This window comes from Cedecea sp. P7760 (assembly GCF_013386425.1).
Classification (GTDB): Bacteria; Pseudomonadota; Gammaproteobacteria; order Enterobacterales; family Enterobacteriaceae; genus Cedecea; species Cedecea selenatireducens.
On the sequence record NZ_JACARU010000068.1, the window covers coordinates 1 to 42,053 of the forward strand.

Genomic DNA, 42,053 nt, shown 5'->3' on the forward strand with positions numbered 1-42,053 from the left:
AAGAGTAAATTTTCAGCTTAGTTCAGGATTAGATTGATGGTTATGCGAGAGCATGACGGTCAATAAACAGAATTTGCCTGGCGGCCGTAGCGCGGTGGTCCCACCTGACCCCATGCCGAACTCAGAAGTGAAACGCCGTAGCGCCGATGGTAGTGTGGGGTCTCCCCATGCGAGAGTAGGGAACTGCCAGGCATCAAATAAAACAGAAAACCTCAGCCTGACGGCTGGGGTTTTTTGCTTTTTACAGATTAAAAAAACGCCGCAAGCGGCATCTTTTCAGCTCGTTATTGCTGTTTTATCCATTCATAGATGAAATCAGCAATCCCTTCTGCATTATTAATATCCAATACGGGTACGGAAATGGTCAAAGGTACGTTACTGGCTACAGCGATAACACAGGGATCGATCTCTAATTCTTCCGCTTTATGACCCGTTTCCTGTCTGAACAGCAGGATTTTTGCCACCGGCTCGTGTTTGAAACCCTCGACAAGAATAAGATCCAACCTGCTGCTGTCCATCCTTGAGGCAAGGTAATGTAGATCCAGGTCAGGTATTTCGGGCGTTTCCGTCATTAGTGCCCAACGCTTCTGGCTGGCGACGATGGTTTGCGCTGCGCCAGCTTTGCGTAGCTCATAGCTATCCTTACCCGGTTTATCCACATCCATATCATGATGCGTATGTTTGATAAGTCCTGGCCTGATGCCTTTCTCCAGCAAAAGTGGGATCAGCTGCTTCAGTAACGTGGTTTTTCCTGTACCGCTCCAGGCCGCAATAGCCAATAAAGGCGCTACTATCCTTTTTTCTGCCATCGTGAAAGCTCATCAAGAGTATTTATGTTGGTGAAACAGTCTGCCAGGCCATCAAAAGAGACTGCATGCCCGCCGGTGCTCAATAAAAACTGCATCACTCGTCTTTCGCCTGAGTGCAAATATTCTGTTAGCGGCAAACAAAGGGAACGATGAAGTAGTGCAACGCCAGGGTGATCCCGTTGGCCGTCATTTACCCAGGTTGCCGGCGCATTTTCACGCGCCTGCCAGAGTCTTGATGCCAGATCTTCGGGTATATTAGGGGTGTCGCAAGGGCAGAATAACAGCCACTCGCTTTCCGTTTGTTCTATAACGGCTAACATACCGGCCAGCGGCCCCTGATAATCACTCATTGAATCCTGGATAACCGGAGCGCCACTTAGCTGATAGATCTCGAGGTTTCTGTTGGCGCTGATGACAACATCGCCTACCTGTAGCTTTAATGCGTTGAGGACGTGCTGGAAAAGTGGCTGGCCGTTAAGCAAGGCTAATCCTTTATCGCTACCGCCCATTCTGCTTCCCCGGCCGCCGGCCAGCACAACGCCAGTTACCTCTGTTAATCGCTGCACGAATATCGCCTCTTTTAATGTGGGTTTGAGCCTGCTAACGTGTTGCCTTTCACATGTGATAAGGAACACCAACATGAAATGTAAGCGCCTGAACGAACTTCTTGAACTGCTTCAGCCGGCATGGCAGAAAGATCCAGATCTTAACCTGATACAATTCTTGCAGAAACTGGCCACGGAGTCAGGCTATCGCGGTGAGCTGACCGATCTGACTGACGATGTACTGATCTACCACCTTAAAATGCGTGATTCTGCAAAAGATGACGCTATTCCGGGTCTTAAAAAAGACTATGAGGAAGACTTTAAAACGGCTCTGTTGCGCGCACGTGGTGTGATTAAAGAGTAAAAGCTTGTAAGTCGAGACACTTAAGCGGTTTTGAAATGTTATCCTGAAGTATTCGTATTTACTCCGGTTGCCGGGATGACAGACAGCGCTTTTAATTTCCAGACTCTACATCCGGATACTATCCTCGATGCTCTTTTTGAACAGGGCATTCGGGTTGATTCGGGTTTGACGCCGTTAAACAGTTTTGAAAACCGCGTTTACCAATTCCAGGATGAAGATCGCCAACGGTTTGTGGTGAAGTTTTATCGTCCACATCGCTGGTCAGCGGCGCAAATTGAAGAGGAGCATCAATTTGCGCTGGAGCTTCAGGCTGATGAAGTGCCTATGGCTGCTCCCCTCCGTTTTGCGGGAAACACACTCCTGCAGCATCAGGGGTTTATGTTTGCCGTGTTCCCAAGCCTGGGGGGGCGGCAGTATGAAACCGATAACCTTGACCAAATGGAATGGGTGGGTCGCTATCTTGGCCGCATTCATCAAACGGGTCGCCAGCAACTCTTTCAGCACCGCCCAACCTTTGGCCTGGATGAATATCTTTTTCAGCCGCGTGAGCTATTTGAAGACAGCAAGCTTATTCCCCGCGCCCTTAAGAAAGACTTTTTGACCGCAACAGATGCGTTGATCGACGAAGTAAAACTCACCTGGCACACCGATTTTGAATCACTTCGCCTGCACGGTGACTGCCATCCGGGTAACATTCTCTGGCGCGACGGGCCGCTGTTCGTTGATCTTGATGATGCTCGTAATGGTCCGGCCGTGCAGGATATCTGGATGTTGCTTAATGGCGATAAGGCCGAACAGCGCATGCAGTTAGAAACCATTATTGAAGCTTACGAAGAGTTTTCGACGTTTGATACCGGCGAACTAACCCTGATTGAACCGCTACGCGCTATGCGCATTGTTTATTATCTCGCGTGGCTGATGCGACGCTGGGATGACCCCGCATTCCCCCGAAATTTCCCCTGGTTTAGCGAGGAGGATTTCTGGAGAAGACAGACTGCAACCTTTACAGAGCAGGTCCGGGTTCTTCGAGAACCACCATTACAATTAACGCCAATGTATTAATCAGTAAAATTCAGGAGAGAGTTGATTATGAAGAAGATTTGGCTGGCGCTGGCGGGCATGATCCTGGCATTTAGCGCTTCTGCAGCACAGTTTACCGACGGTAAACAGTACGTCACCCTGGATAAACCGGTTGCCGGTGAGCCACAGGTATTAGAGTTTTTCTCATTCTACTGCCCGCACTGCTACCAGTTCGAACAGGTTCTTCATGTTTCTGATAACGTGAAGAAAAAGCTGCCGGAAGGCACCAAAATGACCAAGTACCACGTTGAGTTCCTGGGCCCATTGGGCAAAGATCTGACTCAGGCATGGGCAGTGGCTATGGCGCTGGGCGTGGAAGATAAAATTACGTCCCCAATGTTTGAAGCCGTTCAGAAAACTCAAACCGTGCAGAACGACGCAGACATCCGCAAGGTATTTATCGATGCGGGCGTGAAGCCGGAAGAGTACGATGCGGCCTGGAACAGCTTCGTGGTCAAATCTCTGGTTGCTCAGCAAGAGAAAGCGGCAGCCGATCTTCAGCTGCAGGGCGTACCGGCCATGTTTGTTAACGGCAAATATCAGCTGAACATGCAGGGGATGGATACCAGCAGCATGGATATCTTCGTGCAGCAGTATGCTGACACGGTGAAATACCTGGTTGAGAAGAAATAAGATAAGAAGAAGCCGGTCACTGACCGGCTTTTTTTTCCTCGCCGTGCAGCGCTTCCAGCTGCTTATCTTTCTCGTTCCACAGCCTGCTTAGCCAGAGCTGGAAACGACGCTTAAAGTTTTTATCGTTTACATAATCCCCGTGCAGCTCCTCGGTAATCGGCACCAAAGAAACACGCACAACAATTTTCGTCATCTTTCCTGACAGCATATCGTAGAAAGGCAAACGGTCGTTTTCCGGGTAGCACAGCGTGACGTTCAGCATCTTGTCGAACTGCTTGCCCAGTACATTCATCGCCATTGCAATACCGGCTGCTTTTGGCGCTAACAGATAGTTAAACGGCGAACGAGTCTGAGACTTTTTCTCTGCGGTGAAGCGTGAACCCTCAACAAAATTCACAATCGTTGTTGGATGGGCACGAAACTTCATGCAGGAACGACGCGTGGTTTCAACATCTTTGCCGCGTCGCTCCGGATGGCGCAGCAAATAAGCTCGCGAGTAGCGTTTCATAAACGGCATATCCAGCGCCCAGCAGGCCAGTCCCATAAAGGGAACCCAGGCCAGCTGCTGTTTAAGGAAGTATTTGTTCATGGGGATATGTTTGCGGAACAGCACGCTAAGGATCACGATATCTGCCCAGCTTTGATGATTGCTGATTAACAAATACCAGTGCTTTTTGTTAAGTCCTTCCAGTCCCTCAACATCCCATTTTAAATAAGGATTGAGGCGCAGCAGCAGCGCGAGCCCTTCGCACCAGCAGTACATCATGAAATCAGCAAATACCGAGATTGAGCGCCAGATAACCGGCACGGGCAGCAGTAGCTTAACGATCCCGGCCATAATGATAGGCACAGAACAGGCGATCGTGACCAGAATAGCCAGTGCAACACTTAGCACTAATGTGATCGCGGCGAGTAATCTCGACATAGGTAATTTTTTTGCAGGTTAAGTGAGTGTGGATCGCTGGTATTAACGGCAATAAGAGGCGGATTTTATCAGAAAACCTAAAATGACGACTCGCCAAATGAACAGGATTTTCATGAATCGCATTTATGGGTAGGACAATGACTCGTCATTTATCACTCGTCTGAGTATATATCCACATCAAACGATCGTTAGTTAATTCACTAAGGCTAAACAATCATGCTGTTAACTTACTGAAATTAAAATGCATTTAATATGATAAGAATAAAAATAATTTCGTGAAATTAGTTAGTTAAAAATATATACACAAAGTTATCCACAGATTTGATCTTGCGCAGGATCTCCCGATCCAGGAATTCTTTTCAGCATATTGCGCCCAATAGTTCATGTTTTTGGCCTGGCTATGGCATCCTTGAACAATAAATTAATCACAGGCATGGAACGGAACATTATGGTCCAGATCGCAGACAACCCGCTTATCCTCGTTGATGGCTCTTCCTATCTTTATCGGGCATATCACGCCTTCCCACCGCTGACGAACAGCCGTGGCGAGCCAACGGGGGCGATGTACGGCGTGCTGAACATGCTGCGTAGCCTGATTTTGCAGTATCAGCCAACGCACGCGGCCGTGGTGTTTGATGCCAAAGGCAAAACGTTCCGTGATGAGCTTTTTGAGCACTATAAATCGCACCGCCCGCCGATGCCGGACGATTTAAGAGCGCAGATTGAGCCGCTGCACGCGATGGTGAAAGCGATGGGGCTGCCGCTGCTGGCGGTGTCTGGCGTTGAGGCCGATGACGTTATCGGGACGCTGGCGCTGGAGGCTGAAAAGGTCGGTCGCCCGGTGCTTATTAGTACCGGCGATAAAGACATGGCGCAGCTGGTGACGCCTGGCGTTACGCTGATTAACACCATGACCAACACTATTCTTGGGCCGGAAGAAGTGCAGACAAAGTACGGCGTGCCGCCGGAACTGATCATCGACTTCCTGGCGCTAATGGGCGACTCCTCCGATAACATCCCTGGCGTGCCGGGCGTCGGTGAGAAAACGGCGCAGGCGCTGCTACAGGGCCTTGGTGGTCTGGATACGCTTTATGCCAACCCGGAAAAAATCGCAGAGCTTTCCTTCCGCGGTGCGAAAACTATGGCTGCCAAGCTGGAGCAAAGCAAAGAGCTGGCTTACCTGTCCTACAAACTGGCTACCATTAAAACCGACGTTGAGCTGGAGTTGGGCTGCGAGCAGCTTGAGATTCAGCAGCCTGCGGCGGACGAACTGTTGGGCCTCTTTAAGCAGTATGAATTCAAACGCTGGGTAACCGACGTAGAAGCCGGCAAGTGGATGCAGGCTAAAGGCGCTAAACCGGCAGCACAGCCGCACAAAGCCGCCGAGGTTGAAGTCGAACCCGAAGCGCCAGCCAGCCAGCTCTCTTATGACAACTACGTCACTATCCTCGATGAGAAGGTGCTGGTTGAATGGATTGAACGGCTGAAAAAAGCGCCGCTCTTTGCGTTTGATACCGAAACCGACAGCCTGGATAACGTCAGCGCGAACCTGGTGGGGCTTTCCTTTGCCACGGAACCGGGCGTCGCCTGTTACATCCCGGTTGCTCATGATTACCTCGATGCGCCAGATCAGATCTCGCGCGAACGAGCGCTTGAGCTGCTTAAGCCGCTGCTGGAAGATGATAAAGCGCTGAAGGTAGGCCAGAACCTGAAATATGACCGTGGCATCATGCAGAACTATGGCATTGAGCTGCGTGGTATTGCTTTTGACACCATGCTGGAGTCCTACACGCTGGACAGCGTAGCGGGCCGTCATGATATGGACAGCCTTGCCGATCGCTGGCTGAAGCACCAAACCATCTCGTTTGAAGAGATTGCCGGCAAAGGAAAAAAACAGCTGACCTTTAACCAGATCGATCTGGAAACGGCCGGGCGTTATGCGGCAGAAGATGCAGACGTAACGCTGCAGCTGCACCTGAAAATGTGGCCGAAGCTTGAGCAGACCGAAGGTCCGCTGAACATCTTTAAAAACGTCGAAATGCCTCTGGTACCGGTGATTTCACGTATTGAACGCAACGGCGTTAAAATTGACCCGACTATTTTGCACACGCATTCCGTCGAGCTGACCAAACGCCTTGCCGAGCTTGAGCTTAAGGCCCATGACATTGCCGGCGAGGAATTTAATCTCTCTTCGACTAAGCAGCTGCAAACGATTCTGTTTGAAAAGCAGGGCATTAAGCCGCTGAAGAAAACGCCAGGCGGTGCACCGTCAACCTCCGAAGAGGTACTTGAAGAGCTGGCGCTGGATTACCCGCTGCCTAAGGTGATTCTGGAATACCGCGGCCTTGCGAAGCTGAAATCCACCTATACCGACAAACTGCCGCTGATGATTAGCCCGATAACCGGACGCGTACATACGTCTTATCATCAGGCGGTAACGGCGACCGGTCGCCTGTCTTCTACCGACCCTAACCTGCAGAACATCCCGGTTCGTAACGATGAAGGTCGCCGTATTCGCCAGGCCTTTATTGCGCCTGAAGACTACGTGATCCTTTCTGCGGACTACTCGCAAATTGAACTGCGCATCATGGCTCATCTTTCCCGCGATAAAGGCTTGCTAAGCGCCTTTGCCGAAGGAAAAGATATCCACCGCGCCACTGCGGCAGAAGTCTTTGGCCTGCCGCTTGAAAGCGTTACCGGCGAGCAGCGCCGCAGCGCGAAGGCGATTAACTTTGGTCTGATCTACGGAATGAGCGCCTTTGGCCTTTCCCGCCAGCTCAACATTCCACGTAAAGAGTCCCAAAAGTACATGGATCTCTACTTCGAGCGTTACCCGGGCGTGCTGGAGTATATGGAGCGTACGCGTGCTCAGGCGAAAGATCGGGGCTATGTAGAAACGCTGGATGGCCGCCGCCTCTATCTGCCGGATATCAATTCCAGCAATGGCGCTCGCCGTGCCGGGGCAGAACGTGCCGCGATCAACGCCCCGATGCAGGGAACCGCCGCTGACATCATCAAGCGCGCGATGATTGCCGTCGATGCCTGGCTGGAGACGGATAAACCACGGGTGAAAATGATCATGCAGGTTCACGATGAACTGGTATTCGAAGTGCACAAAGACGACGTGGAAGCGGTGTCTGAAAAGGTGCATGAGCTTATGGAAAACAGCATGAAGCTCGACGTGCCGCTGCTGGTGGAAGTGGGCAGCGGTAAGAACTGGGATGAGGCGCATTAATACTCAATGCTCAGGTCATGTTTTTGTAACTAAGCAACATAAGTCATAGCTTTTTGTGATGATGCTTCAAGAATGTGATGCAAAAAGTGAAAAAAAACTACAAAAAATGCTTTTTTGAGCGATTAAAAAGGAGTAGAGTTATTCGCGTAGGGTACAGAGGTAAGATGTTCTATCTTTCAGACCTTTTACTTCACGTAATCGGATTTGGCTGAATATTTAGCCGCCCCAGTCAGAAATGACTGGGGCGTTTTTTATTGCGCGAAACAAAAGAAAAACGCGGCCTGGGCCGCGTATTGGACTGATGACAAGCCCCGAGCAAATCGGATATGCCAGAGGACGTGTTTTAATTACTCTTCAGCCGCTTCTTCTTCCACCGCCGGTGGCAGATCGTTGTACCAGCTATCCAGCTTCAGGCGCAGTTTATCGACGCCGGTTTTCTTCAGGGAAGAGAACGCCTCAACCTCGATATTCCCGCCAAACGCCAGAACCGCCTCGCGCACCATATTCAGCTGCGCTTTACGTGCGCCTGAAGCCAGCTTGTCGGCTTTGGTCAGCAGCAGCATCACTTCGATATTGCTGGCTACGGCCCACTGAATCATCTGCTGGTCGAGATCTTTCAGCGGATGACGAATATCCATCAGCACGACCAGGCCTTTCAGGCTGTTACGCTTTTGCAGGTATTCACCCAGCGCGCGCTGCCACTTGTGCTTCACCTCTTCAGGGACTTCGGCATAGCCGTAGCCCGGTAAATCCACCAGGCGTTTGCCTTCGGCAACTTCGAACAGGTTGATAAGCTGGGTACGACCAGGGGTTTTACTGGTGCGAGCCAGGCCTTTCTGGTTGGTCAGCGTGTTCAGCGAGCTGGACTTACCCGCGTTAGAGCGGCCTGCGAAAGCAACCTCAATACCGGTATCAGAAGGCAGATGGCGAATGTCCGGTGCGCTGAGCACGAACTTAGTCAGTTGATAGTTCCAGTTTTTCAAAACGGTTGTCTCCGTCAGGTAAGCATTTGCCGGGGATTATACCTGAACGAGCGAAAAACGCCGTGTTTCTCGCCAGAAGAGAAACTTAATGAAGAAAATAAGGGTTGGTTAACCTGTCGCCTTTTTTCTTTGCTTGCTTTCTGCTAGATTCCGCCGCAATTCTATACTGAATAAAATGGCTTAAGACGACTTATCATGAAGCAACAAAACTCTGCACCACAAGGTAAAAAACCGGCAAAAGCACGCCGCAAATCGCGCGAAGAGATTGACCAGGAAGCGCGTGAGCGCAAGCGCCAGAAAAAACACAGTGGCCACGCAGCGGGTAGCCGCGCTAACGGCGAAAGCCAGGCAAAAGGCGGTAAGTCCTCGGGTCAGGCGAAAGACCCGCGCATTGGCAGTAAAAAACCAATTCAACTGGGCGTAACCGATGCAGCACCGGTCGCTAAACAGCACAAACCTAAGAGCGAGAAACCTATGCTAACACCACAGGCTGAGCTGGATATGCTGGAAAACGATGAGCGCCTGGATGGGCTGCTGGAGCGTCTGGAAGCAGGCGAAACCCTGAGCAAAGAAGAGCAGTCCTGGGTTGATGCGAAGCTCGATCGTATCGACGCGTTGATGGCCGAACTCGGCATCGCCTGGGAAGACGATGAAGAGGAAGAAGAAGAAAAAGCTGACGATTTAATGCGTCTGCTGAAGGGCGGTAACTGACGCTTACTCCTATGGGATTACCTGTTCTTATTATGGTTATTCCGCTGGTGTGTTATCTGCTGTGGTTATTCGTTAAACTACGGCGGCTGTCGCGGCTGCAGAATTTGCTGCGGCGAAGGGTTATGGCTCGCGGAACGAGCGGGCCAGCTTCGCCTCGTCGGCGCCGGCGACAACACCGCAAGGAGTGAGTATGTCTGAGCAGTTAATCGACTGGGATCTGGCTCTGATCCAGAAATATAATTATTCAGGGCCGCGTTACACCTCTTATCCGACCGCGCTGGAGTTCTCAGAAGCTTTTGGCGAGGCGGAATTTTTGCAGGCGGTTGCCCGTTACCCGGAGCGCCCGCTGTCGCTCTACGTGCATATCCCGTTCTGCCACAAGCTTTGCTATTTCTGCGGCTGCAATAAAATTGTGACCCGCCAGCAGCATAAAGCCGATCAGTATCTCGATGCCCTGGAACAGGAAATCATCCACCGTGCGCCGCTGTTTGCTGGCCGTCACGTTAGCCAGCTGCACTGGGGCGGCGGGACGCCAACTTACCTGAGCAAAGCGCAAATCAGTCGCCTGATGACGCTGCTGCGCGGTAATTTCCGCTTTAACGACGACGCCGAACTGTCCATTGAAGTTGACCCGCGTGAAATCGAGCTGGACGTGCTCGATCATCTTCGGCAGGAAGGTTTTACCCGCCTCAGCATGGGCGTTCAGGACTTCAATAAAGAAGTGCAGCGTCTGGTTAACCGTGAGCAGGACGAAGAGTTTATTTTCGCGCTTATTCAACGTGCGCGAGAGCTGGGTTTTACTTCCACCAATATCGACCTGATTTACGGCCTGCCAAAGCAAACGCCGGAAAGCTTTGCCTTTACGCTCAAGCGTGTGGCCGAGCTAAGCCCGCATCGTCTGAGCGTTTTTAACTATGCGCACCTGCCGACGCTGTTTGCCGCCCAACGTAAGATCAAAGACGCTGACTTACCGAGCGCCCAGCAGAAGCTGGATATCCTGCAGGAAACCATCGCTTCGCTGACCGGCTCAGGCTATCAATTTATCGGTATGGATCATTTTGCCCGCCCGGATGACGAACTGGCTATTGCCCAGCGTGAAGGCAAACTGCACCGTAATTTCCAGGGCTACACCACTCAGGGCGATACCGATTTACTGGGGCTTGGCGTGTCGGCCATCAGCATGATTGGCGATTGCTACGCGCAGAACCAGAAAGAGCTGAAGTCTTATTATCAGCAGGTGGACGAGCAGGGCAATGCGCTGTGGCGCGGTCTGGCGTTAACGCGAGACGATTGTATTCGCCGCGACGTGATTAAGGCGCTGATCTGTAACTTCCAGCTTAACTTCGCTGAAATTGAGCAAGCATGGTCGCTGACGTTTGCTGACTACTTTGCAGAAGATCTGGGCCTGCTGGCTCCGCTGGCGAAAGATGGGCTGGTGGTGATAGACAGCCAGGGGATTCAGGTAACCGGTAAGGGGCGCCTGCTGATCCGCAATATCTGTATGTGCTTTGATACCTACCTGAGGCAAAAAGCGCGCCTGCAGCAGTTTTCGCGCGTGATATAAAAACGGCGGGCTTTAGCCCCGCCGTTATTTCAACCTTCGCAAAGCGCTATTCCATTCCCAGCTCTTTTAGCTTACGAGTCAGCGTGTTTCGCCCCCAGCCCAGCAGGCGAGCCGCTTCTTGTTTATGTCCCTGAGTGTGTCGTAGCGCGGTGGTTAACAGCGTGCGCTCCATTTCCGGCTGAGCTTCTGAAAGCAGATCCTGATGCCCGGAACGTAGCGCCCGTTCCGCCCACTGTGCCAGCAGCATTGCCCAGCTGTCAGGGTTGGTCTGCGTAACCCCGCCGCTTTCGGTTACCGTCGTTTCAAACAGCTCGCTCGGGAGATCCTGAATAAGCACTTCCTGACCCGCCGCCATCACCGTCAGCCAGCGGCAGGTGTTTTCCAGCTGGCGTACGTTGCCGGGCCAGGCCAGACGCGTTAAGGCATTTTCCGTTTCCGGATGCAGCAGTTTTGCTTCAACACCCAGTTCGCGTGCGGCCACCTGCAGGAAGTGCCGTGACAGGCGAGGAATATCTTCCCGGCGTTCACGCAGAGGCGGCAGGTGTACACGGATCACGTTCAGGCGGTGGAACAAGTCTTCACGGAACTTCCCTTCCTGCACCCGTAGCTCGAGGTTCTGGTGGGTTGCGGCAATAATACGCACATCGACTTTAACGGCCGCGTAGCCGCCAACGCGATAAAACTGGCCGTCGGCCAGCACGCGGAGCAGCCGGGTCTGTACGTCCAGCGGCATGTCGCCTATTTCATCGAGAAACAGCGTGCCGCCGTCGGCCTGTTCAAAACGCCCCTGGCGAATCTGGTTGGCGCCGGTGAAAGCACCTTTCTCATGGCCAAACAGCTCTGACTCGATTAAATCTTTGGGAATAGCCGCCATATTAAGCGCGATAAACGGCGATTTAGCCCGCGGGCTGTGGCGATGCAGGGCATGCGCCACAAGCTCTTTACCGGTACCAGATTCGCCGTTAATCAGTACGCTGATGGACGAACGCGACAGGCGGCCAATAATACGAAACACGTCCTGCATCGCCGGGGCTTCGCCGATGATGTCGGTCGTTGGTCCGTTGTCCGGCGCATTACGCGGCTGCTGCTGCTCCTGATAGTGGCTGATGGCGCGTTCAACCAGCGCCACCGCCTCGTCGATATCAAACGGTTTTGGCAGATAGTCAAAAGCACCCTGTTGATAGGCGCTAACGGCGGCGTCTAAATCCGAATGGGCAGTCATTATGATGACCGGCAGCATAGGATGGCGCTGTTTAATCTGCTTTAGCAGGGCAAGACCGTCCATGCCGGGCATACGAATATCCGACAGCAGCACGTCCGGGGTTTTGGTCGCCAGGGCGTCCAGCACCTCATTGCCGTTTTCAAAGGTGGTGCAGATCAACCCGGCTCCGGTTAACGCGCGCTCCAGTACCCAGCGGATGGAGCTATCGTCGTCAACGACCCAAACTATCCCTCGTTGCATAAAGACCTCTACTTCCGAATAGGCAGGTAAACCGAAAATTCGGTATGACCAGGCCAGCTGTTGAATTCGATTTTCCCCGAATGCTGGTCGATAAGGCTACGCGCTATGGAAAGACCAAGCCCGGTGCCACCTTCTCGCCCGCTGACCATCGGGTAGAACAACGTGTCCTGCAAATGTGCCGGGATACCCGGGCCGTTATCTTCAACGTCTATGCGTGCTGCAAGACGATAGCGCGAGCCGTGAAGCGTCAGCTGGAAAGCCGTGCGGGTGCGTAAGATAATCTCACCGCCTTCACTGCCCAGCGCCTGCAGCGCATTGCGAACGATATTCAGTAAAACCTGCTCTATCTGGTCCGGATCGTGAGCAAACTCCGGCAAACTTGGATCGTAATCCCGCACAAGAGTCACGTTGTCCGGCAGCTCCATCGACACCAGCGTCACCACGCGCTCGGCAACTTTGTGAATGCTTTCGGTGACGTGCATCCCCGGCTGCTGTGGGCCTAACAGGCGGTCGACCAGATTTCTTAAGCGATCGGCCTGTTCAATAATCACTTTGGTGTATTCAGTCAGCGACGGGTCCGGCAATGCTTTACTCAGCAGCTGTGCCGCCCCCCGCAGCCCACCAAGCGGGTTTTTAATTTCATGCGCCAGCCCGCGGACTAAGTCTCGGGCGGCAATCTGCTGCGCATGCTGCAGCTGTTCCTGGCTCAGTCGACGCTGATTATCCATCGGCGCCATTTCCATCAGGATGTACCCTTCCGGCAGCTTTTGCGCCGTCAGGGAGAGAATGTGCGATCGGCCATCAATGACCAGCGTAACCTCGTTGTCGGTAAATCCCTGGCCCGCCATCAGGCTTTCCTGCATGACGCCAATGTTCAACGAGAAATAACTCAATAGATCCGGCAGAGGCGTGCCGTACAGCTTGCGTGAGCTCTGCGCCAGCAGTTGCTGAGCCGCAGGGTTGGCGTAATGTACCGCCAGCTCGTCATCCACGAGCAGGATGCTGTTGATGAGAGAATTCAGAATCTGCCCAGCATCGGGCAGCGCGCCAGTTGCCATACAGCAGTCTCCGTGCACCGTTTTAGTGCATTATAGTCTTTGGGTGACAAAAAACAGCGTCACAGGGGATTCCGGTGGAGAAAAAAGCCCATCCGGAGATGGGCCAAAGTTTCCACGGCAACAAAAAACTCCTAACGCCCTTCGCGCCACAGCTGCGTTGGCTGCCCTTACTCACCCTGGTCACATCGTTACCTATGCTTCCAGGGATTCACTCAGTTGCCGTCTTGCTGCAACGCGAAATTCGTTGGATTTCTAAATTATTAGACGCTGTAGTACAGCTCGAACTCTACCGGGTGCGGAGTCATGCGTACGCGGTCGTTTTCTTCGATACGCAGCGCGATGTAAGCATCGATAGCGTCGTTGGTGAATACGCCACCTGCGGTCAGGAACTCACGGTCTTCGTTCAGAGCGTTCAGTGCTTCTTCCAGAGAACCTGCAACCTGTGGGATCTCTTTCGCTTCTTCTGGCGGCAGGTCATACAGGTTTTTGTCCATGGCTTCGCCAGGGTGGATCTTGTTCTTAATACCGTCCAGGCCGGCCATCAGCAGCGCTGCGAAGCACAGGTATGGGTTCGCCGCTGGGTCCGGGAAGCGCACTTCGATACGACGTGCTTTTGGAGACGCAACAACCGGGATACGGATAGAAGCAGAACGGTTACGGGCAGAGTACGCCAGCATTACTGGGGCTTCGTAGCCTGGGACCAGACGCTTGTAGGAGTTAGTGGTTGGGTTCGCCAGGGCGTTGATCGCTTTAGCGTGTTTGATAACACCACCGATGTAGTACAGCGCTTGCTCAGACAGGCCTGCGTATTTGTCGCCGGAGAACAGGTTTACGCCGTTCTTGGACAGGGACATGTGGCAGTGCATACCAGAACCGTTGTCGCCAAACATTGGTTTAGGCATAAAGGTCGCGGTTTTACCGTAGGCGTGAGCAACGTTGTGCACAACGTATTTGTAGATCTGAATTTCGTCAGCTTTTTTGGTCATGGTGTTGAAGCGGGTAGCCACTTCGTTCTGACCAGCGGTCGCTACTTCGTGGTGGTGAGCTTCAACAACCAGGCCCATCTGCTCCATGGTCAGACACATAGCAGAACGCAGATCCTGAGCGGAGTCGACCGGTGGAACCGGGAAGTAACCGCCTTTCACAGCAGGACGGTGGCCTTTGTTACCGCCTTCGTATTTGGTGCCGGTGTTCCATGCGCCTTCGATATCATCGATAGCAACGTGGGAGCCGGAGATAGAGCTGCCGAAACGAATGTCGTCGAACAGGAAGAATTCTGGCTCTGGCCCGAACAGAACGGTGTCTGCGATGCCGGTAGAGCGCAGGTAGTCTTCAGCGCGTTTTGCAATGGAACGCGGGTCACGGTCGTAGCCCTGCATGGTGCCTGGCTCGAGAATGTCGCAGCGGATAATCAGGGTAGAATCCGCGAAGAACGGGTCGATAACCGCCGTCGTTGGATCTGGCATCAGCACCATGTCGGATTCGTTGATACCTTTCCAGCCACCAATCGAGGAGCCGTCAAACATTTTGCCTTCTTCGAAGAAGTCAGCATTCACCTGATGAGCAGGGATAGTGACGTGCTGTTCTTTACCTTTAGTATCGGTAAAGCGCAGATCAACAAACTTTACTTCATGCTCATTCAGCATCGTCAAAACGTGTTCAGCGGACATACTTAAACTCTCCCGGATTGGTGTAGTCGTCGTGGTAACGAGGTAATCAAACACTTCTTAATGTGGCTTTTCGCCATAAAATGTTTAAAGCGAAATCTGTGCCAACTTTTAAATCACCCTAAAAAGGCGCTATCATGCGCACCATAGTGCAAAAGGGCTGCACCAGGATGAATATTTTGCACCAATATAGTGCTTCAGATTAAAACCTGAGCACCATATTGGTGCAATTTACGTTATAGCTCCCTTTTTAGCTCCGTGAAAGCGATCACAATCCCTTACTTTCTATATTGTTTGTAAAGGTTCTTTGTGATCCTGTTCTGTCCTTCGATTAATACGTGTACAATAACGCGCTATTTCTAATGCCTGAGGCAAAGTTGTGATCGAAAATCTGCGTAATATCGCCATCATCGCGCACGTTGACCATGGTAAAACTACCCTGGTTGATAAGCTGCTGCAGCAATCTGGTACTTTCAGTAACGAACGTGCTGAAGCCACTGAACGCGTGATGGACTCCAATGACCTGGAGAAAGAGCGTGGGATTACCATCCTCGCTAAAAACACCGCTATCAAATGGAATGACTATCGTATCAACATCGTTGATACCCCAGGACACGCCGACTTCGGTGGTGAAGTTGAGCGCGTAATGTCAATGGTTGACTCCGTTCTGCTGGTGGTTGATGCAATGGATGGCCCAATGCCGCAGACGCGCTTCGTAACCAAAAAGGCGTTTGCCCATGGTTTGAAGCCGATCGTGGTTATCAACAAAGTTGACCGCCCTGGCGCGCGTCCTGACTGGGTTGTTGATCAGGTCTTCGACCTGTTCGTTAACCTTGATGCGACCGACGAGCAGCTCGACTTCCCAATTATTTATGCATCCGCACTGAACGGCATCGCGGGCATGGATCACAATGATATGGCAGCGGACATGACTCCACTGTATCAGGCCATTGTCGATCGCGTACCGGCACCGAACGTTGACCTCGATGGTTCACTGCAGATGCAAATTTCCCAGCTGGACTACAACAACTACGTTGGCGTTATCGGCATCGGCCGCATCAAACGCGGCAAAGTGAAGCCAAACCAGCAGATCACTATCATTGATAGCGAAGGGAAAACCCGTAACGGTAAAGTCGGTAAAGTTCTGACCCACCTGGGCCTGGAGCGTATCGAGTCTACCGAAGCCGAAGCGGGCGATATCATCGCCATCACCGGCCTGGGCGAGCTGAACATCTCCGACACCATTTGCGACCCGCAAAATGTTGAAGCGCTGCCAGCGCTGTCCGTAGATGAGCCAACCGTTTCCATGTTCTTCAACGTAAATACCTCTCCGTTCTGCGGTAAAGAAGGTAAGTTCGTGACCTCTCGTCAGATTCTGGATCGTCTGAACAAAGAGCTGGTACACAACGTTGCGCTGCGTGTTGAAGAAACCGAAGATGCGGATGCATTCCGCGTATCCGGCCGTGGTGAGCTGCACCTCTCCGTTCTTATCGAAAACATGCGTCGTGAAGGTTTCGAGCTGGCGGTATCCCGTCCGAAAGTTATCTTCCGCGAAATCGACGGCCGTAAACAAGAGCCGTTCGAAAACGTAACGCTGGATATCGAAGAGCAGCATCAGGGTTCCGTGATGCAGGCGCTCGGCGAGCGTAAAGGCGACCTGAAAAACATGAATCCGGACGGCAAAGGCCGCGTGCGTCTTGACTACGTGATTCCAAGCCGTGGTCTGATTGGCTTCCGTAACGAATTCATGACCATGACCTCCGGTACCGGTCTGCTGTACTCCACCTTCAGCCACTATGACGATATCCGTCAGGGCGAAGTGGGCCAGCGTCAGAACGGCGTGCTGATCTCCAACGGTCAGGGTAAAGCGGTTGCGTTTGCTCTGTTCGGCCTGCAGGATCGCGGCAAGCTGTTCCTGGGCCACGGGGCTGAAGTTTACGAAGGCCAGATCATCGGTATTCACAGTCGTTCTAACGACCTGACCGTTAACTGCCTGACCGGTAAGAAGCTGACCAACATGCGTGCTTCCGGTACTGACGAAGCGACCACTCTGGTTCCTGCGCAGAAAATGACCCTGGAGCAAGCTCTGGAGTTCATCGATGACGACGAACTGGTAGAAGTGACTCCGCTGTCCGTGCGTATTCGTAAGCGCCACCTGACTGAAAACGACCGCAAACGTGCGGGTCGTGGTAGCAAAGAAGCGTAAGTTTCTTTTCTGCAGTCCATTGAAGCCCTACCTGCAAAGGTGGGGCTTTTTTTATTTTACCTCTCAGAATGCTCAACGTTGCTTTCCTCTGATAGTCAAAGCCAGCCTTTCCCGCTACAGTTATTTCTCCATGTCGGAAAGGAGGTGCGCATGCTGTATATCTTTGATTTAGGTAACGTCATCGTTGATATCGACTTTAATCGCGTACTGGGCGTCTGGAGCGATTACAGCCGGGTGCCGTTAGCCAACCTGCAGAAAAGTTTCGCGATGGGAGAAACCTTCCATCAGCACGAACGTGGGCAAATAACGGATGAAGTGTTTGCCGAACGCCTGTGCCATGAAATGGACGTTGCGCTGAGCTACGAGCAGTTTGCCGCGGGCTGGCAGGCCATTTTCGTTGGCCTGCGCAAAGAGACGATTGGCGTCATGCAAAAACTCCGCGAGCAGGGACATCGCGTCGTGGTCCTTTCCAATACCAACCGCCTGCACACCGGATTCTGGCCTGATGAATACCCAGAAGTGGCGCAATCGGCCGATAAAATCTATCTCTCCCAGGAAATGGGGATGCGCAAGCCGGACGCGGAAATCTACCTCAACGTGCTGCAGGAAGAAGGATTCTCTGCGGATCAGGCCGTGTTCTTCGATGACAACGCCGACAATATTCACGGCGCGCGGGCATTAGGTATTACCAGTATTCAGGTGCTCGACAAGCAGACCATTCCAGACTGGTTTGCTAAGCAGGGATGAGCAAAAGCGTGCCACGTAAAACTGCACATCGTCTCAGGCCGCTCTGGGCCTGGGGCAAACTGCTGTGGCAGCGTATCGACCAGGACAATATGACGACGCTGGCAGGCAACCTCGCCTATGTGTCTTTGCTGTCACTGGTGCCGCTGGTGGCGGTCGTATTTGCGCTGTTCGCCGCGTTTCCGATGTTTGCCGATATCAGCGTTCAGCTGCGCCATTTTGTCTTTGCCAATTTTATGCCGGCCACCGGGGACGTGATTCAGCGCTACATCGAACAGTTTGTCGCCAACTCCAATAAAATGACGGCGGTGGGGGCTGTCGGGCTGATTGTGACCTCGCTGCTGCTGATGTATGCGGTAGACAGCGCGCTAAATACCATCTGGCGCAGCAAACGCGTGCGGCCAAAAGTGTATTCCTTTGCCATTTACTGGATGATCCTGACGCTCGGGCCACTTTTGGCCGGGGCAAGCCTGGCGATCAGCTCTTATCTCCTGTCTTTGCGCTGGGCTTACGAACTGAACAGCATGCTGGATGAAGTGCTGCGCATTTTCCCTCTGCTGCTCTCCTGGCTTTCGTTTTGGCTGCTCTACAGCCTGGTGCCGACGACCAGCGTGCGGGCCAGGGACGCCATGATAGGCTCTCTGGTGGCCGCGTTGCTGTTTGAGCTGGGCAAGAAGGGGTTTGCCCTCTACATCACCATGTTCCCCTCTTACCAGCTGATTTACGGCGTGCTGGCGGTTATCCCCATATTATTTGTCTGGGTCTATTGGACCTGGTGTATTGTGTTGCTGGGGGCGGAAATCACCGCCTCGCTGGGCGACTACCGAAAATTACGACAAGCTGCAGAGCAGGAAGAACTGGAAGAACCATGATTGCATTAATTCAGCGCGTAACCCGTGCCAGCGTCACCGTGGAGGGTGAGGTGACGGGTGAAATTGGCCCCGGACTTTTGGTGTTGTTGGGTGTCGAAAAAGAAGATAACGAACAAAAAGCCAATCGCCTGTGCGAGCGCGTTCTGGGGTATCGAATCTTCAGCGACGAGCAGGGCAAGATGAACCTCAACGTTCAGCAGGCGGGCGGCAGCCTGCTGGTGGTGTCTCAGTTCACGCTGGCTGCGGACACTGAACGCGGCATGCGGCCGAGCTTCTCCGGTGGCGCGGCGCCACAGCAGGCTGAAGCTCTCTATGAGTACTTTGTCGGGCGCTGCAAGCAGCAGGGGATAGAAGCCCCCACCGGGCGATTTGCCGCCGATATGCAGGTTTCACTAATTAATGATGGGCCGGTGACGTTCTGGCTGCAGGTATAACCCTCGCCACCGGCCCGCGCAACGAGAGAGCAACGTATGTATCACCTTCGTGTGCCACAAACAGAAGAAGAACTTTACCGTTATTACCAGTTCCGCTGGGAAATGTTGCGCCAGCCGCTACACCAGCCTAAAGGCTCCGAGCGCGATGCATGGGATGCGATGGCGCATCATCAGATGGTGGTGGATGAAGAGGGTAATACCGTTGCCGTAGGCCGCCTTTATATTAATGCCGATAACGAAGCCGCGATTCGGTTTATGGCGGTACACCCTTCGGTTCAGGATAAAGGTTTAGGTACGCTGGTAGCGATGGCTCTGGAGTCCGTAGCGCGGCAGGAAGGCGTTAAGCGCGTAACCTGCAGTGCACGTGAAGATGCCGTGGCGTTTTTCTCCAAGCTGGGCTTTGTTAACCAGGGCGAAATCACAACCCCGCAAACCACGCCTGTACGCCACTTCCTGATGATTAAGCCGGTCGCCACGCTTGACGATATCCTTCACCGGGGCGACTGGTGTGGGCAGCTGCAGCAGGCCTGGTACGAACATATTCCGCTTAGCGAGAAAATGGGCGTGCGCATACAGCAGTACACCGGGCAAAAATTCATTACTACGATGCCGGAAACGGGCAACCAGAATCCGCACCATACGCTCTTCGCGGGGAGCCTGTTCTCGCTGGCCACGTTAACCGGCTGGGGACTTATCTGGCTGATGTTGCGTGAGCGGCATCTGGGCGGCACGATTATTCTGGCCGATGCCCATATCCGCTATAGCAAACCGATCACCGGGAAACCGGGGGCAACCGCCGATTTAGGATCTTTGAGCGGCGATCTGGACAGGCTTGCCCGTGGCCGTAAAGCTCGCGTTGCGCTTGAGGTTGAGCTTTACGGCAATGAAACGCCCGGCGCCGTATTTGAAGGTGTTTATCTCGTGCTGCCCGCTAAGCCGTTTGGCCCCCTGGAAGAGGGCGGTAACGAAGAGGAGTGATCCCTGGACGCAGGTTACGCGCCGGGAACTTCTCCATTATGCATAGTCTGTTGGATCTGTTGCCCGCTGGCGCCTGTGGCCTGCAGGCTGCCGTTTACTGTCGGTTTCAGAGCCGAATTGGCTGATACCTGCCCGGTAACCGAAACCTGCAGGTTACCGTCGCCCTCGAGCGGAAGAGAAGGCCAGCCCCAGGCGTGCAGCACGTTCACCGGCACGCTCTGGCCCTTCAGGCTAACGCTGACGGCCCGTTGAGGCGTTTGGCTCACGGTTGCCGTTGCTTCCAGTAATCCTTTCCCGGCGAAGGCGCTCAGCTCCGTGATCGCCACCTGGCTCTGATTTGCCGTTAACGACAGCGACGGGCGGCGCACGTCAACCCGGTTAAAGGTGGCGGCGGCGGCATTAAACGAGGCATTGCCTGACCAAATTCCCCATTGATGATCCCGCGCCAGCTGAATATTCGTCGCTGTACCATCCAGGCCTGTCATTTGGAACGGCCATGCCGGGTCGATATCGATAATCAGATTGCGATTAGCCGAAAACTTTTTCACCGTGATGCTATTCAGCCAGTCCGGAAGCGTCTCCATCCACAGGGCCTTCCAGTTGGATGGCAGCGTATATTCGAGCCCGCCCACGACGACTTCATCCATCACCGCCTGATTACCCTCGCGCAACCATTGCCCGGAAGCGCGGACTAAACCGCCTTCCCAGCGGGAGCTGAACTGGCGGAGCGTGGCCGCAGCTGGAGCAAAATCGACGTTTACGATCGGATCCTGCAAATGCAGCGAGCCGTTGATGAACTCGCTGGCGTTCATCGACAGCTGGCCGTCATCGCTGTGCCAGCCTCCGTTAGCCAACGTCAGATTACGCAGGCTAAGGGCCAGGTCGCTCACCGCCCACTCTTTCCCTTCCAGCCGCGCATCGGTTATCTCAAGGCGATCGATGGTTAACGAGGGAATCGACGTCACCGGCGCTAGAAAATCGCTGAGCGACTTTGCCGTTTGCAGGCGAATATCGTTCAGGCGCAGGCTGCCAACCTGCCATGAGCCGTCGGCATTGCGGTGGGCGTTGCCGGTCAGCGAGCCACGAGCAACGTCTGCACCGAGAGTAGTCAGCGTGACTTGTTCATTATCCAGGTTTCCCTGCAGCAAGACGTTGCTGGCGTTGACGCCATTAAGCGTCAGTGAGCCCGCGCTGAAGGCTATAGTGGCTTTATTGCCCAGTACTTTCCCGGCCTGAGGCTGCCAGGGTGAAACGCCGCCCTCAACGCGCTGAGCGCTGAGGTTCCACTCGCTATCCGGGCTGTTAATGGCCATATCCTGCAGCTGCAGTTTATCTGCCTCAAGCGGGAGCGGAACGGCGTTCGAACTGAGATTCAGCGTTCCCTGCTGGAGCAAAATAGTGTCGACATAGAGTGGCTGAGAAAACTGTCGCGTACTCAGGCCAATATCCACGTTCTTTGCTACCAGCGTTGCGGGCTGGCCGCTGCGGCCAAAAGTAACGTTATGAAACATCAGGTGAGTGGGCGAAGACCAGTCGTGTTCCATCTCATTGAAAGAGAGATGGTAGTTGGTTTTTTCATTCACCCAGCTGCTGATTTGGCCAGCGCCCCAGCGGGTTTGCAGCAGGATGTAAAAGGCAATCAGCGCCAGTATGACAAGGCCCAACAGGATAAGAACCAGCTTTCCGAGGAATTTCATTGCCTTCCGCTCCATTGAGTTTCGCTAAGGGTGTTATGCCCCATTTACCGCTATAGCTCAAGGAAGGGATTGTCAAAGGAGGTTTCGCGCCGGCAAAAACAGCCGCCGGCGCGTGAGGGAGTTACGCTTTTTCCGGAGGGAAAACCAGGTTCAAAATAATGGCCGTGATCCCGCCCGCGGCAATGCCCGAGGAAAGCAGGGTTTTCAGCCAGTCTGGTGCAAACTGCAAAATCAGCGGCTGCTGGGAGACGCCCAGACCCACGGCGAGCGACAGGGCGATAATCATAATCGCGCGGCGGTTTAGCGGTTCGCGGGAAACAATACGTACGCCGGAGGCCGCAATGGTGCCGAACATCACAATCGTTGCGCCGCCAAGAACCGGCTCAGGGATATGCTGCACGAAGCCACTGACCGCCGGGAATAAGCCAAGCACGATCAGCATCAGCGCGACAACAAAACCGACATAGCGGCTGGCAACGCCGGTTAGCTGAATGACGCCATTGTTCTGACCAAAACAGGAGTTAGGGAAGGTATTGAACACGGCAGAAACGCAGGAGTTGAGGCCGTTTGCCAGCACGCCACCCTTCAGGCGCTTCATGTAAAGTGGGCCAGAAACCGGCTGCTCTGATACGTCAGAGGTGGCGGTGATATCGCCGATGGTTTCCAGCGAGGTCACCATAAAGACCAGCATCAGCGGGATAAGCAGGCTCCAGTCGATGCCAAGGCCGTAATACAGCGGCATTGGTACCATTATAAGGTCGGTGTTAGCTGGCTGAGTTGTGGCAGGCAGCATGTCCAGCGCCCAGGCCAGCAGATAGCCCACGGCCATTGCGATAACCAGCGAGGCTACGCGCAGGTAAGGGTTACGCTGGCGGTTTAGCAGGATAATAACCAGCAGAACCGCGCCCGCCAGCAGCAGGTTTTTCGGCGCGCCAAAGGTATGGTCAGCCATTGCGCCGTAGCCGCCGCCGATAGAAGTTAGCCCAACCTGAATCAGCGACAGGCCGATAATCATCACCACCACGCCGGAAACCAGCGGCGTAATAATGCGACGGGCCAGGTGCAGGACGCGAGAAATCAGCATTTCCGTGCAGCTGGCAAGCATCAGGGTACCGAACAGCGCGGCCATCATCGTCGGCACGTCCGCGCCGCCGTTTTTTAGCGCCATACCGCCCATAATCAGCGGTGAAACAAAGTTAAAGCTGGTGCCCTGAATCGACAGCAGGCCTGAACCTACCGGCCCCCAGGCTTTGATTTGAATAATCGAAGCCACGCCAGAGGCAAACAAAGACATGCTGATAATGTGCTGAGTGTCTGATGCCGGTAACCCCAACGCCTGGCAAATTAACAATGCCGGGGTAATCACCGCCACAAACATAGCCAGCAGGTGCTGACAGGCGGCGAAAAGCGTTTGTGGAAGCGGCGGGCGATCTTCAAGGCGATAGATTAGTTCGCTCGGTTGAGTCTGCGCAACCGGTTGCGCATTTTCTGACTCTACGGCATTGACGGACATCAGGCGTTATCTCGTGGCTGGAAAAGCGCTGATTTTAACGGACTGAACGGTAAAAGCAAACGATTGCCAGCATGTGAAGGTAAGAGTGAAATGTCATAAATCAGTCATTATTTATAACTGATACGCGTTTTTTGGTTAAAATGTGCCGGCTGATTTCACGAATGACGGAAAAACAGCAAAGGATAATTAAGCGCGCGACTAATGGATGCGCAATAAAGGAGCACTGCAATGTTTCATCTTGATACCCTTTCTACTCTGGTGGCCGCTACGTTAGTCCTGCTTCTGGGGCGTAAAATGGTCCACTCCGTCCCTTTTCTCAAGAAGTACACCATTCCTGAACCCGTCGCTGGTGGGCTGCTGGTCGCCGTTGCGCTGCTGGTCCTGAAAAAAAGTATGGGTTGGGAAATTGAGTTTGATATGAGCCTCAAAGATCCTTTGATGCTCGCTTTCTTTGCCACTATCGGCCTGAACGCCAATATCGCCAGCTTGCGCAAGGGCGGGAAGGTGGTGGGGATTTTCCTGCTTATCGTCGTTGGGCTGCTGGTGATGCAGAACGCTATTGGCATCGGTATGGCCAGCATGCTGGGGCTCGATCCGCTGATGGGGCTGCTGGCAGGCTCGATAACCTTATCCGGCGGGCACGGTACCGGTGCGGCCTGGGGCAAGCTCTTTACCGAGCGCTATGGCTTCCAGAATGCGACGGAGGTTGCCATGGCCTGTGCGACCTTTGGCCTGGTGCTGGGGGGGTTAATTGGCGGCCCGGTTGCTCGCTATCTGGTGAGGCATTCTTCTACGCCGAATGGCGCCCCGGATGATAATGAAATTCCCGGCGCGTTTGAAAAGCCTGACGTAGGGCGTGTCATTACGTCCCTGGTGCTGATTGAAACTATTGCCCTGATTGCCATTTGCCTGACGGCCGGACGCGTCGTTGCCGGATTGCTGCAGGGGACGCTGTTTGAGCTGCCGACGTTTGTCTGCGTGCTGTTTGTCGGCGTCATTCTCAGTAATTTACTGGCGGCGGTGGGGTTTTACCGCGTCTACGAGCGTGCGGTTTCGGTGTTGGGCAACGTTTGCCTGTCGCTGTTCCTGGCGATGGCGTTAATGAGCCTTAAACTTTGGGAGCTGGCTTCTCTGGCGCTGCCTATGCTGGCTATTCTGGCCGTTCAAACGCTGTTTATGGCGCTATATGCCATCTTTGTGACCTGGCGTTTTATGGGCAAAAATTACGATGCGGCGGTGCTGGCCGCCGGTCACTGTGGTTTTGGCATGGGCGCCACGCCGACGGCTATCGCTAACATGCAGGCAATTACCGAGCGGTTTGGCCCGTCGCATATGGCGTTTCTGGTGGTGCCGATGGTGGGAGCGTTCTTTATCGACATCGTGAATGCGGTGGTGATCAAGCTGTTCTTGATGCTGCCGCTGTTTGCTTAAGCGTTGGAGTAGCGTTCGGTTTCCGGCATCCAGCGTTCAATCAGCGCCTTAGCCTGTTCGGGATAGCGTTCGTGAATATGGCGCGCCAGGCGCTGAACCTGCGGGATCATCCCCTGGTCCCGCAGCAGGTCGGCCACTTTGAATTCTGCGTTACCCGTCTGGCGAGTTCCAAGCAGCTCGCCAGGCCCTCGAATCTCCAGGTCTTTTTGCGCAATCACAAAGCCATCGTTGCTGTCTCTCAGCACCTGCAGGCGAAGCTGCGCCGTTTTGGATAGCGGGGATTTGTACAGCAACACGCAATGAGAGGCCACCGCGCCACGGCCTACGCGGCCGCGCAGCTGGTGGAGTTGCGCAAGCCCTAAACGTTCGGGGTTTTCAATAATCATCAGGCTGGCGTTGGGCACATCCACGCCGACTTCAATCACCGTGGTGGCGACCAGAAGATGCAGTTCACCTAGCTTAAAGGCCTGCATCACCGCCTGTTTTTCCTGCGGCTTCATACGCCCGTGCACCAGGCCAATATTAAGCTCCGGCAGCGCGGTTTTGAGCTCTTCCCAGGTGACTTCTGCCGCCTGGGCTTCCAGCAGTTCAGACTCTTCAATCAGCGTGCAAACCCAGTAAGCCTGGCGTTTCTCGTCGCGGCAGGCGCTGCGTACGCGCTCGATTATCTCGCCCCGTCGGGTATCGGCTATCGCAACGGTGGTGACCGGCGTTCGTCCCGGCGGCAGCTCGTCAATAACGGAAGTATCAAGGTCGGCATAGGCGGTCATCGCCAGCGTGCGCGGAATAGGGGTCGCGGTCATGATCAACTGATGAGGGTGAAAGCCCTGAATCTGGCCTTTTTCCCACAGCGCCAGGCGCTGATGAACGCCAAAACGGTGCTGTTCATCAATGATAACCAGCGCCAGTCCGGCAAACTGTACCTGTTCCTGGAAAATAGCGTGAGTGCCGACCACCATTGAAACCTGACCGCTGGCGATGGCTTCCTGTTGCGCAATTCTGGCCTTCCCTTTCTGCTTTCCGGCAAGCCAGCCCACTTCGATGCCTAATGGTTCAAACCACAGACGGAAGTTATTGGCGTGCTGTTCTGCCAGCAGCTCGGTAGGTGCCATCAGGCCAACCTGCTTCCCATGAGCAATAGCTCTCAGCGCGGCAAGTGCGGCAACCAGCGTTTTACCGGAACCCACATCGCCCTGTACCAGGCGCATCATGGGGACGTCCAGCGCCATATCGCGTTCTATTTCTGCCACGACTCGCGCCTGTGCCCCGGTAGGTTTAAAGGGCAGGGCAGCAAGCAGTTGGTTTTTTAGCTTGTCGTGATTGCCCAGCGGCAGCGCATGGTAACGCTGTGCCCCGGCGCGTAGTGCCAGCATGCTCAGGTTATGGGCCAGCAGTTCTTCGAGGATCAGCCGCTGCTGCGCAGGATGCTTACCGGTTTCGAGATCGGCCAGTTTCATGTCCGGCGGCGGGCGGTGCAGGGTGCGTAACGCTTCCGGCAGGCTCATCATGCCCTGGCTCAGCTCGGCGGGCAGAAGCTCGGTAATTGCGCAGGTATCCAGCAGCTCAAGCGCCTGATCGGTCAACTTACGCAGTGTGGCCTGGCGGATGCCTTCCGTGGTCGGGTAAACCGGCGTGAGTGTTTCCTGCAGATCCGGCGTGCTGAGATCCCCCTGAATGCGGTATTCAGGATGGAACATCTCGGCACCGTATTTACCGCGTTTGGCTTCACCGTAAGCGAGCACGCGCTTTCCGGTGGAAAGGCTGTTCTTCATCGCCGCGTTGAAATTAAAGAAGCGCAGGGTAAGAATGCCGGTGCCGTCGCTAATCTGGCAGGTCATCATTCGGCGGCCGCCGAAGGAGATATTGCAGTTCAGCACTTCACCTTCCACCGTGGCGTAAAGGCCGGGTTGGAGGTCGTTAATGGGGTAGAGATGGGTGCGGTCTTCGTAGCGAAGCGGCAGGTGCAGCAGTAAATCCTGAATCGTGTGCAGGCCAATTTTGGCCAGCTTGCCGCTCTGGCTGGCACCCACTCCGGCAAGCGTGCTTAGCGGTATGGCATCCAGCAGGCGGCCTTTCATGGCTTACTTCGCTGACTGCATCGTTGCCCACCATGCGGCATCAGCTTCTATCTCACCCTGCTGATTCACATGTGGGTACGGTAAGCCTTTACGGCGGGAGACGTTCGCCAGCACAGGGTAACCGCCTTCAAACAGCAATCTCTGCTGCTCTGATTCCGGTAACGTACTGTTTTCGCGGCGATACATGCCTGCATTTTGACGCTGGCGCTGAGCTTCATACAGAATCAGCGCGGAGGCAACGGAGACGTTCAGCGACTGCACCATGCCAATCATCGGGATGATGATGTCCTGGTCAGCAAGCGCTAGCGCCTCTTCGGTAATGCCGGTTTTTTCCTGCCCCATCAGAATGCAGGTTGGGCGGGTATAGTCTATCTCACGGAAATCGACGGCTTTATCGGAAAGATGAGTGGCCAGAATCTGCATTCCGCTGCTTTTTAGCTGAGTAACGGCCTCGCCGATAGTCTTGTGCGTTTTGACTTCAACCCAGGAGTTGCTTCCTGCAGCGGCAGACGCCATGGTGCGCATACGGTTTCCGGGCCAAACGGCGTGCACTTCATGCACGCCTACGGCATCGGCGGTACGGATGATGGCGGAGACGTTATGGGGCTTATGCACCTGCTCCATACACACGGTCAGGTCCGGCTGGCGTCTGGCGAGCATCTCGCAAATACGCGCATAACGTTGAGGATTCATAACACTAATTTCTGTTGCGGGTAACTTTAATCACATCCGGCATCACGCGAATTTTGCGCATGATGTTAGCCAGATGGACGCGATCCCGGGCTGTCAGACGAATAAAGGCGCTGTACACTCGGCCGTCTTTCTCTTCGGTATTCAGGCTTTGAATATTAGAGCCAGCGGTATTGATTGCCGCGGTGAGATTCGCCAAAGCGCCCTGGTGGTTAAACATGTCCACCTTGATCTCGGTGATGAACTCCTGCTCGGTCTCTTTATCCCACTCCACGGCCATAAACTTCTCAGGCTCTTTCTGGTAGCCACGAATATTTCGACAGGATTCATGGTGGATAACCAGCCCTTTGCCCGGGCTGACGTGAGCGACGATAGGATCGCCTGGAATTGGGCGGCAACACTTAGCGAAGGTGATCAATACGCCGTCGGCGCCTTTGATCGGTAAATTGCTGTGGCCTGTCGATGCCGTAGTACCGGGTTGAGCGGTAATCGACGATTCACCCTGCAGGTTTTTCGCCACCACCACGCTCATCGCGTTACCGAGGCCAATTTCAGCCAGTAGATCGTCAAGAGACGCAAGCTTCATGCGGTCCAGCTCACGCTGGAGATTTTCCGCCGGAATTTCTGCCAGTTTACGGCTACCGCCCAGCGCATGGTTGAGCAGACGGCGACCCAGGCTTACGGAGTCATCACGCTTAAGGTTTTTCAGCATCTGGCGAATTTTGGCGCGAGCTTTCGAGCTGACGACAAAATTGAGCCATGCGGCGTTTGGCCGCGCGCCAGGCGCAGTGATGATTTCGATAGTTTGCCCGCTGGTCAAAGACTGTGAAAGCGGGTACGGCTGGCGGTCGACGCGAGCGCCGACGCAAGCGTGGCCGATATCGGTATGCACGGCGTAGGCAAAGTCCACCGGCGTCGCGCCAGCGGGCAGCTCTACAATGCGGCCTTCCGGGGTGAAAACGTAAATCTCATCCGGGAACAGATCGGATTTTACGCTCTCGATAAATTCAAACGAACTACCGGCGCTTTGCTGCAGCTCCAGCAGGCTCTGCATCCAGCGCTGAGCGCGAATTTGCGCGGTAGTGCTGCTTTCGCCCTGTTCTTTATAAGCCCAGTGCGCAGCGACCCCCATTTCCGCCATCTGATCCATGTCTTCGGTACGGATTTGCACTTCAACCGGGACGCCGTGCGGCCCAATCATTGAGGTGTGCAGAGACTGATAGCCGTTCGCTTTCGGAATGGCGATGTAGTCTTTAACCCGGCCCGGACGAGGCTTGTAGAGGCTGTGCATTTGCCCGAGGACTCGATAGCAGGTGTCCATATCGTGGACAATGACGCGAAACGCGTAGATATCCATGATCGAATGGAAACGCTGTTCTTTGAGCGTCATCTTGCAGTAAATGGAGTAAAGGTGCTTCTCGCGACCGCTTACGCGGCAGGGGATGCCTGCTTCCTGTAAACGCCCGTCGATTTCCGAGAGGATCTTTTGAATCATCTCTTTGCGGTTACCGCGCGCCGCTTTTACCACTTCTTTTATGACGCGGTAGCGGTTTGGGTAAAGCGCTTCAAAGCCGAGCTCTTCCAGTTCGGTTTTCAGGTGATGAATACCGAGGCGGTGAGCGAGTGGGCTGTAGATTTCGAGGGTTTCACGGGCAATGCGTCGACGCTTATCCGGGCGCAGTGACCCGAGCGTACGCATGTTGTGGGTACGGTCAGCAAGCTTGATCAAAATGACGCGGATATCCTGCACCATCGCCATGATCATTTTGCGGAAGTTTTCGGCCTGAGCCTCTTTCTTATCGCGGAACTTCAGTTTGTCTAGCTTAGAAACCCCTTCCACCAGTTCGGCAACGCTTTTGCCAAACAGCTGTTCCATATCCTGGTAGGTGGCCGGGGTATCTTCAATCACGTCATGCAGAAGCGCTGCCATGAGCGTTTCATGGTCGAGTTTCATCTCGGCCAGGATACAGGCAACGGCGACTGGATGGGTGATATAGGGTTCACCGCTTGAACGAGTTTGTCCCTCGTGAGCATCACGTGCGACAAGGTATGCCTGCCGGAGGCGCTTAATTTGCTCCTCTGGCAGATAACTTTGAATCAGCTGATTCAGGCTTTCAAACAGATACAAGGGCTACCCGCAGGCTAATTAACGACGACCTTCAGCAATAGCAGTTACGGCCTGCAGTTCTGCGGCTTCCTGCTCTTGCTGTTCCTGGCGCTCACGCACATCGAGAATCTGGTTGGTGATCAACCCTTCTTCGATTTCACGCAGTGCGATAACGGTCGTTTTATCGTTTTCTTCCGGTACCAGCGGATCTTTACCGCCAACCTGCATCTGACGAGCGCGACGCGCGGCCACAAGTACCAGGTCAAAACGGTTACCAATTTTCTCTACAGCGTCCTGAACGGTTACGCGTGCCATAATTAAAATGCTCCACAGGTGAAGAAATGACTGGGCATGATACTGAAACTGGTATCAGTCTGCCAATAGTTTGCTGATTAAAGCGTCATGTCGCATCTTTTGGCGACCCATTCGTAGACGCTCGGCACGAATGATTATCTTTAAATCAGACAGGGCGGTATCGAAGTCGTCATTAACGATAAGGTAATCATACTCCGCATAGTGACTCATTTCCGCAACGGCTTGCGCCATGCGTTTTGCAATCACTTCTTCGCTGTCCTGGCCGCGGCCACGCAGGCGGCGGTCAAGCTCGTCTTTTGACGGCGGCAGAATAAAGATACTGCGGGCCTGAGGCATTTTCTGACGAATCTGCTCTGCACCCTGCCAGTCGATATCCAAAAATACATCCACGCCGGTTGCCAGGACGTTTTCAATCGCGCGACGCGACGTACCGTAGTAGTTACCAAACACTTCCGCATGCTCAAGAAAAGCGTCTTCAGCGATCATCTGCTGAAATTCGTCTTTGCTGACAAAGAAGTAATGTTCCCCGTGATTTTCACCAGGGCGCACACCACGAGTGGTATGAGAGATGGAAACCTGGGTGTCATACAGCGGTTGTGTCTTTAACAAAGCCTGGATGAGGCTGGATTTACCCGCGCCACTTGGAGCGGAAACAATATAAAGCGTGCCTTGAGCCATGAGTTCTAACTTAATCGGTATGCATAAAGGGAAGAGCGTCTACCGGCATATTATACACACCGCCGCCGTGGTACGTAGATTTTGTCATCGGCTGGCGCTTTTTTTCTCGTGTTTTACGCGATGTTTTCCACTTCTTTGCTGCTTTCTATGTAACAAAACAGGTTTTTAGGGCGCGATCTCGCGTGAGGAGTAATTCTCGCTCGTGAAAAATGCAGTACCTGGTTATACCTCCGCTGAGAAAGATAATGGGGGCAACATGAAAGGGATAGCATTAGTACTGAGCGTTGTTTTACTTAACGTCACGGCCACTGTGTCGGCCTCGTGCCCGGCATGGTCAGCGCTAAGAACACAGACAGAAATTGAAAGTCTGGCGAAGCGGCTCGCCATTCTGGATGACTCTTACTTTCAGCAGGGAAAAAGCCTGGTGAGTGATGCGGTTTACGACAACTTGCAGGCGACACTCTCCGTATGGCGGCGTTGTGTTAAGCCGGGAATAGATGGAGAACCCGTCAGGATGGGCTCCGCAGGGCGCTTCCCTCATCCTGTTGCACATACCGGACTCAAAAAGTTGCCGGATAAACGAGCTGTTGCTCTATGGGGGAAAGGGCGTCAGGGGTTATGGGTGCAGCCCAAAATTGACGGCGTGGCGATAACGCTGGTCTATCAACAGGGCCGGTTGGTGAAAATGCTCAGCCGCGGCGATGGCCTAAAGGGAGAGGACTGGACGCATAAAGCTGCCGGTATTGCTGCAATTCCTCCTCAGGTTTCTGGGCCACTTGCGAACAGCGTATTGCAGGGAGAACTTTTCCTGAAACGAGACGGCCATATTCAAAGCCAGATGGGGGGCATAAATGCGCGTTCTAAAGTTGCCGGGGAGATGTTGCGTACGGGACCCGTTAGCGAGCCGAACCTTCTGGGCGTATTTATATGGGCCTGGCCGGCGGGTCCTGAAGGTATGGTCGAAAAGGGAAAGATATTGCGTGATGAGGGATTTTCACTCACCGCGGCCTGGTCCATGCCGGTAGCCAATATTGACGAGGTGACCCGTCTGCGTGATAGCTGGTTTAACCAACCACTTCCTTTTGTCACGGATGGGGTTGTGATTCGCCAGCAACGTGAACCCCAGTCTACATTCTGGCAACCAGGCCAGGGAGAATGGGCCGTAGCTTGGAAATATCCTCCTGCAGAAAAAATCGCCGAAGTCCGTAACGTTGATTTTGCCGTTGGGCGTACCGGCAAGGTATCCGTCGTGCTTGAGCTGGAGGAGGTGCAGCTCGACGATAAACGTGTTCGGCGGGTGAACATTGGCTCGCTAAAACGCTGGAAAGAATGGGATGTCGTGGCCGGTGACAAAGTGAAAATCAGCCTGGCGGGTCAAGGAATACCTCGTGTGGACGAGGTTGTCTGGCGCGTCAGCCAGCGAGAAACATCAATACCAGAAATGGCTTCATTTACTCCAGTCAGCTGCCTTTATTCATCCGCAGAGTGTGCAGAACAATTTATTGCCCGTCTTACATGGATGAGCCAAAAGCCCGTGCTTGATTTAGCGGGAGTAAGCCAGAGTACCTGGCGGCATTTGCACATGCGCACGCGGCTTCAGCATATTTTTTCATGGCTGACGCTGAGCAGAGAAGAGGTGTCAGCTTTGCCCGGATTCTCTTCGAAAAAAACCGAGCTGCTATGGCATCAATTTTCTTTATCCCGAAAGCAGCCGTTTATTCGTTGGGTGATGGCTTTAGGAATGCCGCTGCCGCGAAGTGCGCATGAAGCCATCAAAGATAAGCGCTGGTATCAACTGGGAGACTGGACGCTATCACGTTGGCAAACTTTGCCCGGCGTGGGGCTTAAGCGGGCAAAGCAGTTAATGGATTTTATGAAACATCCACAGGTTGTTGCCCTGGCCACCTTCCTGGGCCAGTACAACATTCAGGGGTTTAGCCGTCAGTGATCGGCGTGCTTGTAATGAAAGACAGGCAGGCCAAGGCGCAGGCGAAGCGCAAGCAACCGAGCGGTGAATCCGAATAATAAGGTCGCAATCACCACGACGTCATGGCTGCTAACGTAGTGCTGAAGTGCGATATAAAGCACGGCCGAAGCAAAGGCGACACCGGCATACAGTTCTTTTTGGAACACCAGTGGAATGCGTTTGCAGAACATATCTCGCAGCACTCCGCCGAAGACTCCCGTGATCACGGCGGCAATGGTCGCAATGATAGGGCCTTCACCCATATCAAGGGCAACCTGAGCACCGATGATAGAGAAAACAACCAGACCCAGCGCATCAAGTACCAAAAAGAGTTTACGCAGGTGTGGCATCACCGGGGCCATGATAGTGGTGAGTACCGCCGCGATGGCAACAATCACAACGTACTCGGGGTGTTTCACCCAGCCGAGGGGATAGTGGCCAAGCAGAATATCGCGAACTGAACCTCCGCCCAGTGCCGTAGCGGTTGCGATGATAATGACGCCAAACGTATCCATGCGGCGGCGGCCGGCGGCAAGCGCCCCGGTCATGGCTTCCGCCGTGATACCAATCAGATAAAGGATGTGTAGCAGCATGTCTGTCCCCTCAGAAAACAGGTGGAGGGTAACGTTTTGTGTGCTGTATCACGATTGAGATTTTCTAAGTTGAATGAAAAATGATTAGTTTTATTTATCCAAAAATGAAGGTTTGTTCCTTCTGTGTTGAAGTTTGTTTGATTATTTTTTTGATAAATGGATTAGTAAAATTATTTAAGGAGGGTCGATGAAAATACTGGCGATGTTAAAAGCGCTAGCGAACGGCATCCATCCAGAGACAGGAGAGATTTTGACCGCCGAATCGACAGCAAATAAGCCGGAAGCAATACGAATACTGTTTGCCCTGATAGAGGAGCTGTCGGCTACGCCGGAAAAACAGAAAAAAACAAAGCTGACGCCGGAGGAAAAACAGCAGCGTAACCTTGCAGAGGGGCGCCCGGCAAAGTCTTACTTCCCCTGGACTGAAGAAGAGAAAGTAATCCTGGCGGAACGTTTTGGGCAAAGTGAGGCTATTGAAGCCTTAGGCGGTGAGTTTGGACGTTCTGCGCGTGCGGTGGCTATTCAGCTAGAAAAGATGGGGCTCATTACGGCGGAGCAGCGTTTAGCGTATACGTAAAAAGAAAAAGCCTGCTGAACGCAGGCTTATACGGCATCACTCGATATTCTGAATCTGAATGTTGAATTTTGCATTAGTGTATTGTTTTTATTGGATTTTATTTTGAGTTGCCGTCTTTTAAGTACACCCTTATGTACATGATATTAGCCATTGATATCAACTAAGGTAGCATGATTAAGTCCAAACCGTCGGGTAAGTGCACCTACCATGGGGTTGGCCAATGAAAAACGTCTGGAAAATCCAAAATAATCAACGCATTGAAGGGGGGCTCACATACGAGCAAAAAAAACTTGACCTAAAAGGCCAAAACGGAGAAGTATCCTTAATGAATGCAATGAGTTTTTTCTTAAAAAATTTGTTGTTAGCCAATAAGGAGATTGCATGAAGGTATTGAGTAACATAAGACCTACACCTGAACAGCTTTCATTGGTTGGACAGAACAGAGAGGGGGTAGAAGTTATTTGTGGGGCCGCAGGTAGTGGGAAAACCACAACGGCCTTACTGAGGCTAAAATCCCTATGCTACATGTTTAATGTAAGACATCAGAGAGAGGGAAATACAGATCCTGTAAAAATACTGGTATTAACTTTCAATAAAACACTAGCTGGATATATAACAGAACTTGTGCATAGTCAACTACCTAATACCATTGACGTTGAATTGGAAATAAGTACGTTTAGTAAGTGGGCATATCACAATGTTAGGCCAGAGAAAGAAATTATAAGTTATTCAAGTGGTCTCCTATATTCTTACGCCCGCGCTATCGATTCCTTATCTCATGATTATGTTGTGAATGAAGTTGAGTATCTTCTTGGAAGATTCAAACCAGAGAATTTAGCTGATTACATTACAGCGGAGAGAACAGGCAGAGGTATTAGTCCAAGAGTAGAAAGAACAGTCCGTCAGAGGATTTTAGACGAGGTAGTGACCCCATATAAAGGAAAATTACAACAAAACAATGCCGTAGACTGGAATGACATTGCTGTAGCAATGAGAGAAGAAGTTGATTGCTTGGGTTATGAAATCGTAGTGGTCGATGAATGTCAGGATTTTACAGCAAATCAACTACGAGCTATTAAACATCATTTAGGCGAACATCATACGGCTACCTTTGTAACCGATACAGTTCAACGAATTTATGCAAGAGGGTATACATGGGCAGAAGCTGGTTATGATGTAAGGCCTGAGCGTTCTCATATTCTCAGAGCGAACTATAGGAATACAAGAGAAATAGCTGCGTTCGCAGCATCAGTTATATCAGGAATTAATGTTGAGGCGGATGGAGCATTACCAAATTTAAATGAAGCTAATTCATCAGGAAACCTACCGAAAGTGATTGTTGGTTTTTATAACAATCAAGTCCAATATGCTTTAGAATACATAAAAAATAATGTAGATCTGACATCCGAAACTGTAGCTTTCTTACATCCTAAAGGTTGGTCTGGATATCTAAAGTCAAATTTGACAAGAAGTGGAATTTCCTTTGTTGATATTACAAGAGCTGATTGTTGGCCAGATGATGAAGAGGTTAACGTTGCCATTTCAACGTTCCATTCAGCCAAAGGACTTGAATTTGATTATGTCTTTATTCTTGGGTTAAGTGACGAGAGTACAGTTTATCCAGAAGAATTGATCGATGATCAATTACTTGTGTTAAGGCGACTGCTTGCTGTAGCTATTGCGAGAGCTAAGAAAGATGTAATTATAGGTTATAAATATGGAGAAGAATCAGATTTAATTAGATTTTTTTCCCAAGGGACATTCACTGAGGTGATCTTATAATGGAAAAAGAAACATATGAAAGAAGAGGTGTTAATGAAGTAGTGCATTTCACTACTAATAAAGGACTGCTTGGTACCCTTGCATGTGATTTGCTTTTATCTCGCCATCGTTTACCAGAAAATGAGCTTTTACAATATATTATTTTTAATAATGCTGAGGTTAGACCTGAGCATTCAGAATATTTTGATAAAAGTGAAAACTGGATTGACTTTGTTAACCTATCATTATCTGAAATTAATAGAAGATATTTTGATGTGTCAAAAAATAAATGGCATGAAGGGAAAAATATTTTCTGGGTAATATTGTCATTTGATCCAATAATAATGACGCATGAGAATGTATACTTTGCAACCACAAATAATGCCTATCCTTACTGTGAACGAAAAAAAGGGGCAGAAGGATTTGAAAATCTGTTTTCTGACGAAGTTAAACGGAAAGATGGCTACTATGGCATTTGGAAAGCAAAGAGGTTAAATCGTGGTAGCCACCTAGCAACTTGTGAGCAGGCTGAAATTTTGTACCCTGCAGGTGTGCCGGTGAAACATCTAAAACGTATCTATGTAAGGACAGAAGAAGAATATGATATTGTAGGGGGGTGGCTCGCAGAGTTCCATGACCAATATGTTGAAGTGTGCATTTCACCAGCTAAATTTGAGGGGATACCAAATTGATGAGTGAAGAATACGAAAAAAATCATAGCTTTGCTCGACGTAAAGCCGTGCCTAAAAATATTGTTAACTCTTCATTATGGGCTGCTGCTGGGGATTCAATTGGTTGGATCTCTGAGCTCGTAAACGGAAAAGCGGGGCTGGAAAGGCGCATCGGTTCACAGCGACTTAGTAAGCCAGTTGCATGGAGCCGGATTGTAGGCGGTCGAGGCGGCCCCAAAGTCGCTTTGCCAGCAGGCACATACTCCGATGATACCCAGCTCAGATTAGCTGTATCCCGGTCAATCAGAGGTAACGGTTTTTTTGACGTAGAAAATTTTGCGAAAATTGAACTTACTGTATGGCCTAGTTATGCCTTAGGTGGCGGTGTAGGGACTAAAACTGCTGCGCAAAATTTAGCAAAAAGAACGGTAAATTGGTTCAATAATTTTTACTCCACTGGCCGGCAGTCTTATTTTACTAGCGGTGGTAATGGCGCAGCCATGCGTATCCAACCGCATGTTTGGTCTTCAAGTGGTAGCCGTTCGGAAGATGAAATACTTCTAGATGTGCTTAAGGATTCTTTAGTTACACATGGACACCCTCATGGTTTTTGTGGTGCAATATTCCATGCGAAAACTTTATTAGACATATTATTATATAATAAAGTACCTAACATTCGGGACTGGAAAAGATATATAGAATCATTTTCTATTATTCCAAGTTTAATTAGAATGGACTCTCAATTGTCTTCTTTCTGGTTAGCAGAGTGGGAGAGCAATAATGAATTGTCGTTAGATGATTCAATACATAAATGCCAAGAAGAAATATTGAATGATATAGAAAATATTACTTCGATTCTTCATGATAATAAAGAGAAAGCATATCGAAGAATTCTAGAGATCACTGGTTGCTTAACAGATCGATACCGTGGTTCAGGTATAAAAACAGCTTTAGTATCAGCAGTCTTAGCTTATATTTACCAGCGCGATAATATTGAAAATGCTTTAGTATGTGCTGCAAATGAGATTGATAGTGACACTGATACTATCGCTAGTATGTGTGGAGCTCTTTTAGGAGCTTATTCAGAACAGGAGGTTACATGGCCTCTACAGGATCGTGAATATTTAATTTCTGAATCTATGCGACTAGCAAATATTGAGGGATCTAATAGTCAACGAAGTTTTGAGTATCCTAAAATACAAAGTTGGATTCCGCCGTATAAACAAAACGATGCCGTGGGAATAGTTGAGAATAATTTTGCCTTAGTTGGATTGGGCATGTTGACTAATATTGATGAGCGATATTATGAAGCAAATAATGCTTGTTGGCAGTGGTTTAAATTGCCTTTTGGTCAAACAATCCTTGTAAAAAGAAAATCTGATAGCATTAGAGAGATACATGAAAGTCAGTTGCCAGATTTTACTCCAAGAGCTAAAGCCACCAAGAGTGAAGTTATAAAAGAAAATGATTCCAAGGATGAATCTTTTACTAAAACTAACGTTATTGTAAAGCAAGGTGATCTTTTCGGAAGAGAAGCTGACCCAAAAGATTGGCTTGATAGCATTACAGATGTAGTAATAAATTCAAATTTTGATGATGTAACACTGGGGCGAATGCTAAATGAATGTATCAATAAAACACAATCAGTTCAGATGGCTGTCAGTTTTTCCGCAATAATAGCTAAGGCCAAAATTGTCAGGCAACGTAAAAATAAAGAATAATAAGCGTATAATTAATAAATATTAAAAGAGGAGAGTTCTCCTCTTTTGTTTAAATGTTCTGAGGAAAAGGATTAGAATGGAGAACATCTCTTTAGCGATAAGATTTGATTACAGCGAAAACCGTAAGAATCCTGAGGATGTTCTGGTTATCCTTAGTGAATATGTGAAATTTTATAGAAATATTGGTTTAATAGCGTTAGATTCTATTAATGAAAAGGATTGCGCTTTATTTGATTTAGTCAGCCTGCAAGATGGATCGGCAATAGCGTGGATTAAATGTAGATTTTCTAAATGGAATGACTTTATCTTTAATTCAGCACAAGAGCTTGCTAACTACTTAGATAGTAATTCCGAGATTTCAACATTAGAGGATTTAAATAAGATATCAAATGATTTATCAGAATTTATCGTTAGTAGTACTGATCAAAAAATAAAAATAGAACCCTTCATTGATGTTGAACTACTAGGTAAAGTTCTATCTGATTATTCAGATCTAAATCTAAAACTTCTTTCGGATGAAAGTGCCTCTATTGGAAGAGGTTATCCGGGAGAAACAAGTCACACGACATTCAAAACGCTAAATAAGAATTTTGTTTTTAATGACAACGTAATTGATATGTTCCAAAGTGAAGTAAAACATCATAAAAGAAAATCAAAGTTTTATGTCCATGTTCCTGTCAATAAAGGAAATACAGTTTGGCGATTAGAGGAATTAACTACTGAGAATAAATTTTCAGCGAAGGTTGTAAATAGCAATTGGTTAGATGATTATCAATCTGGGATTATTGATCCTATTGGACCTAAGGATCTTATGGAGGCAGTGGTAGAGTATGATGAAATTACTTCTAAAGACCATAAGAAAAAGAAAACTTTAAAAATCAAGAATGCCAAAATAGTTGAGATTATAGATATAGTAAGAAGTAGAGGAAAGCAAGATGAATTTTTCTAAAGTTACTCCTGAAGAAAAAAAATCTATGCTTGCAGATATCTATGGAGAAGCTATTTTTTTGATAATCCCTTTTCTTGGGTTGATATTTATTACGGTAATAAAAAACTCCACATCTTTAGCATCGATTCTTTCTTCATTACTACTAACTACTGATTGGTCACTAATGTCAGCGGTAGTGTTCGGTCAATGTGCATATAAAGTTTCTAGAGTTATACCTATTTGTGGGGAAAAAATAGATGGTAGAAGGTTCACTTATTATCTAGCGTTAAGAATTCTTTTCATATTCTCTTCGCTATTTGTATATGCCGCAATGGCTTTCAAACCTAACATATATCTTGGAATATTCCAGATAATATTATTTTCATCCTCTGTTTTTATCTTTTTCAAAGATAGTTTAGCATCTAGCATTTTATCAAAAAGGCATTCAAAATAATATGTATCTGATTTTTTAAGCTGTCATGGAAAGCACAACAGCTTAAGCATGTCCAAATGAACTTTCTCTAATCACCCCTATCCTTATATGCTAATGCAATTGTGAAGATTCCACTCAATTGTTTAACACATATTAGCCAACTTTCCCAAATAATGTCTTTTTCAAAGAAAGAGATTCGATGTTTTATGAAAATTCTTTGAATATCCCTAGGAATTCTAGAATATTTCATTTCTCTCTTGATGCAGCATTTCAGCGCATATGTGCTAGGTTCTGGCGGGATTGTGACAATATATTCGTTTTTTGATAAGTGATGCGTTAAATCTTTCGAATAGACTTGTAAACGTATAAAGGGATTTTCCATTTTGAGAATATCTTTAAGCATTAGTGGATTACCATTTTTGCTTGTTGGTCTAGAATTAGGCATGTATCGTGATTCTATTCGCAAGAATTTCTTATGTGTATTGAAATTAATTTTGATTAGATCGCTATTTTTCTCCCGTATTACACACTTATCATTAAACGCATCTAACTTTTCATAGCAGAGTAAATGTATTTTAGACCGGTTACTGCCAAGTTGAACGCCTGGTAAACTATTTTCCTCATTAAAATATTTCGTTTTTCCTGCTTGACGTAATTCCCATATGTAATCATGTAGGTATCGCTCATAAAGGTCGAGGGCAACATCAATTCGCGTAACCCATGCTCTTGCTAGCAAATGATAAACTATTTCCCCTAGTTGTAAGTTCATCCATGATAATAACTGGTCAATCTTTTTAGGAGTAAGATATTGTGGGTAGAAATCAAATCGTATACCTCCAGTGTTTTTATTAATTGGTGCGTAATCAATGCGCAATAATAAAGGGGATTCTTTTTTTCTTTCTCTTATTAATAATGCACTTTTGTATGGCATCTCTTCCTTATTCTTGATGTACTTTATTAAATATTTGCTTTTTATCTTCTGTCTTATTTTTTTTAGTTTTGCGTATGTTTTGTTTTTCTCTTCTTTGTTAATAAAGCTACTTACGATGGTGAGTTTATCTATCCTTATTTTTAGTAGATTACCATTTTTGTCTTTCCCAATTGGTAATGAAGTACATGTGTCTATATTTTTTTTATTGAGCAGCATTATTAATCCTTAAGGCTAATAGATCCATCTCCGGATGGATGATTGTATTATTTAATAAATAATTCTTGATGAACTTGGTAATAAAAAGAAGTTTTAAGGGGGAATTATCTACCCTAACTGTTAGTGATCTACTAATATATATGTGTGTCTATAACGGGCTATTAGAGGAAAAGTAATCAGAGCGTGGTTAATGCACTTTGAGACGCTCAGCTATCCACTCTAAAACCTCCTCTTCTCGCCATGCAACTGCGCGTACTCCGGTTAGGCTAACTTGCCGAGGAAACGCACCTGCTTCGATTTGTCGGTAGAGTGTTGCCCGAGAAATTGCACATAGTTCTAGAACAGTTTTGATCTTAATTAGGCGTTGATTCGACATTGTTTGAATCCACATAAAAGCGCATCGGATTGATACCTTAACGATTTACAGTTTTGCAGATTGAACGAGGAAAAAAGACATAACCTATTGAATTTTAAGGTTTATTAGATGTTTGAAAGTTTCGGAACTTTAGAGCTTCTAAAACTTTCGAAACTTTCGAGCTTCTAAAAGTTTTGAAATTTCTGGGTTTGAAAACAAAAGCTCAGTAACGGAAATTTCAGGTTTTCCATGTGAAAAGTTTCGTAGGTGCTGCACAAAAAAATGAGTTTTGAAGATCTTGTGAGCAGCTTCCTTTTGCTGTTCCATGTGGAATGTTACGAGCAAAAGCATAGATATTGTTAGGGAATTGGACAGAAGGTTAATGGTGATTTTTAATCAACGAACTACAAATGATTTAGAAACTAGAGTAAAACTTTAATGATAAGAACAGATATCTGTCTAAAATTTTTATTGAAAGATAAATTTATTAAGCGTATTCATCCAAGAACATGATTAAAACCCTGCGTTGTTCATGTGTTAAACGAGGCCAAATTTGTTCAAATCTACTCTTTAGGTCTACATCTTTCACTGGAACAAATTCTGGTTGTTCGTTATTACCAGATGAATTCTCATCAAAGCAATCAATGAAAAACCAACCAATTGGCGTATTCATTTTTATGGCAATATTTACAAGATGTGCGACATTGATTTTATTGGCTCCTCTTTCATAACGAGATAGTTGTTGTTGGGAAATATCCGCATACTCGGCTAATTGCTGTGCAGTCATGCCAAGTTCTTTTCTGCGCATCTGGATACGCTGACCAACCAGCTTATCAGTAACTTCGGATGCAAGCTTCGCCATTTTCCCGCCTTTTTCCAACTTCGATGTCTATAAAAGACATTTTGCGGGTGTTTTACTCTTGCATGAATATCGTTAATGGATTATAAATTGATTTTTACTCCTTTATGGATTGTTTGGCTTCAAGGAAGTTCATTTTTCTATCTTTCAGCTCCTATAAAAGGAACTTAACTGAAATTTGGTCTGGCTTCATTAACACTAGCAAGTAATAACTTTTTCTAAGAATCTATGATAATTGAGAGGTAATATGAACAATTCAACTA

38 protein-coding genes and 1 rRNA gene are annotated in these 42,053 nt (G+C 50.1%); 21 read left to right on the forward strand and 18 right to left on the reverse strand.

All coding sequences use genetic code 11. The features are described from left to right. Positions 1 to 76: 76 nt before the first annotated feature. A 5S ribosomal RNA gene (gene rrf / locus HX778_RS20995) occupies positions 77 to 192 on the forward strand. A 92-nt stretch (positions 193 to 284) separates the two neighbouring features. Here the strand turns inward: rrf and mobB are convergent. Both mobB and mobA read right to left on the reverse strand, forming a co-directional pair. Further along, positions 285 to 809, reverse strand: coding sequence for a molybdopterin-guanine dinucleotide biosynthesis protein MobB (gene mobB / locus HX778_RS21000; RefSeq protein ID WP_154188822.1), 525 nt, complete (start codon positions 807 to 809; stop codon positions 285 to 287). Further along, entirely contained in the window at positions 791 to 1,375 is a 585-nt protein-coding gene (mobA, locus tag HX778_RS21005; protein WP_370527410.1) for a molybdenum cofactor guanylyltransferase MobA, read from the reverse strand. Before mobA ends, mobB begins: the two co-directional genes overlap by 19 nt. 73 nt (positions 1,376 to 1,448) lie before the next feature. Here mobA and HX778_RS21010 point away from each other — a divergent pair, with 73 nt between their 5' ends. From HX778_RS21010 to dsbA, 3 genes are all read left to right on the forward strand, one after another. Next, positions 1,449 to 1,718: a YihD family protein gene (locus HX778_RS21010; protein WP_038477260.1), complete on the forward strand. Its 270-nt coding sequence runs from the start codon at positions 1,449 to 1,451 to the stop codon at positions 1,716 to 1,718. Between the two features lie 75 nt (positions 1,719 to 1,793). Then, on the forward strand, positions 1,794 to 2,780 hold the full coding sequence (locus HX778_RS21015) for a serine/threonine protein kinase (RefSeq protein WP_176982976.1): 987 nt from the start codon (positions 1,794 to 1,796) through the stop codon (positions 2,778 to 2,780). Positions 2,781 to 2,807: 27 nt separating this feature from the next. Continuing rightward, complete coding sequence (dsbA, locus tag HX778_RS21020) at positions 2,808 to 3,431, forward strand: thiol:disulfide interchange protein DsbA (RefSeq protein ID WP_038477254.1); 624 nt, start codon at positions 2,808 to 2,810, stop codon at positions 3,429 to 3,431. A gap of 16 nt (positions 3,432 to 3,447) precedes the next feature. Here dsbA and HX778_RS21025 read toward each other — a convergent pair whose 3' ends face one another. Continuing rightward, positions 3,448 to 4,356 carry an acyltransferase gene (locus HX778_RS21025; protein ID WP_176982977.1) on the reverse strand — a complete coding sequence of 303 codons (909 nt, stop codon included), beginning with the start codon at positions 4,354 to 4,356 and terminating at the stop codon, positions 3,448 to 3,450. A gap of 448 nt (positions 4,357 to 4,804) precedes the next feature. Here HX778_RS21025 and polA point away from each other — a divergent pair, with 448 nt between their 5' ends. Then, entirely contained in the window at positions 4,805 to 7,591 is a 2,787-nt protein-coding gene (gene polA, locus HX778_RS21030) for a DNA polymerase I (protein ID WP_176982978.1), read from the forward strand. A 347-nt stretch (positions 7,592 to 7,938) separates the two neighbouring features. On the opposite strand, the gene yihA is transcribed toward polA, so the two are convergent. Next, positions 7,939 to 8,574 (reverse strand): ribosome biogenesis GTP-binding protein YihA/YsxC, encoded by a 636-nt coding sequence (gene yihA, locus HX778_RS21035; RefSeq protein ID WP_038477245.1) that lies wholly within the window; start codon positions 8,572 to 8,574, stop codon positions 7,939 to 7,941. Between the two features lie 195 nt (positions 8,575 to 8,769). Between yihA and yihI the strand changes: the two genes are divergently transcribed. Then, positions 8,770 to 9,285: a Der GTPase-activating protein YihI gene (gene yihI, locus HX778_RS21040; protein WP_038477242.1), complete on the forward strand. Its 516-nt coding sequence runs from the start codon at positions 8,770 to 8,772 to the stop codon at positions 9,283 to 9,285. Between the two features lie 190 nt (positions 9,286 to 9,475). Further along, positions 9,476 to 10,849, forward strand: coding sequence for an oxygen-independent coproporphyrinogen III oxidase (gene hemN / locus HX778_RS21045; RefSeq protein ID WP_038477239.1), 1,374 nt, complete (start codon positions 9,476 to 9,478; stop codon positions 10,847 to 10,849). 46 nt (positions 10,850 to 10,895) lie between these two features. Here hemN and glnG read toward each other — a convergent pair whose 3' ends face one another. The 3 genes from glnG to glnA all read right to left on the reverse strand — a co-directional run bounded on the left by glnG (position 10,896) and on the right by glnA (position 15,039). Beyond that, positions 10,896 to 12,311, reverse strand: coding sequence for a nitrogen regulation protein NR(I) (glnG, locus tag HX778_RS21050; RefSeq protein WP_038477237.1), 1,416 nt, complete (start codon positions 12,309 to 12,311; stop codon positions 10,896 to 10,898). A gap of 8 nt (positions 12,312 to 12,319) precedes the next feature. Beyond that, the gene (glnL, locus tag HX778_RS21055; protein ID WP_038477234.1) at positions 12,320 to 13,369 is read right to left on the reverse strand and encodes a nitrogen regulation protein NR(II); all 1,050 of its coding nucleotides are present in this window, start codon (positions 13,367 to 13,369) and stop codon (positions 12,320 to 12,322) included. 260 nt (positions 13,370 to 13,629) lie between these two features. Continuing rightward, positions 13,630 to 15,039 (reverse strand): glutamate--ammonia ligase, encoded by a 1,410-nt coding sequence (gene glnA, locus HX778_RS21060; RefSeq protein ID WP_038477231.1) that lies wholly within the window; start codon positions 15,037 to 15,039, stop codon positions 13,630 to 13,632. A gap of 376 nt (positions 15,040 to 15,415) precedes the next feature. Here glnA and typA point away from each other — a divergent pair, with 376 nt between their 5' ends. The 5 genes from typA to fabY all read left to right on the forward strand — a co-directional run bounded on the left by typA (position 15,416) and on the right by fabY (position 20,270). Further along, entirely contained in the window at positions 15,416 to 17,242 is a 1,827-nt protein-coding gene (gene typA / locus HX778_RS21065; protein ID WP_176982979.1) for a ribosome-dependent GTPase TypA, read from the forward strand. A 150-nt stretch (positions 17,243 to 17,392) separates the two neighbouring features. Further along, positions 17,393 to 17,989, forward strand: a complete 597-nt coding sequence (gene yihX, locus HX778_RS21070; protein ID WP_176982980.1) for a glucose-1-phosphatase — start codon at positions 17,393 to 17,395, stop codon at positions 17,987 to 17,989. Beyond that, positions 17,986 to 18,858 carry a virulence factor BrkB family protein gene (locus HX778_RS21075; RefSeq protein ID WP_176982981.1) on the forward strand — a complete coding sequence of 291 codons (873 nt, stop codon included), beginning with the start codon at positions 17,986 to 17,988 and terminating at the stop codon, positions 18,856 to 18,858. The genes yihX and HX778_RS21075 overlap by 4 nt, the downstream gene beginning before the upstream one ends. Then, the gene (gene dtd, locus HX778_RS21080) at positions 18,855 to 19,292 is read left to right on the forward strand and encodes a D-aminoacyl-tRNA deacylase (protein ID WP_038477220.1); all 438 of its coding nucleotides are present in this window, start codon (positions 18,855 to 18,857) and stop codon (positions 19,290 to 19,292) included. The genes HX778_RS21075 and dtd overlap by 4 nt, the downstream gene beginning before the upstream one ends. Positions 19,293 to 19,328: 36 nt before the next feature. Beyond that, a complete protein-coding gene (fabY, locus tag HX778_RS21085; protein ID WP_176982982.1) occupies positions 19,329 to 20,270 on the forward strand; it encodes a fatty acid biosynthesis protein FabY in 942 nt (313 codons plus the stop codon). Between the two features lie 14 nt (positions 20,271 to 20,284). On the opposite strand, the gene HX778_RS21090 is transcribed toward fabY, so the two are convergent. After that, positions 20,285 to 21,967, reverse strand: a complete 1,683-nt coding sequence (locus HX778_RS21090; RefSeq protein WP_176982983.1) for an AsmA family protein — start codon at positions 21,965 to 21,967, stop codon at positions 20,285 to 20,287. Between the two features lie 121 nt (positions 21,968 to 22,088). Next, entirely contained in the window at positions 22,089 to 23,480 is a 1,392-nt protein-coding gene (locus HX778_RS21095; RefSeq protein ID WP_038477212.1) for an NCS2 family protein, read from the reverse strand. Positions 23,481 to 23,708: 228 nt separating this feature from the next. Here HX778_RS21095 and gltS point away from each other — a divergent pair, with 228 nt between their 5' ends. Continuing rightward, positions 23,709 to 24,911, forward strand: a complete 1,203-nt coding sequence (gene gltS, locus HX778_RS21100; RefSeq protein WP_038477209.1) for a sodium/glutamate symporter — start codon at positions 23,709 to 23,711, stop codon at positions 24,909 to 24,911. On the opposite strand, the gene recG is transcribed toward gltS, so the two are convergent. The 5 genes from recG to gmk are packed head-to-tail and all read right to left on the reverse strand — an operon-like array spanning position 24,908 to position 30,779. Then, complete coding sequence (recG, locus tag HX778_RS21105; RefSeq protein ID WP_176982984.1) at positions 24,908 to 26,989, reverse strand: ATP-dependent DNA helicase RecG; 2,082 nt, start codon at positions 26,987 to 26,989, stop codon at positions 24,908 to 24,910. The genes gltS and recG overlap by 4 nt on opposite strands. A gap of 3 nt (positions 26,990 to 26,992) precedes the next feature. After that, positions 26,993 to 27,682, reverse strand: a complete 690-nt coding sequence (gene trmH, locus HX778_RS21110; RefSeq protein ID WP_038477203.1) for a tRNA (guanosine(18)-2'-O)-methyltransferase TrmH — start codon at positions 27,680 to 27,682, stop codon at positions 26,993 to 26,995. Between the two features lie 4 nt (positions 27,683 to 27,686). After that, positions 27,687 to 29,807 carry a bifunctional GTP diphosphokinase/guanosine-3',5'-bis pyrophosphate 3'-pyrophosphohydrolase gene (gene spoT, locus HX778_RS21115; protein WP_038477200.1) on the reverse strand — a complete coding sequence of 707 codons (2,121 nt, stop codon included), beginning with the start codon at positions 29,805 to 29,807 and terminating at the stop codon, positions 27,687 to 27,689. An 18-nt stretch (positions 29,808 to 29,825) separates the two neighbouring features. Continuing rightward, positions 29,826 to 30,101 carry a DNA-directed RNA polymerase subunit omega gene (rpoZ, locus tag HX778_RS21120; protein ID WP_008457417.1) on the reverse strand — a complete coding sequence of 92 codons (276 nt, stop codon included), beginning with the start codon at positions 30,099 to 30,101 and terminating at the stop codon, positions 29,826 to 29,828. Positions 30,102 to 30,155: 54 nt separating this feature from the next. Continuing rightward, positions 30,156 to 30,779 (reverse strand): guanylate kinase, encoded by a 624-nt coding sequence (gene gmk, locus HX778_RS21125; RefSeq protein WP_038477197.1) that lies wholly within the window; start codon positions 30,777 to 30,779, stop codon positions 30,156 to 30,158. Positions 30,780 to 31,035: 256 nt separating this feature from the next. Between gmk and ligB the strand changes: the two genes are divergently transcribed. After that, complete coding sequence (gene ligB / locus HX778_RS21130) at positions 31,036 to 32,727, forward strand: NAD-dependent DNA ligase LigB (protein WP_176982995.1); 1,692 nt, start codon at positions 31,036 to 31,038, stop codon at positions 32,725 to 32,727. Here the strand turns inward: ligB and HX778_RS21135 are convergent. After that, positions 32,721 to 33,338 carry a trimeric intracellular cation channel family protein gene (locus tag HX778_RS21135; protein ID WP_038477194.1) on the reverse strand — a complete coding sequence of 206 codons (618 nt, stop codon included), beginning with the start codon at positions 33,336 to 33,338 and terminating at the stop codon, positions 32,721 to 32,723. The genes ligB and HX778_RS21135 overlap by 7 nt on opposite strands. Positions 33,339 to 33,525: 187 nt before the next feature. Between HX778_RS21135 and HX778_RS21140 the strand changes: the two genes are divergently transcribed. The 7 genes from HX778_RS21140 to HX778_RS21170 all read left to right on the forward strand — a co-directional run bounded on the left by HX778_RS21140 (position 33,526) and on the right by HX778_RS21170 (position 39,450). Further along, the gene (locus HX778_RS21140; RefSeq protein WP_176982985.1) at positions 33,526 to 33,915 is read left to right on the forward strand and encodes a hypothetical protein; all 390 of its coding nucleotides are present in this window, start codon (positions 33,526 to 33,528) and stop codon (positions 33,913 to 33,915) included. 220 nt (positions 33,916 to 34,135) lie between these two features. Continuing rightward, positions 34,136 to 34,300, forward strand: a complete 165-nt coding sequence (locus tag HX778_RS21145; protein ID WP_176982986.1) for a hypothetical protein — start codon at positions 34,136 to 34,138, stop codon at positions 34,298 to 34,300. Then, positions 34,297 to 35,697 carry a UvrD-helicase domain-containing protein gene (locus tag HX778_RS21150; RefSeq protein WP_176982987.1) on the forward strand — a complete coding sequence of 467 codons (1,401 nt, stop codon included), beginning with the start codon at positions 34,297 to 34,299 and terminating at the stop codon, positions 35,695 to 35,697. Before HX778_RS21145 ends, HX778_RS21150 begins: the two co-directional genes overlap by 4 nt. Continuing rightward, the gene (locus HX778_RS21155) at positions 35,697 to 36,368 is read left to right on the forward strand and encodes a DarT ssDNA thymidine ADP-ribosyltransferase family protein (protein WP_176982988.1); all 672 of its coding nucleotides are present in this window, start codon (positions 35,697 to 35,699) and stop codon (positions 36,366 to 36,368) included. The genes HX778_RS21150 and HX778_RS21155 overlap by 1 nt, the downstream gene beginning before the upstream one ends. Continuing rightward, positions 36,368 to 38,068, forward strand: a complete 1,701-nt coding sequence (locus HX778_RS21160; RefSeq protein WP_176982989.1) for an ADP-ribosylglycohydrolase family protein — start codon at positions 36,368 to 36,370, stop codon at positions 38,066 to 38,068. Before HX778_RS21155 ends, HX778_RS21160 begins: the two co-directional genes overlap by 1 nt. Positions 38,069 to 38,144: 76 nt before the next feature. Continuing rightward, positions 38,145 to 39,017 carry a hypothetical protein gene (locus tag HX778_RS21165; RefSeq protein ID WP_176982990.1) on the forward strand — a complete coding sequence of 291 codons (873 nt, stop codon included), beginning with the start codon at positions 38,145 to 38,147 and terminating at the stop codon, positions 39,015 to 39,017. Next, positions 39,004 to 39,450 carry a hypothetical protein gene (locus tag HX778_RS21170; protein WP_176982991.1) on the forward strand — a complete coding sequence of 149 codons (447 nt, stop codon included), beginning with the start codon at positions 39,004 to 39,006 and terminating at the stop codon, positions 39,448 to 39,450. The genes HX778_RS21165 and HX778_RS21170 overlap by 14 nt, the downstream gene beginning before the upstream one ends. A 67-nt stretch (positions 39,451 to 39,517) precedes the next feature. On the opposite strand, the gene HX778_RS21175 is transcribed toward HX778_RS21170, so the two are convergent. The 3 genes from HX778_RS21175 to HX778_RS21185 form a co-directional block, all read right to left on the reverse strand. Beyond that, entirely contained in the window at positions 39,518 to 40,576 is a 1,059-nt protein-coding gene (locus HX778_RS21175; protein WP_176982992.1) for a hypothetical protein, read from the reverse strand. Between the two features lie 187 nt (positions 40,577 to 40,763). Next, complete coding sequence (locus HX778_RS21180; RefSeq protein WP_370527409.1) at positions 40,764 to 40,967, reverse strand: helix-turn-helix transcriptional regulator; 204 nt, start codon at positions 40,965 to 40,967, stop codon at positions 40,764 to 40,766. Positions 40,968 to 41,418: 451 nt separating this feature from the next. Continuing rightward, on the reverse strand, positions 41,419 to 41,793 hold the full coding sequence (locus tag HX778_RS21185) for a helix-turn-helix domain-containing protein (RefSeq protein ID WP_176982994.1): 375 nt from the start codon (positions 41,791 to 41,793) through the stop codon (positions 41,419 to 41,421). Between the last annotated feature and the right edge of the window lie 260 nt (positions 41,794 to 42,053).

Excerpts from the sequence above, each read along its gene's own strand:
- polA (WP_176982978.1), top strand. The coding sequence starts at position 4,805 with ATGGTCCAGATCGCAGACAACCCGCTTATCCTCGTTGATGGCTCTTCC.
- gmk (WP_038477197.1), bottom strand. The coding sequence starts at position 30,779 with ATGGCTCAAGGCACGCTTTATATTGTTTCCGCTCCAAGTGGCGCGGGT.
- HX778_RS21160 (WP_176982989.1), top strand. The coding sequence starts at position 36,368 with ATGAGTGAAGAATACGAAAAAAATCATAGCTTTGCTCGACGTAAAGCC.
- glnA (WP_038477231.1), bottom strand. The coding sequence starts at position 15,039 with ATGTCCGCTGAACACGTTTTGACGATGCTGAATGAGCATGAAGTAAAG.
- dtd (WP_038477220.1), top strand. The coding sequence starts at position 18,855 with ATGATTGCATTAATTCAGCGCGTAACCCGTGCCAGCGTCACCGTGGAG.
- glnL (WP_038477234.1), bottom strand. The coding sequence starts at position 13,369 with ATGGCAACTGGCGCGCTGCCCGATGCTGGGCAGATTCTGAATTCTCTC.
- yihX (WP_176982980.1), top strand. The coding sequence starts at position 17,393 with ATGCTGTATATCTTTGATTTAGGTAACGTCATCGTTGATATCGACTTT.
- fabY (WP_176982982.1), top strand. The coding sequence starts at position 19,329 with ATGTATCACCTTCGTGTGCCACAAACAGAAGAAGAACTTTACCGTTAT.
- HX778_RS21135 (WP_038477194.1), bottom strand. The coding sequence starts at position 33,338 with ATGCTGCTACACATCCTTTATCTGATTGGTATCACGGCGGAAGCCATG.
- HX778_RS21010 (WP_038477260.1), top strand. The coding sequence starts at position 1,449 with ATGAAATGTAAGCGCCTGAACGAACTTCTTGAACTGCTTCAGCCGGCA.
- mobB (WP_154188822.1), bottom strand. The coding sequence starts at position 809 with ATGGCAGAAAAAAGGATAGTAGCGCCTTTATTGGCTATTGCGGCCTGG.
- HX778_RS21170 (WP_176982991.1), top strand. The coding sequence starts at position 39,004 with ATGAATTTTTCTAAAGTTACTCCTGAAGAAAAAAAATCTATGCTTGCA.
- recG (WP_176982984.1), bottom strand. The coding sequence starts at position 26,989 with ATGAAAGGCCGCCTGCTGGATGCCATACCGCTAAGCACGCTTGCCGGA.
- HX778_RS21090 (WP_176982983.1), bottom strand. The coding sequence starts at position 21,967 with ATGAAATTCCTCGGAAAGCTGGTTCTTATCCTGTTGGGCCTTGTCATA.
- dsbA (WP_038477254.1), top strand. The coding sequence starts at position 2,808 with ATGAAGAAGATTTGGCTGGCGCTGGCGGGCATGATCCTGGCATTTAGC.
- HX778_RS21165 (WP_176982990.1), top strand. The coding sequence starts at position 38,145 with ATGGAGAACATCTCTTTAGCGATAAGATTTGATTACAGCGAAAACCGT.
- HX778_RS21145 (WP_176982986.1), top strand. The coding sequence starts at position 34,136 with ATGAAAAACGTCTGGAAAATCCAAAATAATCAACGCATTGAAGGGGGG.
- HX778_RS21075 (WP_176982981.1), top strand. The coding sequence starts at position 17,986 with ATGAGCAAAAGCGTGCCACGTAAAACTGCACATCGTCTCAGGCCGCTC.
- HX778_RS21155 (WP_176982988.1), top strand. The coding sequence starts at position 35,697 with ATGGAAAAAGAAACATATGAAAGAAGAGGTGTTAATGAAGTAGTGCAT.
- gltS (WP_038477209.1), top strand. The coding sequence starts at position 23,709 with ATGTTTCATCTTGATACCCTTTCTACTCTGGTGGCCGCTACGTTAGTC.
- glnG (WP_038477237.1), bottom strand. The coding sequence starts at position 12,311 with ATGCAACGAGGGATAGTTTGGGTCGTTGACGACGATAGCTCCATCCGC.
- HX778_RS21095 (WP_038477212.1), bottom strand. The coding sequence starts at position 23,480 with ATGTCCGTCAATGCCGTAGAGTCAGAAAATGCGCAACCGGTTGCGCAG.
- HX778_RS21150 (WP_176982987.1), top strand. The coding sequence starts at position 34,297 with ATGAAGGTATTGAGTAACATAAGACCTACACCTGAACAGCTTTCATTG.
- HX778_RS21025 (WP_176982977.1), bottom strand. The coding sequence starts at position 4,356 with ATGTCGAGATTACTCGCCGCGATCACATTAGTGCTAAGTGTTGCACTG.
- HX778_RS21015 (WP_176982976.1), top strand. The coding sequence starts at position 1,794 with ATGACAGACAGCGCTTTTAATTTCCAGACTCTACATCCGGATACTATC.
- HX778_RS21180 (WP_370527409.1), bottom strand. The coding sequence starts at position 40,967 with ATGTGGATTCAAACAATGTCGAATCAACGCCTAATTAAGATCAAAACT.
- ligB (WP_176982995.1), top strand. The coding sequence starts at position 31,036 with ATGAAAGGGATAGCATTAGTACTGAGCGTTGTTTTACTTAACGTCACG.
- rpoZ (WP_008457417.1), bottom strand. The coding sequence starts at position 30,101 with ATGGCACGCGTAACCGTTCAGGACGCTGTAGAGAAAATTGGTAACCGT.
- HX778_RS21185 (WP_176982994.1), bottom strand. The coding sequence starts at position 41,793 with ATGGCGAAGCTTGCATCCGAAGTTACTGATAAGCTGGTTGGTCAGCGT.
- HX778_RS21175 (WP_176982992.1), bottom strand. The coding sequence starts at position 40,576 with ATGCTGCTCAATAAAAAAAATATAGACACATGTACTTCATTACCAATT.
- HX778_RS21140 (WP_176982985.1), top strand. The coding sequence starts at position 33,526 with ATGAAAATACTGGCGATGTTAAAAGCGCTAGCGAACGGCATCCATCCA.
- trmH (WP_038477203.1), bottom strand. The coding sequence starts at position 27,682 with ATGAATCCTCAACGTTATGCGCGTATTTGCGAGATGCTCGCCAGACGC.
- hemN (WP_038477239.1), top strand. The coding sequence starts at position 9,476 with ATGTCTGAGCAGTTAATCGACTGGGATCTGGCTCTGATCCAGAAATAT.
- yihI (WP_038477242.1), top strand. The coding sequence starts at position 8,770 with ATGAAGCAACAAAACTCTGCACCACAAGGTAAAAAACCGGCAAAAGCA.